The 57,516-nt window shown below is 71.1% G+C and carries 47 protein-coding genes, 1 tRNA gene, 3 pseudogenes and 1 riboswitch (2 of these 52 cut by a window edge); of the genes and pseudogenes, 31 read left to right on the forward strand and 20 right to left on the reverse strand.

Features of this window, described 5'->3' with window-relative positions:
• A protein-coding gene (locus AAW14_RS15290) for a cellulose-binding protein (RefSeq protein WP_265564209.1) crosses the window boundary here: on the forward strand, positions 1-46 show its end. 839 nt of this gene lie to the left of the window's left edge; 46 of the gene's 885 nt are visible here — the last part of the coding sequence; the start codon falls outside the window, past its left edge; it ends in the stop codon at positions 44-46.
• Positions 47-73: 27 nt separating this feature from the next.
• Here the strand turns inward: AAW14_RS15290 and AAW14_RS15295 are convergent, their stop codons facing one another.
• The 3 genes from AAW14_RS15295 to AAW14_RS15305 all read right to left on the reverse strand — a co-directional run bounded on the left by AAW14_RS15295 (position 74) and on the right by AAW14_RS15305 (position 3,932).
• Complete coding sequence (locus AAW14_RS15295) at positions 74-1,711, reverse strand: cation acetate symporter (protein WP_265564211.1); 1,638 nt, start codon at positions 1,709-1,711, stop codon at positions 74-76.
• Positions 1,708-2,148 carry a DUF485 domain-containing protein gene (locus tag AAW14_RS15300; protein ID WP_265564213.1) on the reverse strand — a complete coding sequence of 147 codons (441 nt, stop codon included), beginning with the start codon at positions 2,146-2,148 and terminating at the stop codon, positions 1,708-1,710. The genes AAW14_RS15295 and AAW14_RS15300 overlap by 4 nt, the downstream gene beginning before the upstream one ends.
• Positions 2,149-2,426: 278 nt before the next feature.
• A complete protein-coding gene (locus AAW14_RS15305; RefSeq protein ID WP_265564215.1) occupies positions 2,427-3,932 on the reverse strand; it encodes an MFS transporter in 1,506 nt (501 codons plus the stop codon).
• A gap of 497 nt (positions 3,933-4,429) precedes the next feature.
• On the opposite strand from AAW14_RS15305, the gene AAW14_RS15310 reads away from it, so the two are divergent.
• The 4 genes from AAW14_RS15310 (at position 4,430) to AAW14_RS15325 (ending at position 12,712) form a co-directional block, all read left to right on the forward strand.
• Positions 4,430-5,218, forward strand: coding sequence for an ABC transporter ATP-binding protein (locus tag AAW14_RS15310; protein WP_265564217.1), 789 nt, complete (start codon positions 4,430-4,432; stop codon positions 5,216-5,218).
• A complete protein-coding gene (locus tag AAW14_RS15315) occupies positions 5,215-7,788 on the forward strand; it encodes an ABC transporter permease (protein ID WP_265564219.1) in 2,574 nt (857 codons plus the stop codon). Before AAW14_RS15310 ends, AAW14_RS15315 begins: the two co-directional genes overlap by 4 nt.
• A gap of 428 nt (positions 7,789-8,216) precedes the next feature.
• Entirely contained in the window at positions 8,217-11,756 is a 3,540-nt protein-coding gene (gene mfd / locus AAW14_RS15320; RefSeq protein ID WP_265564222.1) for a transcription-repair coupling factor, read from the forward strand.
• Between the two features lie 215 nt (positions 11,757-11,971).
• Positions 11,972-12,712, forward strand: a complete 741-nt coding sequence (locus AAW14_RS15325; RefSeq protein ID WP_265564224.1) for an HNH endonuclease family protein — start codon at positions 11,972-11,974, stop codon at positions 12,710-12,712.
• An 87-nt stretch (positions 12,713-12,799) separates the two neighbouring features.
• Here AAW14_RS15325 and AAW14_RS15330 read toward each other — a convergent pair whose 3' ends face one another.
• Together AAW14_RS15330 and AAW14_RS15335 are read right to left on the reverse strand one after the other, a co-directional pair.
• Positions 12,800-13,549 carry a hypothetical protein gene (locus AAW14_RS15330; RefSeq protein ID WP_265564226.1) on the reverse strand — a complete coding sequence of 250 codons (750 nt, stop codon included), beginning with the start codon at positions 13,547-13,549 and terminating at the stop codon, positions 12,800-12,802.
• A gap of 126 nt (positions 13,550-13,675) precedes the next feature.
• Positions 13,676-13,858 (reverse strand): hypothetical protein, encoded by a 183-nt coding sequence (locus tag AAW14_RS15335; protein ID WP_265564228.1) that lies wholly within the window; start codon positions 13,856-13,858, stop codon positions 13,676-13,678.
• A 234-nt stretch (positions 13,859-14,092) separates the two neighbouring features.
• Here AAW14_RS15335 and AAW14_RS15340 point away from each other — a divergent pair, with 234 nt between their 5' ends.
• From AAW14_RS15340 to AAW14_RS15410, 15 genes are all read left to right on the forward strand, one after another.
• Complete coding sequence (locus AAW14_RS15340; RefSeq protein ID WP_265564229.1) at positions 14,093-16,117, forward strand: N-6 DNA methylase; 2,025 nt, start codon at positions 14,093-14,095, stop codon at positions 16,115-16,117.
• A gap of 127 nt (positions 16,118-16,244) precedes the next feature.
• The gene (locus AAW14_RS15345) at positions 16,245-16,811 is read left to right on the forward strand and encodes a hypothetical protein (protein ID WP_265564231.1); all 567 of its coding nucleotides are present in this window, start codon (positions 16,245-16,247) and stop codon (positions 16,809-16,811) included.
• A gap of 38 nt (positions 16,812-16,849) precedes the next feature.
• On the forward strand, positions 16,850-18,331 hold the full coding sequence (locus AAW14_RS15350) for a serine/threonine-protein kinase (protein ID WP_265564374.1): 1,482 nt from the start codon (positions 16,850-16,852) through the stop codon (positions 18,329-18,331).
• Positions 18,332-18,494: 163 nt separating this feature from the next.
• Positions 18,495-19,322, forward strand: a complete 828-nt coding sequence (locus tag AAW14_RS15355; RefSeq protein ID WP_265564233.1) for a glycoside hydrolase domain-containing protein — start codon at positions 18,495-18,497, stop codon at positions 19,320-19,322.
• Positions 19,323-19,471: 149 nt separating this feature from the next.
• On the forward strand, positions 19,472-20,122 hold the full coding sequence (locus AAW14_RS15360) for a SurA N-terminal domain-containing protein (protein WP_265564235.1): 651 nt from the start codon (positions 19,472-19,474) through the stop codon (positions 20,120-20,122).
• Between the two features lie 77 nt (positions 20,123-20,199).
• Positions 20,200-21,210 carry a nucleoside triphosphate pyrophosphohydrolase gene (locus AAW14_RS15365; protein WP_265564237.1) on the forward strand — a complete coding sequence of 337 codons (1,011 nt, stop codon included), beginning with the start codon at positions 20,200-20,202 and terminating at the stop codon, positions 21,208-21,210.
• A 158-nt stretch (positions 21,211-21,368) separates the two neighbouring features.
• Positions 21,369-22,676, forward strand: coding sequence for a cytochrome P450 family protein (locus AAW14_RS15370; RefSeq protein WP_265564239.1), 1,308 nt, complete (start codon positions 21,369-21,371; stop codon positions 22,674-22,676).
• 178 nt (positions 22,677-22,854) lie between these two features.
• The gene (locus AAW14_RS15375) at positions 22,855-23,886 is read left to right on the forward strand and encodes a transglycosylase family protein (RefSeq protein ID WP_265564240.1); all 1,032 of its coding nucleotides are present in this window, start codon (positions 22,855-22,857) and stop codon (positions 23,884-23,886) included.
• 198 nt (positions 23,887-24,084) lie between these two features.
• A riboswitch (cyclic di-AMP (ydaO/yuaA leader) is annotated at positions 24,085-24,250 on the forward strand.
• A 4-nt stretch (positions 24,251-24,254) separates the two neighbouring features.
• A complete protein-coding gene (locus AAW14_RS15380) occupies positions 24,255-24,935 on the forward strand; it encodes a transglycosylase family protein (RefSeq protein ID WP_265564242.1) in 681 nt (226 codons plus the stop codon).
• A 296-nt stretch (positions 24,936-25,231) separates the two neighbouring features.
• Complete coding sequence (gene eno / locus AAW14_RS15385) at positions 25,232-26,518, forward strand: phosphopyruvate hydratase (protein WP_265564244.1); 1,287 nt, start codon at positions 25,232-25,234, stop codon at positions 26,516-26,518.
• 100 nt (positions 26,519-26,618) lie between these two features.
• The gene (locus tag AAW14_RS15390) at positions 26,619-27,095 is read left to right on the forward strand and encodes an FtsB family cell division protein (protein ID WP_265564246.1); all 477 of its coding nucleotides are present in this window, start codon (positions 26,619-26,621) and stop codon (positions 27,093-27,095) included.
• Positions 27,096-27,226: 131 nt separating this feature from the next.
• Positions 27,227-27,844 carry a DUF501 domain-containing protein gene (locus AAW14_RS15395; protein WP_265564248.1) on the forward strand — a complete coding sequence of 206 codons (618 nt, stop codon included), beginning with the start codon at positions 27,227-27,229 and terminating at the stop codon, positions 27,842-27,844.
• Complete coding sequence (locus tag AAW14_RS15400; RefSeq protein WP_265564249.1) at positions 27,841-28,782, forward strand: Ppx/GppA phosphatase family protein; 942 nt, start codon at positions 27,841-27,843, stop codon at positions 28,780-28,782. Before AAW14_RS15395 ends, AAW14_RS15400 begins: the two co-directional genes overlap by 4 nt.
• 527 nt (positions 28,783-29,309) lie before the next feature.
• Entirely contained in the window at positions 29,310-30,728 is a 1,419-nt protein-coding gene (locus tag AAW14_RS15405) for an NAD(P)/FAD-dependent oxidoreductase (protein WP_265564250.1), read from the forward strand.
• Positions 30,729-30,960: 232 nt separating this feature from the next.
• On the forward strand, positions 30,961-32,253 hold the full coding sequence (locus AAW14_RS15410) for an SAM-dependent methyltransferase (protein WP_265564252.1): 1,293 nt from the start codon (positions 30,961-30,963) through the stop codon (positions 32,251-32,253).
• A gap of 80 nt (positions 32,254-32,333) precedes the next feature.
• Here AAW14_RS15410 and AAW14_RS15415 read toward each other — a convergent pair whose 3' ends face one another.
• Both AAW14_RS15415 and AAW14_RS15420 read right to left on the reverse strand, forming a co-directional pair.
• Positions 32,334-34,862: an ABC transporter permease gene (locus AAW14_RS15415; RefSeq protein ID WP_265564254.1), complete on the reverse strand. Its 2,529-nt coding sequence runs from the start codon at positions 34,860-34,862 to the stop codon at positions 32,334-32,336.
• Between the two features lie 417 nt (positions 34,863-35,279).
• Positions 35,280-36,050, reverse strand: coding sequence for an ABC transporter ATP-binding protein (locus AAW14_RS15420; RefSeq protein WP_265564256.1), 771 nt, complete (start codon positions 36,048-36,050; stop codon positions 35,280-35,282).
• A gap of 413 nt (positions 36,051-36,463) precedes the next feature.
• On the opposite strand from AAW14_RS15420, the gene AAW14_RS15425 reads away from it, so the two are divergent.
• Positions 36,464-36,546: transfer RNA gene (locus AAW14_RS15425), tRNA-Leu, on the forward strand.
• Here AAW14_RS15425 and AAW14_RS15430 read toward each other — a convergent pair.
• Both AAW14_RS15430 and AAW14_RS15435 read right to left on the reverse strand, forming a co-directional pair.
• Positions 36,528-36,949, reverse strand: a pseudogene (locus AAW14_RS15430) (ATP-binding protein); the annotation flags it as partial. The gene AAW14_RS15425 and the pseudogene AAW14_RS15430 sit on opposite strands and share 19 nt — an antisense overlap.
• A gap of 182 nt (positions 36,950-37,131) precedes the next feature.
• Positions 37,132-37,758 (reverse strand): choice-of-anchor C family protein, encoded by a 627-nt coding sequence (locus AAW14_RS15435; protein ID WP_265564258.1) that lies wholly within the window; start codon positions 37,756-37,758, stop codon positions 37,132-37,134.
• 447 nt (positions 37,759-38,205) lie between these two features.
• Between AAW14_RS15435 and AAW14_RS15440 the strand changes: the two genes are divergently transcribed.
• Positions 38,206-39,096: a Bax inhibitor-1/YccA family protein gene (locus tag AAW14_RS15440; RefSeq protein ID WP_265564260.1), complete on the forward strand. Its 891-nt coding sequence runs from the start codon at positions 38,206-38,208 to the stop codon at positions 39,094-39,096.
• A 109-nt stretch (positions 39,097-39,205) separates the two neighbouring features.
• Here AAW14_RS15440 and AAW14_RS15445 read toward each other — a convergent pair whose 3' ends face one another.
• Positions 39,206-39,433, reverse strand: coding sequence for a DUF4287 domain-containing protein (locus AAW14_RS15445; RefSeq protein ID WP_265564261.1), 228 nt, complete (start codon positions 39,431-39,433; stop codon positions 39,206-39,208).
• Between the two features lie 101 nt (positions 39,434-39,534).
• Here AAW14_RS15445 and AAW14_RS15450 point away from each other — a divergent pair, with 101 nt between their 5' ends.
• Positions 39,535-39,846, forward strand: a complete 312-nt coding sequence (locus AAW14_RS15450; protein WP_265564263.1) for a hypothetical protein — start codon at positions 39,535-39,537, stop codon at positions 39,844-39,846.
• Positions 39,847-40,102: 256 nt separating this feature from the next.
• Here AAW14_RS15450 and AAW14_RS15455 read toward each other — a convergent pair whose 3' ends face one another.
• The 3 genes from AAW14_RS15455 to AAW14_RS15465 form a co-directional block, all read right to left on the reverse strand.
• Entirely contained in the window at positions 40,103-40,885 is a 783-nt protein-coding gene (locus AAW14_RS15455) for a hypothetical protein (protein WP_265564376.1), read from the reverse strand.
• A 294-nt stretch (positions 40,886-41,179) separates the two neighbouring features.
• Complete coding sequence (locus AAW14_RS15460) at positions 41,180-42,397, reverse strand: acetyl-CoA C-acetyltransferase (RefSeq protein ID WP_265564265.1); 1,218 nt, start codon at positions 42,395-42,397, stop codon at positions 41,180-41,182.
• Positions 42,398-42,638: 241 nt separating this feature from the next.
• A complete protein-coding gene (locus AAW14_RS15465; RefSeq protein WP_265564267.1) occupies positions 42,639-43,715 on the reverse strand; it encodes an SGNH/GDSL hydrolase family protein in 1,077 nt (358 codons plus the stop codon).
• A 179-nt stretch (positions 43,716-43,894) separates the two neighbouring features.
• Between AAW14_RS15465 and AAW14_RS15470 the strand changes: the two genes are divergently transcribed.
• Positions 43,895-45,286: a cystathionine beta-synthase gene (locus tag AAW14_RS15470; RefSeq protein WP_265564269.1), complete on the forward strand. Its 1,392-nt coding sequence runs from the start codon at positions 43,895-43,897 to the stop codon at positions 45,284-45,286.
• Positions 45,287-45,715: 429 nt separating this feature from the next.
• Here AAW14_RS15470 and AAW14_RS15475 read toward each other — a convergent pair whose 3' ends face one another.
• Together AAW14_RS15475 and AAW14_RS15480 are read right to left on the reverse strand one after the other, a co-directional pair.
• Entirely contained in the window at positions 45,716-46,144 is a 429-nt protein-coding gene (locus AAW14_RS15475) for a hypothetical protein (RefSeq protein ID WP_265564379.1), read from the reverse strand.
• 86 nt (positions 46,145-46,230) lie between these two features.
• On the reverse strand, positions 46,231-46,917 hold the full coding sequence (locus AAW14_RS15480) for a carbonic anhydrase (protein WP_265564271.1): 687 nt from the start codon (positions 46,915-46,917) through the stop codon (positions 46,231-46,233).
• A 406-nt stretch (positions 46,918-47,323) separates the two neighbouring features.
• On the opposite strand from AAW14_RS15480, the pseudogene AAW14_RS15485 reads away from it, so the two are divergent.
• The 3 genes and pseudogenes from AAW14_RS15485 to AAW14_RS15495 form a co-directional block, all read left to right on the forward strand.
• Positions 47,324-47,773, forward strand: a pseudogene (locus AAW14_RS15485) (aromatic amino acid lyase); the annotation flags it as partial.
• Positions 47,770-48,615, forward strand: a complete 846-nt coding sequence (locus AAW14_RS15490) for a MurR/RpiR family transcriptional regulator (RefSeq protein WP_265564274.1) — start codon at positions 47,770-47,772, stop codon at positions 48,613-48,615. The pseudogene AAW14_RS15485 and the gene AAW14_RS15490, both read left to right, overlap by 4 nt.
• A 5-nt stretch (positions 48,616-48,620) precedes the next feature.
• Positions 48,621-49,023, forward strand: a pseudogene (locus AAW14_RS15495) (hypothetical protein); the annotation flags it as partial.
• A gap of 26 nt (positions 49,024-49,049) precedes the next feature.
• Here AAW14_RS15495 and AAW14_RS15500 read toward each other — a convergent pair.
• The 5 genes from AAW14_RS15500 to AAW14_RS15520 all read right to left on the reverse strand — a co-directional run bounded on the left by AAW14_RS15500 (position 49,050) and on the right by AAW14_RS15520 (position 53,015).
• Positions 49,050-49,424, reverse strand: coding sequence for a hypothetical protein (locus AAW14_RS15500; RefSeq protein WP_265564276.1), 375 nt, complete (start codon positions 49,422-49,424; stop codon positions 49,050-49,052).
• A gap of 16 nt (positions 49,425-49,440) precedes the next feature.
• Positions 49,441-49,962, reverse strand: coding sequence for a roadblock/LC7 domain-containing protein (locus AAW14_RS15505; protein WP_265564278.1), 522 nt, complete (start codon positions 49,960-49,962; stop codon positions 49,441-49,443).
• A gap of 40 nt (positions 49,963-50,002) precedes the next feature.
• Complete coding sequence (locus AAW14_RS15510) at positions 50,003-50,836, reverse strand: transcriptional regulator (RefSeq protein ID WP_416223304.1); 834 nt, start codon at positions 50,834-50,836, stop codon at positions 50,003-50,005.
• Positions 50,833-51,231 carry a hypothetical protein gene (locus AAW14_RS15515; RefSeq protein WP_265564280.1) on the reverse strand — a complete coding sequence of 133 codons (399 nt, stop codon included), beginning with the start codon at positions 51,229-51,231 and terminating at the stop codon, positions 50,833-50,835. The genes AAW14_RS15510 and AAW14_RS15515 overlap by 4 nt, the downstream gene beginning before the upstream one ends.
• Before the next feature lie 362 nt (positions 51,232-51,593).
• On the reverse strand, positions 51,594-53,015 hold the full coding sequence (locus tag AAW14_RS15520) for a diaminopimelate decarboxylase (protein ID WP_265564281.1): 1,422 nt from the start codon (positions 53,013-53,015) through the stop codon (positions 51,594-51,596).
• A gap of 145 nt (positions 53,016-53,160) precedes the next feature.
• Between AAW14_RS15520 and hutU the strand changes: the two genes are divergently transcribed.
• The 4 genes in view from hutU to hutI are tightly spaced (at most 35 nt apart) and all read left to right on the forward strand, a layout consistent with a single transcriptional unit that may run on beyond the window.
• Complete coding sequence (hutU, locus tag AAW14_RS15525; RefSeq protein WP_265564283.1) at positions 53,161-54,825, forward strand: urocanate hydratase; 1,665 nt, start codon at positions 53,161-53,163, stop codon at positions 54,823-54,825.
• Positions 54,822-56,045: an allantoate amidohydrolase gene (locus tag AAW14_RS15530; protein ID WP_265564285.1), complete on the forward strand. Its 1,224-nt coding sequence runs from the start codon at positions 54,822-54,824 to the stop codon at positions 56,043-56,045. Before hutU ends, AAW14_RS15530 begins: the two co-directional genes overlap by 4 nt.
• Positions 56,036-57,376, forward strand: coding sequence for a formimidoylglutamate deiminase (locus tag AAW14_RS15535; protein ID WP_265564287.1), 1,341 nt, complete (start codon positions 56,036-56,038; stop codon positions 57,374-57,376). Before AAW14_RS15530 ends, AAW14_RS15535 begins: the two co-directional genes overlap by 10 nt.
• 35 nt (positions 57,377-57,411) lie before the next feature.
• Positions 57,412-57,516, forward strand: partial view of an imidazolonepropionase gene (gene hutI / locus AAW14_RS15540; RefSeq protein ID WP_265564289.1) — the beginning only. 1,068 nt of this gene lie beyond the right edge of the window; the window shows 105 of its 1,173 coding nt (coding positions 1-105); its start codon is at positions 57,412-57,414; the stop codon falls past the right edge of the window.

The raw sequence follows: 57,516 nt of genomic DNA on the forward strand, positions 1-57,516 counted from the left end.
GCGCAACAGCCTCGCCATGCTGACCGGCCGGGCCCCCGCGGAGTAGGCCCGCCCCGTTCGGCCCGGCCGTTGGTCAGCCGCTTCTGCGGACCGCCCCCGCCAGGATCCATCCCTCCACCGCCTCGTACTGCCGGCGCTGCTCCGTGGCCTGGCGGCGGCCGGAGACGGCCGTGCCCAGCCAGCCGTAGGCGAAGCCCAGCGGGATGGAGACGAGGCCGGTGGTGGTGAACGGGAACCAGTTGAAGTCGGCCTTCGGGAAGGCCGCCGCGGGGGAGCCGGAGACCAGGTTCGTGCCGGTCATCAGGACGAGTGTCGTCACCGTGCCCCCGATCAGTGTCCAGAGCAGGCCGGTTCGGGTGTAGCGGCGCCAGAAGAGGCCGTACACCAGGGCCGGTGCGATCGCGGAGGCGCCCAGACAGAAGGAGAGCGTCACCAGCGGCTGCAGACTGCGGTGCTGGACGAGCGTGGCGAGCAGGATCGCCGGGACCCCCACCGCCAGCGCCGAGACGCGTGCCAGGGCCATCTCGCGCCGCGGCGGCATCTCCAGCACCCGGGCGGCGAACACGTCGTGCGCGAGGGAGTTGGCGCAGGCGAGGATCATTCCGGCGACGGAGGCGAGCAGGGTGAGGAAGAGCGCCGTCGTCACCGCGGTGAACAGCAGCGTCCCGCCCGCCGACACGTTGGCGCCGAACGCGGCCCGGGAGCCCAGCAGATAGGCGGTGTTGCCCCGGGGGTCGGCGGCCGCGACGGTGGCGCGCCCGATCAGGGCCGTGGCGCCGAACCCGACAACCGTGATGACCGGTACGAACAGGGCCACCGACGGCACCGCCCAGCCCATCGAGTGGCGTACCTGCCGGGCGCTGTTCGCCGTGTACATCCGCATGGTGATGTGCGGCAGACAGGCGCCGCCGAGCACCACCGTCAGCTCCGAGGTGATCATGTCCAGGCGGGGGGCGGGGCCGCCGGCGAACTCCAGGCCGGAGTGCAGGAAGGCGGAGCCGACGCCGCTGTTCTTCGCGGCGGCCGCGAACAGTGCGCCCGGGTCCCAGTCGAAGCGGCGCAGGATCAGCGCGGCGACGACGGTGCCGGAGCCCAGCAGCATCACGATCTTCATGATCTGGATGACTGCGGTGCCCTTCATGCCGCCGATCGCCGCGTAACTGATCATCAGCGCGCCGAGGCCGATGATGCAGCCGGTCTTCAGGGAGTCGCCCGAGAAGCCGAGGATGAACGCCAGCAGGTCGCCGGTACCGGCGAGTTGGACGAGCATCAGCGGCAGCAGGGCCACGATGGTCGCGGCGCACGCGGTGATGCGCACCGCCCGCCCCGGCATGCGCCGGGCCAGCACGTCGCCCATGGTGAACCGGCCCGCGTTGCGCAGGGGTTCGGCCAGCAGGAACATCAGCAGCATCAGGGACAGGGCGGTGCTCAGCGCGAGGACGACACCGTCGTACCCGGTGAGCGCGATGACGCCGCCGGTGCCCAGCACGGTCGCGGCGGAGATGTAGTCCCCCGCGATGGCGAGGCCGTTGCGCATAGGGGACAGCGAGTTGTAGCCGGTGTAGAACTCGTCGAGGTCGTCGCGGTCGGGGCCGGTCATTACGCACAACAGCAGCGTGATCGTGGCGACGGATGTGAACGCAACCAGGGACATGGCCTGTGCGGAACTGCTGAATCCGGTGAGCGGGCCGGCTGCGGCAGGTGTGCTCATCGCACGGTCTCCTGCCTGGAGTCGAGGGCGGCCTGCCTGCGGATGCGGTCGGCGATCGGGTCGACGGTGTGGCGTGCCGTGTACGCGTACAGGGCGATCGCGAGGAAGGTGACCGGCACCTGCAGGAGGCCCAGGAGCAGGCCCAGGGTCAGGCCGCCGGAGACGGTGCGGGTCATGAAGGACGGCGCGTAGGCCGACAGGACCAGGAAGAGGGTGAAGTAGCCGAGGGCGGTGAGGGTGGCGACGCGCCGCTGCCATCGGTAGGCGGTGCGCAGGATCCGCAGGTCGCTGTGGTGTCCGAGCGGTGTGCGGCGCGGCGGCCGCCGCTGCGCGGGTGGCGCGGGCGGCGGCTGCCAGGGGTAGGTGACGTACGACGGTGACGAGGCGAGCGGTGGTGAGTGGTCGGGCGACGGGCGCGACGGGAAGGCGTCGGACATCCCGGTTCTCCTTGCGTGGCTCGGGTCCGTGGCGGCGGACCGCAGGGAGCGGGGGGTGAGCGACGCACGCTACTCGCGGGATCGGGGCTGTGCGGCCTTTTCACCAAACTGATCGGTCGGTACGCGCTTACTGCACGGCCTGGGGTGTGACCCGCCGTTGGCTCCGTCTGGACGTCCCTCCGGGTATCCGCCCCCGGTGTCGGTCCCGGCAACGACCGTTCCCGCGGCTCGGCCCCGGCGCAGGCGGTGTCGGCGACGTCCGGGCCGGCGCCGGGCGCTCACGCCGAGGCCCGGTCGTTGAGGACCGGGAAGCGGCGCGGGGCGACGAACAGCAGCACCAGGAACGCCAGTGCCGCCGCGCACGACGCACCCAGGTAGACCGCATGGACCGCGGAGGCGATCGCCCGGCGGGTCGCCTCCGGCGCGGTGCCCCCGTCCAGCGCCCGCGTCACCGCGTCCAGGTCGCTCGCGCCGCCCAGCCGGGACGCGAGGACGCCGTTGGCGATCGCGCCGAACACGGACGCCCCGACGGTCTGGCCGGTCTGACGGCAGAACAGGACGGACGCCGTGGTGGTGCCGCGCTCCGCCCAGCCCACCGTCGACTGCACGCCCACGATCAGCGGGAGCTGGAAGAGGCCCAGCGCGCCCCCGAGCAGCAGCATCAGCAGGGCCGGCTGCCACGGCGATCCGGGATAGGGAAGGAAGGGGAAGGCCAGCAGGAGCAGCGCCGCGAGGCCGATGCCCAGCATCGCCGTGTCACGGAAGCCGATGCGCCGGTACACGTGCTGGCTGAGCGCCGCCGACAGCGGCCAGCTCAACGTCCATACGGAGAGCACGAATCCGGCAGCGACCGGGGCGAGACCGAGGACCGCCTGCGCATACGTCGGCAGGAAGACCGCCGGGGCCACCATCAGCAACCCCAGCGCGCCCAGCGCCAGGTTGACGGCGGCGATCGTACGGCGGCGCCACACCCACCCGGGGATGATCGGTTCCGCCGCCCGGCGCTCCACCGCCACCACCGCCGCGGCCAGCGCCAGTCCCGTGCCGAACAGCGCAAGCGACGGCGCGGACAGCCACGGCCAGGCGACTCCGCCCTGCACCAGCGCCGTCAGCAGCACGCCCCCGCAGGCGAACACTCCGAGCACGCCGGCCCAGTCGATACGGGGGCGAGGACCCGCTTCCCGCTCCGGCTCGTGCAGATGGCGCACGACCAGCCACAGCGCGACCGCCCCGATCGGCAGGTTGACCAGGAAGATCCACCGCCAGTCGGCGTACGCGGCGAGCGCGCCGCCCAGCGCCGGGCCCGCAACCGCGGACAGCGCCCACACCGTGGAGAGCCTGGACTGGATCTTCGGGCGTTCCTTCAGCGGGTAGAGGTCGGCGGCGAGCGTCTGCACCGTGCCCTGGAGAGCGCCGCCGCCCAGGCCCTGCACGATGCGGAACGCGATCAGCGCCCCCATGTTCCAGGCCAGCGCGCACAGTAGCGAGCCGAGCAGGAAGACGGAGGCCCCCGCGATCAGCACCGGCTTGCGGCCGAAGGTGTCGGAGAGCTTGCCGTAGACGGGCAGCGTCACCGTCACGGCCAGCAGGTAGCCCGAGAACAGCCAGGAGAAGAGGGAGAAGCCGCCGAGGTCGCCGACGATCTGCGGGACGGCGGTCGACACGATCGTCGCGTCGAGAGCGGCCAGCGCCATCGCCAGCATCAGCGCGGCGACGACGGCACCGCGCCGGCCGGTAGCGGTGCGCTGTGCGGCTTCGCGTATCGCAGGTCGTGTACCGCCCACGGGATGCCCCCTTGTGCTTGTCCGCCGCACGCAAGTTTCCCACTTGACCCTGACGCTGCGGGAGGGTGGAGGCTGACTGCGCCGGAGGGTGGAGCCAACCCTGAGAAAAGCTCCACCCTCCGGTGGACAGCCCCTAGGGGGATCTCCGTACCAGGGCCCGGGGAGGGTTCGTCCCGGCGGAGGACGAGACAGGCCAGGACCGTCCTTAACCTGGCTTTACGCCGCTGGGCAGCGGTCGGCACGCACGGGGGTGGTGCCGGCCGCACCAAAAGGGGGTGGGGTTGTCCCCAGCGGAAGACGGGGCCGTGCACCAGCGCGCCGGGCCGTCCTCGACGCCAGACTCGTCGGGGGACCGAGCGCGGAATGCGGTGATCTGACGGGCCGGAACGTGAACCGAATCGGGGTTCCGACCCGGTCACCGGACAGAGCCCCTACGCCAACCGTCCGCCACACAGCACACTTCACGCTTCTCAGCTGACCGACATAGGAGACTCACCATGACATCGGCCGTGACCATCCCCAGGCACGGGGGTACTGGAGGGCGTACGGCCGTCGCCGCGCGGGCGCGCCAGGTCGTCAAGGCGTACGGGGCCGGGGAGACCCGGGTCGTCGCCCTGGACCATGTCGATGTGGACATCGCCCGCGGCCAGTTCACCGCGATCATGGGCCCCTCGGGGTCCGGCAAGTCCACCCTGATGCACTGCCTGGCCGGGCTCGACACGGTGACGAGCGGTCAGATCTTCCTCGACGAAACCGAGATCACCGGCCTGAAGGACAAGAAGCTCACCCAGCTGCGCCGGGACCGGATCGGCTTCATCTTCCAGGCGTTCAACCTCCTGCCGACGCTCAACGCGATCGAGAACATCACGCTGCCCATGGACATAGCGGGCCGCAAGCCCGACCGCGCCTGGCTGGAGCGGGTCGTGGAGACGGTCGGCCTGGCCGGCCGGCTCAAGCACCGGCCCAACCAGCTCTCCGGCGGCCAGCAGCAGCGCGTGGCGGTGGCCCGCGCCCTGGCCGCCCGTCCCGAGATCATCTTCGGTGACGAGCCGACCGGAAACCTCGACTCGCGGGCCGGCGCCGAGGTGCTGGGCTTCCTGCGCCGCTCGGTCGACGAGCTCGGCCAGACCATCGTGATGGTCACGCACGACCCGGTCGCCGCCTCGTACGCCGACCGCGTGCTGTACCTGGCCGACGGCCGGATCGTCGACGAGATGCGCCAGCCCACCGCGGAGCAGGTCCTGGACCGTATGAAGGACTTCGACGCCCGGGGGCGCACGTCATGACCGTCCTGAGGACCTCGCTGCGCAACTTCTTCGCGCACAAGGGACGTATGGCGCTGTCCGCCATCGCGGTCCTGCTGTCGGTGGCCTTCGTCTGCGGCACCCTTGTCTTCACCGACACGATGAACACGACGTTCGACAAGCTCTTCGCGGCGACCGCCTCCGACGTGACGGTCACGCCGGGGACCGCCAAGAGCGACGACGGGAACCCGCAGAGCGGCAAGCCCGAATCGATTCCGGCCTCCGTGCTGGAGCGGGCGCGTACGGTCGCGGGCGTCAAGTCCGCCGAGGGCGGGGTCAGTTCGATGAACGTGACCGTCGTCAACGGCCGTAACGAGAACATGGGGTCGTCCACCGGCGCGCCCACCATCGCGGGCAACTGGACGAAGAACGACCTGCGGTCCATGGAGATCAGCCAGGGGCATGCGCCGAGCGGCCCGGCCGAGACGATGGTCGACAAGGACACCGCCGACAAGCACCACCTGCGGCTCGGCGACGAACTGCGCACCATCGCGGTCACCGGCGACTTCAAGGCGCGGATCGTCGGCATCGCCACCTTCAAGGTGACCAACCCGGGTGCCGCCGTCGTCTACTTCGACACCGCGACCGCCCAGCGCGAACTGCTCGGCGCCACCGGCCGGTTCACCCACCTCAACATCACGGCGGCAGCCGGCGTCAGTGACGAGCAGCTCAAGGGGAACGTCACACGGGCGCTCGCCGGCACGGGCTCCTTCAAGATCCAGACCCAGAAGGAGCACGCCGACGAGAACCGCAAGAGCGTGGGCGCGTTCATGAACGTCATCAAGTACGCCATGCTCGGCTTCGCCGGTATCGCGTTCCTGGTGGGCATCTTCCTGATCATCAACACCTTCTCGATGCTGGTCGCCCAGCGCACCCGCGAGATCGGTCTGATGCGGGCGATCGGCTCGTCCCGCAAGCAGGTCAACCGGTCGGTACTGGTCGAGGCCCTGCTGCTGGGCTTCTTCGGCTCGGTGCTCGGGGTGGGCGCAGGCGTCGGCATCGCGGTCGGCCTGATGAAGCTCATGTCGTCCCTGGGCATGGACCTCTCCACCCGCGATCTGACGGTCAAGGCGACGACCCCGGTGGCCGGCGTGCTCCTGGGTGTCGTGGTGACGGTCCTCGCCGCCTACCTGCCGGCACGTCGCGCCGGCAAGGTCTCCCCGATGGCCGCGCTGCGCGACGCGGGCACCCCCGCCGACGGCAAGGCGGGTCTTGTGCGGGGAATCATCGGCCTGGTGCTCACGGCCGCCGGCGGCCTCGCGCTCTACGCGGCGGCGACGGTGAAGAAGGCCAGCGACGGTTCGCTGGTGCTCGGCGTGGGAGTCGTCCTGACCCTGGTCGGCTTCGTGGTGGTCGGCCCCCTGCTCGCGGGGGGCGTGGTCCGGGCGATCAGCGTGGTGCTGCTGCGGATGTTCGGCCCCGTCGGGCGCATGGCCGAGCGCAACGCGCTGCGCAACCCGCGGCGCACGGGCGCCACCGGAGCGGCGCTGATGATCGGGCTCGCGTTGGTCGCGTGCCTGTCGGTGGTCGGCTCCTCGATGGTGGCCTCCGCGACGGACGAGCTGGACAGGTCGGTGGGCGCGGACTTCATCGTCCAGGGCAACCAGCGGGTCGTACCGCAGGCCGAGAAGGCCATTGAGGCGACGCCCGGCCTCGCTCACGTCACCCGCTACAAGCTGCTCTCCGCCAAGCTGACCTCGCCCGACGGGAAGACCGAGGACAGCGGCGTGACGGCGGCGGACCCGTCGTACGCGAGTGATCTGCGCCGCACGACGACGGCGGGGGAGCTCTCGGCGGCGTACGGCACGGACGCGATGTCGGTGGGCTCCGACTACGCCAAGAAGCACGGCGTGCACGTCGGTGACACCCTCACCGTCGCCTTCCAGGAGGGCCGGACGGCGAAGCTCGAGGTCGCCGCGATCACGAACGACAACACGTCGCTCGACAAGGGAGCCCGCTACCTGTCCATCACGACGATGGAGAAGTACGTCCCGGCCGACCGCGTCCCGCCGAACCAGATCATGTTCGCCAAGGCGAAGGACGGCCAGGAGAAGCAGGCGTACGCGGCGCTGAAGAAGTCGCTCCAGCCGTACCCGCAGTACCAGGTCCGCGACCAGACCGACTACAAGAAGGAACTGCGCAACCAGGTCGGACAGCTGCTGAACATGGTCTACGGCCTGCTCGCCCTGGCGATCATTGTCGCGGTCCTCGGTGTGATCAACACGCTCGCCCTGTCGGTGGTGGAGCGCACCCGGGAGATCGGCTTGATGCGCGCGATCGGCCTCTCGCGCCGCCAGCTGCGCCGCATGATCCGCCTGGAGTCGGTGGTCATCGCGCTCTTCGGCGCTCTCCTGGGCCTCGGCCTGGGCATGGGCTGGGGCGCGACTGCCCAGAAGCTCCTGGCCCTGGAGGGCCTGAAGGTCCTCGAGATTCCGTGGGGCACGATCATCGGAGTCTTCATCGGCTCGGCGTTCGTGGGCCTGTTCGCGGCTCTGATCCCGGCGTTCCGGGCGGGCCGGATGAACGTACTGAACGCGATCGCGACGGAGTAGCCACCGCGGCGTCCGTGATGCCGGGGGGCACCACGGGCGGGGAGTGCGGTGCAACGGGGGACGGCCCGGCGCCGGGGAGCAGCGGCTCTCCGGCGCCGGGCCTTGCCTTTCGGCACCCCGCCGCCGGGCCTTGCCTTTCGGCACCCCGCCGCCCAGCCACGGGCCGGACAGCCGGATGCGTCCAGGCGGTAGAGCACGGGCCGCACGGCAGATCCAGCCCGTCAGGAGTTCGACGACGAAGCCGTGCGCCGAAGCGGGGGCCTGCGGCCGGCCCCGGGTGGTCACCCCCGACTCCGGCCGCCTGGCACACCCGGGGTTGTCCACAGGACCGACGCACTCGAGCGCAGCGTCGTACGCTGGACAGCCCCGGCCCCCGAAACCTCGCGGCCGGGTGTTCGTGTTGCCCACCCGGGACGGGATACCCCTTCATGAGCCTTCACGGTCTGCTCGACGCCGTCGTCAAGGACGCCGCACTCGCGGAAGCGGTGAAGGCCGCCACCGACGGCAACCGGATGCACGTCGACCTGGTCGGCCCCCCGGCCGCGCGCCCCTTCGCCGTGGCAGGCCTGGCCCGGGACGCCGGCCGGCCCGTACTCGCCGTGACCGCCACGGGCCGCGAGGCCGAGGACCTGGCCGCCGCGCTGCGCACCCTGCTGCCGTCCGACAGCGTCGTGGAGTACCCGTCGTGGGAGACCCTCCCGCACGAGCGGCTCAGCCCCCGCAGCGACACCGTCGGCCGCCGCCTCGCCGTGCTCAGACGGCTCGCCCACCCCAGCTCCGACGACCCCGAGACCGGCCCGGTCTCGGTCGTCGTCGCCTCCGTACGCTCCGTGCTCCAGCCCCAGGTCAAGGGCCTCGGTGACCTGGAGCCGGTCGCGGTGAGAACCGGGCAGCAGGCGGATCTGAACGACATCGTGGACGCCCTGGCTGCGGCCGCGTACTCCCGGGTGGAGCTGGTGGAGAAGCGCGGCGAGTTCGCCGTGCGCGGCGGCATCCTGGATGTCTTCCCGCCCACCGAGGAACACCCTCTGCGCATCGAGTTCTGGGGCGACGACGTCGAGGAGATCCGCTACTTCAAGGTCGCCGACCAGCGCTCCCTGGAGGTCGCCGAGCACGGCCTGTGGGCCCCGCCCTGCCGTGAGCTGCTGCTCACCGACGAGGTACGGCAGCGGGCCGCCGCCCTGGCCGAGCAGCACCCGGAGCTGGGCGAACTGCTCGGCAAGATCGCCGAGGGCATCGCCGTCGAGGGCATGGAGTCGCTGGCCCCGGTGCTGGTCGACGACATGGAGCTGCTGCTCGACGTGCTGCCCGCGGGCGCCATGGCCGTCGTCTGCGACCCGGAGCGGGTGCGCACCCGGGCCGCCGACCTGGTGGCGACCAGCCGGGAGTTCCTGCAGGCGTCCTGGGCGGCCACGGCGGGCGGCGGTGACGCGCCGATCGATGTGGGCGCGGCCTCCTTGTGGTCGATCGCGGACGTCCGGGACCGGGCGCGTGAGCTGGGCATGATGTGGTGGTCGGTGTCGCCGTTCGCGGCGGACGACGAGCTGGACACCCTGGACGGGGACACCCTCAAGCTCGGCATGCACGCCCCCGAGACCTACCGCGGCGACACCGCGAAGGCCCTCGCCGACACCAAGGGCTGGCTCGCCGACGGCTGGCGCGCGGTGTTCGTGACGGAGGGCCACGGCCCCGCGGCCCGCACGGTCGAGGTGCTGGGCAACGAGGGCATCGCGGCCCGCCTCGACGCCGACCTCGGGGAGCTGTCCCCGTCGGTCGTGCACGTGTCGTGCGGCTCGATCGACTACGGCTTCGTGGACCCGGCGCTCAAGCTCGCCGTCCTCACGGAGACCGACCTCTCCGGCCAGAAGGCCGCCGGACGCGACGGCGCCCGCATGCCGGCCCGCCGACGCAAGACGATCGACCCGCTGACCCTGGAGGCCGGCGACTACATCGTCCACGAGCAGCACGGCGTGGGCCGCTACATCGAGATGGTGCAGCGCACGGTCCAGGGCGCCACCCGCGAGTACCTGGTGGTGGAGTACGCCCCGGCCAAGCGCGGCCAGCCCGGCGACCGCCTCTACATCCCGACCGACCAGCTGGAGCAGATCACCAAGTACGTCGGCGGCGAGGCCCCGACGCTGCACCGCCTCGGCGGCGCCGACTGGACGAAGACGAAGGCGCGCGCGAAGAAGGCGGTCAAGGAGATCGCCGCGGATCTGATCAAGCTGTACAGCGCGCGGATGGCGGCGCCCGGCCACGCCTTCGGCGCGGACACGCCATGGCAGCGCGAGCTGGAGGACGCGTTTCCCTACGCGGAGACGCCGGACCAGCTCACCACGATCGCCGAAGTCAAGGAGGACATGGAGAAGTCGGTCCCGATGGACCGCCTGATCTGCGGCGACGTGGGTTACGGAAAGACGGAGATCGCGGTCCGGGCCGCGTTCAAGGCGGTGCAGGACGGCAAGCAGGTCGCCGTCCTCGTACCGACCACGCTTCTGGTGCAGCAGCACTTCGGCACGTTCAGCGAGCGCTACTCACAGTTCCCGGTGAACGTGCGGGCGCTGTCCCGCTTCCAGACGGACACCGAGGCGAAGGCGGCGCTGGAGGGCCTGCGGGACGGCTCGGTGGACATCGTGATCGGCACGCACCGTCTGTTCTCGTCGGAGACGAAGTTCAAGGACCTCGGTCTGGTGGTCGTCGACGAGGAGCAGCGTTTCGGCGTCGAGCACAAGGAGCAGCTGAAGAAGCTGCGCGCCAACGTCGATGTGCTCACCATGTCGGCGACCCCGATCCCGCGCACGCTGGAGATGGCGGTGACGGGCATCCGCGAGATGTCCACGATCACCACCCCGCCGGAGGAGCGGCACCCCGTACTGACCTTCGTCGGGCCGTACGAGGAGAAGCAGATCGGCGCCGCCATCCGCCGCGAGCTGCTGCGCGAGGGCCAGGTCTTCTACATCCACAACCGGGTGGAGTCGATCGACCGGGCCGCGGCGCGTCTGCGGGAGATCGTCCCGGAGGCGCGCATCGCCACCGCCCACGGCCAGATGTCGGAGCAGACGCTGGAGCAGGTGGTCGTCGACTTCTGGGAGAAGAAGTACGACGTCCTGGTCTCCACGACGATCGTCGAGTCGGGCATCGACATCTCGAACGCCAACACGCTGATCGTGGAGCGCGGCGACAACTTCGGTCTCTCCCAGCTGCACCAGCTGCGCGGCCGCGTAGGCCGGGGCCGCGAGCGCGGCTACGCGTACTTCCTGTACCCGCCGGAGAAGCCGCTGACCGAGACGGCCCACGAGCGCCTCGCGACCATCGCGCAGCACACGGAGATGGGCGCGGGTATGTACGTGGCGATGAAGGACCTGGAGATCCGCGGCGCGGGCAATCTGCTCGGCGGCGAGCAGTCGGGTCATATCGCGGGCGTGGGCTTCGATTTGTACGTACGGATGGTCGGCGAGGCGGTCGCGGACTACCGGGCGTCCCTGGAGGGCGGCGTCGAGGAGGAGCCGCCGCTCGAGGTCAAGATCGAGCTGCCGGTCGACGCGCACGTCCCGCACGACTACGCGCCCGGCGAGCGGCTGCGCCTGCAGGCGTACCGCGCCATCGCCTCCGCCAACTCGGAGGAGGACATCAAGTCCGTCCGCGAGGAACTCGTCGACCGCTACGGCAAGCTCCCGGAGCCGGTCGAGAACCTCCTCCTGGTGGCGGGCCTGCGCATGCTGGCCCGCGCGTGCGGGGTGGGCGAGATCGTCCTCCAGGGCAACAACATCCGCTTCGCCCCGGTTGAGCTGAGGGAGTCCCAGGAGCTGCGGGTCAAGCGGCTCTACCCGGGAACCGTCATCAAGCCGGCGCTGCACCAAGTGCTGGTGCCCCGCCCCAAGACCGCGAAGGTGGGCGGAAAGCCGCTGGTGGGGCGGGAGTTGCTGGGATGGGTCGGGGAGTTCCTGACGTCGGTCCTGGGGTCGTAGGCGCTTTCCGGGGCTTGGGGCTCGGGGCTCGCACCTGGGCTCGTGGCTGAGGGCTCGTACCGGACTCCTCTCACCACTGGTGATACGCCCGGCGTGCACCCGTTTCCCCCCTGCGGGTGGTATGGACATGACTCCCGGCGGCTACCGTGAGATCAGTGAACCGCACCCGTGGAGGGCGGTTCGGAAAAGCGGTACATGCAAGGGGAGGGCGTCGAGTGGTGCGTCTGAGGGGTGGGGTCGCCGCCGCTGCTCTGGTCCTGGTGGCCGTGAGCGGCTGCACGAAGGGGACGACAGGGTCCGCGGGGCCGCAGGAGACGAAGGGGTCCGCGGGCCCGAAGGGAACGGCGGCGGGTGGCACCGCCCTTGCCGCGGTCGACTCGCTGACCGTGAAGGGGCGGGCGCCGAAGACGGGGTACAGCAGGGACCGGTTCGGCACACCGTGGGCGGACACGGACTCCAACGGGTGCGACACCCGCGACGACATCCTCAAGAGGGACCTGAAGAACGTGAAGTTCACCGGCGGCACCTGCAAGGTCGCCTCGGGCGTGCTGCAACCGGACCCGTACGGCGGTGAGGACGTCACCTACACACGGGGCCGCAGCCTGGTGGACATCGACCACCTCGTGGCGCTCTCGGACGCCTGGCAGAAGGGCGCCACGTACTGGGACGCCGGCAAGCGCATCGCCCTCGCCAACGACCCGCTCAACCTCCTGGCGGTCGGCGCGGCCCCCAACCGCAGCAAGGGCGACGGCGACGCGTCGACGTGGCTCCCGCCGAACAAGGCCTACCGCTGCACGTACGTCGCCGCGCAGGTGGCCGTGAAGAAGAAGTACGAACTGTGGGTCACGGACGCGGAGAAGGAGGCCATGAAGAAGGTGCTGTCGGCCTGCCCCGACCAGAAGCTGCCGACGGGCGGCAACCCGACCGAGGCGCCCACGCGGTTCCACGAAGGCTGACGAGGCCCGCACGGCGCGAGGTCCGCACGGCGCGAGGTCCGGACCGGCGCGGGGTGCGCCGGGCCGGACCCTGCCGCCCCGCTCGTGTCAGCCGTTCAGCTTGTCCAGGTCGAGGACCTTGCCCTTGGGCGCGGTGGCCGGCACGGGCTTCTCGTAGTCGCTGAAGAAGAGCGTGCCGGGGTCCTTCTTGGAGGTGCTGGTCACCTTCAGCAGGTACGGCTTGCCCTGTGTGGCGACGTACAGCGTGTAGCGGTCCTTGCCGTCCTTCTCCTGCAGGATGACGGCCGGAGTGCCGTCCACCGTGGTGGTCGTTGAGCGGGTCGCGTCGGAGTTCATGTCCCCGGCGCCGCCCAGCACCGTGCTCAGGTCGCAGAAGCTCGCGATGTCCTTGGCGTCCTTGCCCTTGGCGGACATCTTGGTCCACTTCCCGGCCATCATGGCCACGACCGCGTCCGTGTCGGCCTTGGACTCGCCCTTGCTCTGCGCGCGCAGGAACGCCGCGTCGTACTTCATGTAGATGGTGTCGCCGGTCTTGACGAGGTCGGCCTTGCCCTGCCCGTCCATGCTCATCGTGCCGGCGCACTCGCCCTTCTTGTTCAGGGCAAGGTCCATCGAGATCGTGCCGCTGCTCTGGTCGTCGGGGACGTCCCCCTTCATCCGCAGCGAGGTGGCACCCGTGGTGGCCTTCAGGGCCCGGTCGGCGATCTCGCCGCCGGTCAGCCCGGCGAAGGGCCCCTTGGGCTTGTCGTCCGCCTTGTTCTGGCCGGGCAGACAGCCGGTGAGTCCCGTGGTGGCCGCGGCGGCGAGACAGAGGGCGGCAAGTGCGGTGCGACGCATGGGAGTTCCTTGAAGTGAGGTGACGTGCGATGAGATCGGATGTGCGGGCAGGCGGAGGGAGCCGGGGGCACCGTGTGACCGGGCGCCCTGCCGGGCAGGGTGGAACGGGACTGCCGGGGCGGCGGGTCAGGATGTCTTCTTCCAGCCCCCGCAGCCGGTGGTCTTGAAGTAGGCGTCGGAGCGCTCCCCCGCCGAGGCGGAGGCCCCCTTGCCGCCGTTCCCGGCCGCCTGGTTGTTGCCCGCGTGCGCCGGCACCCTGCCGATGACGACCCCGCCGAAGACGGCCCCCGGCACGATCCTGCTCAGCATGCCCACGACGGTTCCTCCCCTGGCTCGACGGAGATCCGCCGTTTCGGCAGATCGCTCGTTCGGTGCGTCAATAAGACCAGAGCCTGTGAACCGAGTCAACATGACGTAAGGGTCGAGTCCAGTACACGTGCGTGAAGGGGTGGATCCTGCGTGGGTCGGTATGCTCGACGTCACACGGGGAGGGCGCCGCGACGGACCACGACGGCGCCGCACAGGGCAGAGGGGAGCCGGCCGGTGCAGGACAACGGGACAGAGGTGACCGCCGCCGGAATCGCCCGGCTCGCGGGGGTGGGGCGCGCCGCCGTCAGCAACTGGCGCCGCCGCCACGCCGACTTCCCCAAACCGGTCGGCGGCACCGAGACCAGCCCCTCCTTCGCGCTCGCGGAGGTCGAGGACTGGCTGCGCCGTCAGGGCAAGCTCGCCGAGGTACCCCTGCGCGAGCGTGTGTGGCAGCACATCGCCGGACACCCGGAGGGACCCGTCACCGCCCTCGTCCACGCGGGCTGCGTCCTTGTGCTCGTCCACGACCGGCCCACGGTCTGGCAGGAGGCGAGCGCCGGCTCCGACGAACGTCTCGCCGCGCTGCTGCCCACCGCCCTCGAACAGGTGCTCACGCCGCGCTTCGGAGTGCTCCGGCAGCCCGCAGTGGCCACCCCGACGTCCGCGCGGCTCCTGCCGTCGGCCCCCCTCCTGCGCGGCGCCGCCGACCTCGCAGCGGAACTGGGCGCACCGGGAGCGTACGAGTTCCTGCTCGGCCGGCACCTCGACGCCAACCCGCGCCAGTACACGCTCACTCCGCCGGACCTCGCCGCCCTGATGGCCGACCTCGCCGGGCCCGCCCGCAGCGTCCTCGACCCGGCCTGCGGCACCGGCGCCCTGCTGTGCGCCGTCGCCCCCGCCCCCGGCCAGGAACTCCACGGCCAGGACAGCGACCCCTCACTCGCCGCGCTCACCGCGCTGCGCCTCGCACTGCACAGGAAGGCCGCCGTCCGCACCGCCGTCGGCGACAGCCTCAGGGCCGACGCGTTCGACACCCTCCGGGCCGACGCCGTGCTGTGCCACCCGCCGTTCAACGAGCGCAACTGGGGCCATGACGAACTCGCCTACGACCCCCGCTGGGAGTACGGCTTCCCGGCCCGCACCGAATCCGAACTCGCCTGGGTGCAGCACGCGCTGGCCCGCCTCAAGGACGGCGGCACCGCCGTCCTGCTGATGCCGCCCGCCGCCGCCTCCCGTCGCTCGGGCCGCCGTATCCGCGCCGATCTGCTGCGCCGCGGCGCCCTGCGTGCCGTGATCGCCCTGCCGGTGGGCGCGGCACCCCCGTACAACATCCCGCTGCACCTGTGGGTGCTGCGCCGCCCCGAAAGGGCGCCCGCCCAGCCCGAGTTGCTGCTCACGGATGCCGGAGCGGGTGCCGTCGAGGGCCGCGGCGGCCCGGACTGGGGGGTCGTGCGCACCGCCGTCCTCGACGCGTGGCGACCGTTCGCCCGCACCGGAACCGCACCCGACGTACCGGGAGTGAGCCGCTGCGTACCCGTCATCGAACTCCTCGACGACGACGTCGACCTGGCCCCCGCCCGTCATCTCCCCCCGCCGTCGGCGGGCGGCGGTGCCGAGGAACTCGCGGCCCTGCGCACCCGTCTCGACGACACCCTCCGTCTCACCGCCGATCTCACCCCGCCCCCGGCCGACACCGCCGCGCGGGCCCGCTGGCCGCTCACCACCGTCGGGGAACTCGCCCGCGGCGGCGCCCTGGTGATGCGCACCGGCGGCAACGGCCCCCACACGCGCGTGCTCACCGACCACGACGTCCTGGCCGGCACCGCACCCTCCGGGACCCTGCCCGAGAGCGGAGAGGAACCGGTCCTCGTCGAGGAGGGCGACGTCGTCGTGCCCGTCCTCGGCGGCGGCGCCGTCGCGCGTGTGATCGACCGGGGGACCGCCGGAGCCGCCCTGGGGCGCAACGTCTCCCTGCTGCGCCCCGACCCCGCCGAGCTCGACCCCTGGTTCCTCGCCGGGTTCCTGCGCGGCACCGCCAACAACCGCCAGGCCAGCAGCTACGCCTCCACCGCGACCCGGCTCGACGTGCGCCGCCTCCAGCTGCCTCGGCTCCCCCTCGACCAGCAACACCGTTACGGCGAGCGCTTCCGGGCGCTCGCCGCGTTCGAGGACGCCCTGCGGCAGGCGGGCCGCATCGGCGAACAACTCGTCCGCGGCCTGCACGACGGCCTGACCGACGGGACGGTCGCGCCCGACTGACGACTCCGTCGTCCTCCTCCCGGTACGACAACGGTTCCGCGCAACCCGTGACCGTCTGTCCGAGTCGGGCTATACGCTCGGACCTCGACACTCGTACGTCCGTCCTCACCCGGTCCCAGGAGCAGTCATGTACGGCCACGGCGCGGCGCCGCCCACTCGCAGTTCGGGCACGGTCATCACCCTGCGGGTGCTGTTCGCCATCGCCGGCTTCCTCAGCTGCGGACTGCTCGCGTGCCTGCCGCTGTTCCGCGTCGCCGTGCTGCGCGGCAAAGCGGCGGACTGGCTCCTGGCCTGGATCAGCCTGCCCGTGTCCATCGGCGGCCTCGCCGTCGTCGGTTCCGTCCCGGAGAGCGACCACCGGGGCGACCTCGCTCTCACCGTCATCCTCCTCCTCGGCGCGCTCAGCGGCGCGTACTTCGTGGTGTTCGACATAGGCCACCACCGCACCGCGCCGCCCATGGGACCGGCGCAGGGAACCACGGCATACATGCCGCCGCAGCCGCCCCAGCAGGGCTACGGCTACCCGCCCGCGCAGCCGTACGCCGCCACGCAGCCCGCCAGGACGCCCCCGCCCCCGTACGCGCCCACGCCGCCCCCGCAGCCGGGGCGTCCCGCGCCCGCGCGCATCGACCAGGTCCGGGCCGAGCTCGACGAGCTCAGCGACTATCTGCGCAAGCACGAGGGCGAGAGGTGAGCGGGGCGACCGGACGCGTCGTCGCAGGCCGCTACGAACTGTCCACGCTCATCGGCCAGGGCGGTATGGGCCAGGTCTGGACGGCGTACGACCGGCGGCTGGACCGGCGGGTCGCCGTCAAGCTGCTGCGCCCCGACAAGGTCGCCGGCCAGGAGGCCGACGAGCTGCGCCGCCGTTTCCTGCGCGAGTGCCGCGTCACCGCACAGGTCGACCACCCGGGCCTGGTCACCGTCCACGACGCGGGCAGCGAGGGCGAGGAGCTGTACCTCGTCATGCAGTACGTCGACGGGGCCGACCTCGCCGACCATCTCGCCGAGCACGATCCCTACCCCTGGCAGTGGGTGGTGGCCGTCGCCGCGCAGTTGTGCGCCGTGCTCTCCGCCGTGCACGCCGTGCCGATCGTCCACCGCGACCTGAAGCCCCGCAACGTGATGGTCAAGCAGGACGGCACGGTCACCGTCCTCGACCTCGGCGTGGCATCCGTGATGGACACGGACACGACCCGCCTCACCCACACCGGTTCGCCCATCGGCTCGCCCGCCTACATGGCGCCCGAGCAGGCGATGGGCGGCGCGGTCGGCCCGTACACCGACCTGTACGCGCTGGGTGTGCTCATGCACGAACTCCTCAGTGGGGACGTGCCGTTCACCGGCGCCACCGCGCTCGGCGTGCTGCACCGCCACCTCTACGAGCCCCCGGTGCCCGTACGCCGGGTGCGTCCCGAGGTGCCCGAGGCGCTGGAATCCCTTGTGCTCGGCCTGCTCGCCAAGGACCCGCAGCACCGCCCGGCCTCGGCGCAGGAGACGTACGAGCAGCTGCTCCCGCTCCTCCCGGCGCGCGGCATGCCCACGGGTGCTCCTCTCGATCCCACCCGCCCCTTTCTCCGCCCGCACGCCCCGTGGCCCGACCGTTCACGGACCCCGGCGCCCCAGCCGCAGCCCGCTCCGGCGGTCGAGAAACCCGATGTCGCGGGCGCCGTCGACGAGGTCAAGCGCCTGCTGGGCGAGGGCCGTATCACCCAGGCCGTCGACATCCTCGGCGCAATCCTCCCGGCGGCCGCCGTCCAGCACGGCGAGCACTCGCCGGTCGTCCGCACCCTGCGCAAGCAGTACGCGGCCACCCTCATGGACGACGGCCAGTACCGGCGGGCGCTGCCCGAACTGCGCCGTCTCGCCGACGAACGCGCCGCCGAGGCGGGCCAGGCGGATCCGCAGTCGCTGCGCTTCCGCTACGACGCCGCGCAGTGCCTGGAGCAGCTCGGCGAACCGGTGGCCGCGCTCGCCGAGTACCGCGCGCTGCTGCCGTACTACGAGAACCAGTACGTTGCCGGCGACCCGGAACTCGCCCATGACGTCCGCCGTCGCATCGGCCATCTGCTCCTCGCCCTCGGCGACCGTCCCGCCGCCCACGACACGCTCCTGCGGCTCCTGCACGACGTGGAACGCCTGCGCGGTCCCGGCCATCCGCTGGCGGTGGACGTCCGCCGGACCCTCCAGTGGCTGGGACAGGTACGGGGCTGAGAGGTGCATGAGGCGCATGCTTTACCGCCTCTTGGGGTGATCTTGTGCGAGCCAAGGGATTAAGTTTTCCGATCACGGACGCGCCGTCCATTAGGTTGCGTCCGCTTGCGTCCTGCACGCATCACTCGCACAACGAATCGCACAATCAGGGGTGGGGCCGTCCATGTCGAGCCATCGGCTGTCGAAGAAGCGCAGATACATCGCCTGGTCCGTGGCCGGCGCCGCCGCCGTCGCCGGGACCGGGATCGCCGCACAGACCTCGATGGCGGCCACCACCTGGCCCGCCCAGAGGACATACACGGGACAGGCCTTCGACACCTGCTCCGCGCCCTCGCTCGCCGCGATGAAGGGCTGGCACGACGGCTTCTACGGAGCCGCCGCCGTTTACGTCGGCGGCCGGAACCGAGGCTGCAGCCAGCCCAACCTCACCGCCTCCTGGGTGAAGTCGGTCAGCTCCATCGGCTGGAAGCTCGTCCCGATCTACGTCGGTGCCCAGCCGCCCTGCCAGACCAGCTCCAACCCGGAGAAGCTCACCGCGTCCACCGCCGCCTCGCTGGGCGCGAGCGACGCGGCCGACGCGGTGGCCAAGGCATCGGCGCTCGGTATGAAGACCGGAAGCCCGATCTACCTCGACATGGAGCCGTACGACATCACGAACAAGTCGTGCAACGACGCCGTGCTGACGTACGTCCGCGCCTTCGACAAGGGACTTCGCGCCAAGACGTACCGCGCCGGCTTCTACGGCTTCACCAGCTCCAGCGCCAAGGCCATCGCCAACGCGACCGACCGCACCGACCTGCCGGGCAACCTCTGGTACGCGCTGTGGGACAAGCAGTACACGACGACCAAGGACTGGCCGTTCGGCGCCACCCAGTACACCGACCACAGCCGTGCGCATCAGTACCTGGTCAACAGCAAGGAGACGCGCGGCGGTTACACCATCACCGTGGACCGCGACGCCTGGGACGCGCCGGTCGCGATCACGGGCTGACCACCCCGGCGGGGCAAAGGCGGGGCGCGACGGTGCCCGAAGTCCGTGCGAATCGTTGGTCGAATGGGTTGGCCAGAGCTGGGCCACTGCCTACCATCGATCACCGCAAGACTTTGTGCACCGTCGCACAATCCCTTCGGGAGGCCACCTTGCACCGCCGTCGCACCGCGATCGCCCTCAGTGCCGCCCTGGCCGCGGCCCCTCTCCTCACCGCATGCGGGGGCACCCCCCATCCGGGCGCCGCGGCCGTCGTCGGAGGGGAGCGGATCACCGTCGCACAGCTGGAGAGCCGGGTGAACGAGGTGCGCGCGGCCCAGCGCGCCGCCGCCCCGGACGACGCCCAGTACGAACAGACGGTCGCCCGGACCAGCAGTCTCACCCGGGACACGCTCCACAGCCTGGTCCTCGACCGGGTTCTGGACCGCGCAGCCCAGGACGCGGGCGTGAGCGTCACCCGCAGGGACGTCGACCGGATGCGGACGAGCCTGGTGCAGCAGGCAGGCGGCACGAAGGAGCTGCAGTCGGCATGGCTGCAGCAGTACGGAGTGGCCCCCGCACGCCTCGACGACAGCCTCCACACCGAGATCGAGGCGCAGAAGCTGGCCGCCGCGCTCGGCGCCGACATGAACACGACCGACGGCAAGGCCGCGTTCTGGAAGGCGATGTCGGGGGCGTCCAGGGAACTCCGCGTCGACCTCAATCCCCGCTACGGCACGTGGGACGTCCAGAGGAGCAGCCGCGTGGACGCGAAGACGCCCTGGGTCAAGGAGGTCACGACCCCGGCGCCGCAGGCGGCGTAGTCGGCCGCCCGGGCGGGCGCGCGCCGGGCCTGTGGACAACTTCAGGGGCTGTCGGTGACGTGGGTTACGTTCGAAGGGTGAACGCAACCAGCTTCGAAGACGCCCCCGACCCGGGGCGGGGTCCGGACGCGGCCGCCGACCCGGGACGCGTCGTCCTGCTCACCACCAGCCACCGGGTCGCGCCCGGGCTCCTGTCCTGGCCCGCCTGGCAGGCGCTGCGCGACGCCGACCGGGTCCTGTGCGCGGACGGCGCGCATCCGCAGCTGCCCTATCTGCGCGAGGCGGGCATAGCGGTGGAGCAGGCCGCCCCGACCGCTCGGGCACTGGTCGACGCCTGCGCGGGCGGCAGCACGGTGGTCGTCGTCGCGACCGGTGAGGGCGAGCCGCACCTCACCGACGGCCTGGCCCGGCTGGCGGGCTCCGGACGGGTGCGGATGCCTCAGCTGGAGCTGCTTCCCGCGTCGTACGACCTCCCGGGTGCCCGCCTCCTCGACCTCGTCCAGGTCATGGACCGCATCCGCGCCGAGTGCCCCTGGTCCTCGCGGCAGACCCACGAGGGCCTGGCCAAGTACGGCATCGAGGAGGCGTACGAGCTGGTCGAGGCGATCGAAGCGGGCGACCGCGACGAACTGCGCGAGGAACTGGGTGACGTCCTGCTCCAGGTGGTCTTCCACTCCCGGATAGCCGAGGAGGACCCGGACACGCCCTTCTCCATCGACGACGTCGCGGGCGGCATCGTCGCCAAGCTCATCCACCGCCATCCGCACGTCTTCGGCGACGAGACCGCGACGACGCCGGAGGAGGTCAAGGAGCACTGGCTGCGCACGAAGGCGGTCGAGAAGCAGCGCACATCGGTGACCGAGGGCATCCCCCTGGGCCAGCCCGGCCTCGCCCTGGCATCGAAGCTTGCGTCCCGGGTGCGTACAGCCGCGCTGGAGGTCCCCCTGCCGAACGGAGAGGGCATCGGCTACGAGCTGCTCGCCCTGGCGGTGCGAGCCGAGGCGGACGGAGTGGACCCTGAGGCGGCACTTCGGGCGGCGGCGCGGGCCTATCGGGACGCGATCCGAGGGGTGGAGGCCTCGGGCTGAGTACCGCTGTCCGTGGGGGTCCGGTGGACAAGGGGGCTTGCCGGATGCGGAGTTGAAGATCCTGGTGGCGATGGGCGCGAGGGCCGTCGCGTGCGAGCTCGCACGGAGCGGTCGCCCGGCCTCGCCGCACTGCCCGACCCGCCGGATACCGTCGAGGAGTGACCAACCAGCCCCGCCACCCCCGGCCTCCCGCCCCCGACCTCTTCACCTGGGAGTTCGCCGCCGACCCCTACCCCGCCTACGCCTGGCTCCGCGAGCACGCCCCCGTGCACAGGACCAAGCTGCCCAGTGGTGTGGAGGCCTGGCTGGTCACGCGGTACGCCGACGCCAAGCAGATCCTCGCCGACCAGCGGCTCAGCAAGAACCCGGCGCATCACGACGAGCCCGCGCACGCCAAGGGCAAGACCGGTATCCCCGGCGAGCGCAAGGCCGAGCTGATGACGCACCTGCTGAACATCGACCCGCCGGACCACACCCGGCTGCGCCGGCTCGTCTCCAAGGCCTTCACGCCCCGGCGCGTCGCCGAGTTCGCCCCCCGGGTGCAGGAGCTGACCGATCACCTGATCGACCAGTTCGCGGACCGCGGCTCCGCCGACCTCATCCATGAGTTCGCCTTCCCGCTCCCCATCTACGCGATCTGCGACATGCTCGGCGTCCCGCCCGAGGACCAGGACGACTTCCGGGACTGGGCAGGCATGATGATCCGGCACGGCGGAGGGCCCCGGGGCGGGGTCGCCCGGTCCGTGAAGAAGATGCGGGGGTATCTGGCCGACCTCATCCACCGCAAGCGCGAGGCCCTGCCGGACGCGCCCGGCCCAGGTGAGGACCTCATCTCCGGGCTCATCCGCGCCTCCGACCACGGCGAGCACCTCACCGAGAACGAGGCTGCCGCCATGGCCTTCATCCTGCTGTTCGCCGGGTTCGAGACCACCGTCAACCTCATCGGCAACGGAACGTACGCTCTCCTGACCCACCCCGAGCAGCGGGCCCGTCTCCAGGCCTCCCTCGTCCGCGGGGATCGGGGCCTCCTCGAAACCGGTGTCGAGGAACTCCTCCGCTACGACGGCCCGGTCGAGCTGGCCACCTGGCGGTTCGCCACGCAGCCGCTCACCATCGGCGGGCAGGACATCGCCGCCGGGGATCCGGTGCTCGTCGTACTCGCGGCCGCCGACCGGGATCCGGAGCGGTTCACCGACCCCGACGTCCTCGACCTCTCCCGCCGCGACAACCAGCACCTCGGATACGGACACGGCATCCACTACTGCCTCGGCGCCCCCCTCGCCCGTCTGGAGGGGCAGACCGCGCTCGCCACGCTCCTCACTCGTATCCCGGACCTGCAACTCGCGGGGGATTCGGCCGATTTGCGATGGCGCGGCGGGCTCATTATGCGCGGATTGCGCACGCTTCCTGTGGAGTTCGCACCAGTTCCGGAGAGTCGTCGCCATACCGCCGAGGCCGGGGGATGACATGGCGAACACGCCGATGATCACAGGAAGGTGACAATTCCTCAACTCCGTGATCTTCACGTGATCTGCGCTGCATTGACTTGTGACAAGCGATCGAGTGCCGATACGTTCACGCAGCAACGCGGCGGTACGCCACAGCCGCCGCGTTGGTCACTGCTGTCGTGTGAAAGGCAACCGCATGCTCTCCGGGAACGGTCGTCACCGTCGCCCCCGTCAGGCTCCGGCTCTCCTCGTTGCGGCTGGGGTGACCGGCTCAGCGATCGCGATCCCGCTCCTCGGTGCGACCGGTGCGAGCGCGGCGGGCGGCACCACCTGGGATCAGGTCGCGGAGTGTGAGAGCGGCGGCTCCTGGAGCGCCGACTCCGGTAACGGCCGCTACGGCGGTCTCCAGTTGTCGCAGGACGACTGGGACAAGTACGGCGGCCTCGACTACGCCGCCAGCCCGGACCAGGCGAGCCGCTCGCAGCAGATCGCCGTCGCCGAGAAGGTCCTCGCGGCCCGGGGTGTCTCCGCCTGGCCGGTCTGCGGGCTGACCTCCGGCCTGAACAAGGACTCCGGTTCTGCGGGAGTCGACACCGGCCTCGCCGGGCAATCGGCCGGAAGTGCGTCCACCTCGGGCTCCGGTATCGACTCCGGGCTGTCCGAATCATCCACCTCGTCCCAGTCGTCCACTTCGGCAGCTCCGTCGACGTCTTCGTCCCCTTCCTCCTCTCCCGCCATCTCCCCCTCGTCGTCCTCGCCCTCCTCCGCGTCCCCCTCCTCGACGGGGGGTGCCGACTCCGCCGGGGGTGGCGCGGTTGCGAGCGGCTCCGAGGGTTCGGGCGGCTCGGCAGCGGCCACCTCGAAGAGCAACGAGTCGGACAAGTCCGGCCAGAACGGCGCCTCTTCGAGCGGGAGTGCGAGCGATGACACCGGGGCGGGCCGTCATCGCGGCGGCAGCGCCGACGGGGGCGCCGCGGGCAGTCGAACGGGCGACTCGTACGGGCGGCACGCCTCGCGCGGCTCCGGCGACGCACGCGCCACCGCCGACGGCTCGTACACCGTCCGCCCCGGAGACAGCCTGTCGACCATCGCCGACTCCCTGGACGTCACGGGTGGATGGGCGGCTCTGTACGACGCCAACAAGGCGACGGTCGGCGCCGACCCCAACCTCATCCTCCCCGGTCAGAGCCTTGCCCTCGATGTCGAGGCGCCCGCCGCGCAGCACTGAACTGCCGTTCGTGCGGCGGCATTTAACGCCCTGCTTCGCACTGAATGTCCGGTTTGGTGAAAGTGAGAGATGGGTCTCAGAGGCCCTGATCGTCTTTGAAATTCACCGGTTCGACTGCTTACGGTCGTGACCGCTCGCCACAGCGGGCCCCTGCGGTTGCAACGCCGAATCCTGCCAGCGGCCGTACGGGAACAGTCGTCGCGTCAAGCGCCGTAGGCAGGAGCGGGGGACCCAAGGTAAGTGCCGCGCCCGGAAGTTGGCCGGGGCGGCTTGGGGTGAAGCCGCGCGCCGAAAGGTGCGCGGCCGGGCAACTCAACCGGCCCGAACCCGACAGCTCACCTCGCAGGCGTCGGTGAGGGGATCGAACCATGCTGTGTTCCGGCAAGGGCAAGCACCGTCGCCCGTCCAAGGCCGTCCGCGCCATCACGCTCGCCGGTGTCACCGGCGCCGCCGTCGCCGCCCCGCTGCTCGCGGCCGGCAACGCCTCCGCCGCCACCGCCTCCGAGTGGGACGCCGTCGCCCAGTGCGAGTCCGGCGGCAACTGGTCCATCAACACCGGCAACGGCTTCTACGGCGGTCTGCAGTTCACCAACTCCACCTGGGCCGCGTACGGCGGCACCGCCTACGCTCCGCGCGCCGACCTGGCCTCCAAGGGCCAGCAGATAGCGATCGCCGAGAAGGTCCTCGCCGGTCAGGGCAAGGGGGCCTGGCCGGTCTGCGGCAAGGGTCTGTCCAGCACCCCGTACAGCGGGGGCGCGAGCAGCACCCCGGCCGACAGCGCGAAGAGCACCACCACCCACTCGAGCGGGCAGCAGGCGGCCTCCCGCTCGGCTCGGGGTCCGGCTCCGCAGAAGACCGTCACCACCCCGACCGGCAAGAAGGTCAAGAAGGGCAACGGCGAGTACAAGGTCGTCAAGGGTGACACCCTCAGCGCGATCGCCCAGAAGCACCGGGTCCAGGGCGGCTGGCAGAAGCTGTTCGAGCTGAACAAGGACATCATCCAGGACGCCAACCTCATCTACCCGGGCCAGCAGCTGCACCTGAAGTGACAGGCGGCTGGTAGCCGGGACGCAGAGTCCTCCTGCGAGGGGTCTCCCAATGGAGGCCCCGTGAGGACAGCCCTCGTCCCCATGGGCTCCCCGCTCCGGTGCGTGTTCCCCCGTACGCACCGGAGCGGGGCTTTTTCCTTTTCTGTTCGCCCAGCGCCCCCCCTTTGTTCCGATCTGGAACAATTGGTACCGTCACCCTGTCCACGGGACGGTCGGTCGGCCGGCCGATGGCCCGGGGCGGTTAGGCTCTAGTCGCAAGGTGCCCCGCACTCTCAGCGTCACATTCCAAGAAGGAGATGCTCGTGCCGTCCATCGACGTCGTCGTAGCCCGGGAAATCCTGGACTCCCGAGGCAACCCCACGGTCGAGGTCGAGGTCGGCCTCGACGACGGCAGCACGGGTCGTGCCGCCGTTCCGTCCGGCGCCTCCACCGGCGCCTTCGAGGCCATCGAGCTCCGCGACGGTGACCCCAACCGTTACCAGGGCAAGGGTGTCGAGAAGGCCGTCCTCGCCGTCATCGAGCAGATCGGCCCGGAGCTGGTCGGCTACGACGCCACCGAGCAGCGCCTGATCGACCAGGCCATGTTCGACCTGGACGCGACCGACAACAAGGGCTCCCTCGGCGCCAACGCCATCCTCGGCGTCTCCCTCGCCGTCGCGCACGCCGCCTCCGAGGCCAGCGACCTTCCGCTCTTCCGCTACCTGGGCGGCCCCAACGCGCACCTGCTGCCGGTGCCGATGATGAACATCCTGAACGGCGGCTCGCACGCCGACTCCAACGTGGACATCCAGGAGTTCATGATCGCCCCGATCGGCGCGGAGTCCTTCTCCGAGGCCCTGCGCTGGGGTGCCGAGGTCTACCACACGCTCAAGTCCGTCCTGAAGTCCAAGGGCCTGTCCACCGGCCTCGGCGACGAGGGCGGCTTCGCCCCGAACCTGGGCTCCAACCGCGAGGCCCTCGACCTCATCCTCGAGGCCGTCAAGCAGGCCGGGTACGTCCCCGGTGAGCAGATCGCCCTCGCCCTCGACGTCGCCGCCTCCGAGTTCTACAAGGAGGGCAAGTACGTCTTCGAGGGCAAGGAGCGTTCCGCCGCCGAGATGACGGAGTACTACGAGGAGCTCGTCGCGGCCTACCCGCTCGTCTCCATCGAGGACCCGCTGTTCGAGGACGACTGGGCCGGCTGGAAGGTCATCACCGACAAGCTCGGCGACAAGGTCCAGCTGGTCGGCGACGATCTGTTCGTAACCAACCCGGAGCGCCTGGCCAAGGGCATCGAGGACGGCGCCGCCAACGCGCTGCTCGTCAAGGTCAACCAGATCGGCTCGCTGACCGAGACCCTCGACGCCGTCGAGCTGGCCCAGCGCAACGGCTACAAGTGCATGATGTCCCACCGCTCCGGCGAGACCGAGGACGTCACCATCGCCGACCTGGCCGTCGCCACCAACTGCGGCCAGATCAAGACCGGTGCCCCGGCCCGCTCCGAGCGCGTCGCCAAGTACAACCAGCTGCTGCGCATCGAGGAGATCCTCGACGACGCCGCGGTGTACGCCGGCCGCAGCGCGTTCCCCCGCTTCAAGGGCTGACCAACCGGGGCCAGGCCCCAGCCGGTCCTCCGTACGTCCCCGTACCCGGTCCCGTACCGTGTGCGGGGACGTACGCACGTATGAAGGGGAGGCGGGAGACATGGCCGGGAGGGACCGCGACCGGTTCTCCACCGCGACCAGACTGCGGCTGCTCGGCGAGCAGACGGCCGCACGGGTCTACCGCTCCCAGACCAAACGGCAGGCCCGCCGCTCCCGGCTCACGGGCCGCGCCGCCCTCCTCGCGCTCGTCCTGTGCACGCTGGTCGTGGCACTGGCGTACCCGATGAGGCAGTACGTCTCCCAGCGCGCCCAGGTCGCCGATCTGGAACGGCAGCAGGAGCAGGCCCGTCGGCGGGTCGAACAGCTACGCGACCTCAAGGCGCGCTGGCAGGACGATGCGTACGCGGAGCAGCAGATCCGTCAGCGACTGCACTATGTGATGCCGGGGGAGACGGGCTACATCGTGATCGACCCGCACGCGGCCAGGCCCTCGCCCCTGGAGCGGACCGCGGCCGCGCGCCCCTGGTACGCCAACGTCTGGGACGGGGTCGACAAGGCCGACCAGTCCGACCGGTGAACCGAACCGCTGTGAACCCAAGACCTGCTGTGAACCCCAAGACCTCTGTGAACCGAACAGCCGCTGTGCACCGATGAAGCAGTGACCGGACCATCAGCGTCCCGATGAGAAAGACAGCCTGAAAGACAGCCATGGAAACGCCCCCGCCGCCCACCCCGCACACCGAGCCCACGGACGCGGACGTCGAGGCCATCAAGGAGCAGCTCGGCCGCGCGCCGCGTGGGCTGCGTGCGATCGCGCACCGGTGCCCGTGCGGGCAGCCGGACGTCGTGGAGACGGTGCCACGGCTCCCCGACGGCACGCCGTTCCCGACGACGTACTACCTGACGTGCCCGCGCGCCGCCTCGGCGATCGGCACGCTCGAGGCCAACGGCGTCATGAAGGAGATGACGGAGCGCCTGGCCGCCGATCCGGCGCTGGCCGCCGCCTATCGCGCCGCGCACGAGGACTACATCGCCCGCCGCGACGCCATCGAGGTCCTGGAGGGCTTCCCGAGCGCCGGCGGAATGCCGGACCGCGTGAAGTGCCTGCACGTGCTCGTGGCGCACTCCCTGGCCGCCGGCCCGGGCGTCAACCCGCTCGGCGACGAGGCGATCGCGATGCTGCCGCAGTGGTGGCGCAAGGGATCATGCGTGACGCACCAGTGGGCGGCGTCGGGTGAGGAAGGGCAGGCCGGAACCGGCGGCGAGGGCCCCGGCACCGGGCGGTTGGCCTCCAGGCCCCTCGATTCCGAGGAGGACGAGAAGTGACACGCGTCGCCGCCGTCGACTGCGGCACGAACTCCATTCGGCTCCTGGTGGCCGATGCCGACCCGGCCACCGGTGAACTGATCGAGCTGGACCGGCGGATGACCATCGTCCGGCTGGGGCAGGGCGTGGACCGCACCGGGCGGCTCGCGCCGGAGGCGCTCGAGCGCACGTTCGCCGCCTGCCGGGAGTACGCCGAGATCATCGCCAAGCACGGCGCTCAGCGGCTGCGCTTCGTCGCCACGTCCGCCTCCCGGGACGCCGAGAACCGGGAGGAGTTCGTCGGCGGGGTGCAGGACATCCTCGGTGTCGAACCCGAGGTCATCTCGGGCGACCAGGAGGCCGAGTTCTCCTTCGTCGGCGCGACCAAGGAGCTGATGGGCCGCGAGGACCTGGCCAGGCCCTATCTGGTCGTGGACATCGGCGGCGGCTCCACGGAGTTCGTCGTGGGCGACGACCATGTGCGCGGCGCACGGTCCGTGGACATCGGCTGTGTGCGTATGACCGAGCGTCATCTCGTGCGCGACGGGGTCGTCGCCGACCCGCCGACCGAGGAGCAGATCGCGGCCATACGGTCCGACGTCGAGGCCGCGCTCGACCTGGTGGACCGGGCGGTGCCGCTGCGCGACGCGCGGACGCTGGTCGGGCTGGCCGGCTCGGTCACCACCGTCTCGGCGATCGCCCAGGACCTCCCGGAGTACGACTCGGCGAGGATCCACCACTCCCGGATCTCCCACGACCGCGTCCGGGAGATCACCGAGTGGCTCCTGAGGTCCACGCACGCCGAGCGCGCGGCGATCCCCTCGATGCACCCGGGCCGTGTGGACGTCATCGGCGCGGGCGCCCTCGTACTGCTCGCGATCATGGAGCGGATCGGCGCCGCCGAGGTCCTGGTCAGCGAGCACGACATCCTCGACGGGATCGCCTGGTCCATCGCCTAGCGGAGGCGTGACGGCCGACGGGCGGGCGTGCGAGCCGGACGAGTTGTCCAAGTCGGCCGGGGATGCTGACGGCTGCTCAGGAGAGTTCCGGGTGGTGAGATTTTTCTACTCACCAGTAGCCTCTCCTGAGCAGGTCCGATAACGTATGAGCGCGCCCGAGGGGGTGTCAGGAATACCTCGGTGCCGCGCCGCCGGAAAACTTCGTGAAGTTCTTCACAAGGAAATCGTCCCTGCTGGGCGAGGTTTCGGGCCCGTTGTGCCATCCGTGGGGCCGAGGGGCTCTGCCGGGGCGCTCCGGCCGGCGTTTCAGGGGTGTTGCGCAGGGGTGGGGTGAGAGCCCGGTATGGATCTCCCGACGGGCTTGCGGGGCAGCTCACGCGGCCTTGACGGCAGTCGGCCCTACACCGTGGTTCCCCGTCGGCGCCATGACCTCCGTCACGTGAGCGGCGGAGTGTAGCAGACACCCCGTCCGAGCTTGTGAAGGGGCGCACGAGCGACCCCCCAGGGGCGGGTGGATACTCGATGGCATGAGCACCACGGAGCGTCCCAGGATCCTCGTAGTAGGCGGTGGGTACGTAGGCCTGTACGCAGCTCGACGCATTCTCAAGAAGATGCGCTACGGCGAGGCGACCGTCACGGTCGTCGACCCCCGCTCGTACATGACCTACCAGCCCTTCCTCCCCGAAGCCGCCGCCGGCAGCATCTCCCCCCGGCACGTCGTCGTCCCGCTGCGACGCGTGCTGCCGAAGGCGGAGGTCCTCACCGGCCGGGTCACCACCATCGACCAGGACCGCAAGGTCGCCACGGTCGCCCCCCTCGTCGGCGAGGCGTACGAGCTGCCGTTCGACTACCTCGTCATCGCGCTCGGCGCGGTCTCCCGCACCTTCCCGATCCCCGGCCTCGCCGAGCAGGGCATCGGCATGAAGGGCATCGAGGAGTCCATCGGCCTGCGCAACCACGTGCTCGAGCAGCTCGACAAGGCCGACTCCACGACCGACGAGGACATCCGCCGCAAGGCGCTGACCTTCGTCTTCATCGGCGGTGGCTTCGCCGGTGCGGAGACCATCGGCGAGGTCGAGGACATGGCCCGGGACGCGGCCAAGTACTACAAGAACGTGTCCCGCGAGGACATGCGCTTCATCCTGGTCGACGCCGCCGACAAGATCCTCCCCGAGGTCGGTCCCAAGCTCGGCCAGTACGGCAAGGAGCACCTCGAGGGCCGCGGGGTCGAGGTCTACCTGTCCACCTCCATGGAGTCCTGCGTCGACGGTCACGTGGTGCTCAAGAACGGCCTCGAGGTCGACTCCAACACCATCGTGTGGACGGCCGGTGTCAAGCCGAACCCGGCGCTCGCCCGCTTCGGGCTGCCGCTCGGTCCGCGCGGCCACGTGGACACCGCGGCCACGCTCCAGGTCCAGGGCACGGACTACATCTGGGCCGCGGGTGACAACGCCCAGGTGCCCGACGTCGTCGGCCGCAAGGCGGGCAACGAGAACGCCTGGTGCCCGCCGAACGCACAGCACGCGCTGCGTCAGGCCAAGGTGCTCGGCGACAACGTGGTCTCCGGGATGCGGGGCTTCCCGCAGAAGGAGTACAGCCACGGGAACAAGGGCGCGGTGGCGGGCCTCGGCCTCCACAAGGGCGTCGCGATGATCGTCATGGGCAAGATGAAGATCAAGCTCAAGGGCCGCCTCGCCTGGTACATGCACCGTGGCTACCACGGTCTGGCCATGCCGACCTGGAACCGGAAGATCCGGATCTTTGCGGACTGGACGCTCGGTATGTTCCTCAAGCGCGAGGTCGTCTCGCTCGGCGCGATCGAGTCTCCGCGCGAGGAGTTCTACGAGGCCGCCAAGCCGGCGCCGGTCCCCGCCGCGGCCAAGACCGAGGCGAAGGCCAAGACCGAGACGAAGGCCAAGACCGAGGAGAAGGCCAAGGCCTCCTGACCCCCGGTCGCCGAACCAGCCGAAGGGCCTCCCGCCATCCGTGGTGCGGGAGGCCCTTCGGCGTGCGTGACGGGAAGCGTGCGCCCGGCGGGTGAGCAGCGGATTCCTTGGGGGTCCAGGGCGGATACCGGCATTTTGCCCAGCCGTAACGCCAACGGGGGACTGCGGCCCGGCCTCGCAGGTGTTTACGTGGTGTTGGACATTCCGGGATCCCGTCACGGAGGTGTGCACCATGGCCGACGCCGCGCCGCGGCTGAAGAGCCTCGTCGAACAGTTGTTGGGAGTGTCCCTCCCGGTGCGCATCCGCGCCTGGGACGGTTCGGAGGCCGGTCCGCCCGGCGCTCCCACTCTCGTCATCCACAACCGCCGCGCCCTGCGCCGTCTGCTGTGGAAACCGGGCGAGTTGGGCCTCGCCCGCGGTTGGGTCGCCGGAGATCTGGGCATCGACGGCGATCTGTACACCGCTCTCGACCTCCTCGCCGGTCTCGTCTGGGAGCGCGGCGACGACGCCCGCACCCTCACCCAGGCGGTCCGTGACCCGGATGTGCGCGCCGCCGTCCGCGGGCTCGCCAAACTGGCCGGTCCCTTCCCGCCGCCCCCGCCGCCCCAGGAGGAGGTCCGCAGGGCCCACGGCCACCTCCACACCCGGCGCAGCGACAGACGGGCCATCAGTCACCACTACGACGTCGGGAACGACTTCTACGAGATCGTCCTGGGCCCGTCCATGGTGTACTCCTGCGCCTACTGGACCGGCCTCGACAGCACCCTCGAGGACGCCCAGCGCGACAAGCTCGAACTCGTGTGCCGGAAGCTCGGCCTGAAGCCCGGTCAGCGGGTGCTCGATGTCGGCTGCGGCTGGGGCTCCATGGCCATGCACGCCGCCCGCGAGCACGGCGTGAGCGTCGTTGGCGTCACCCTCTCCCAGGAGCAGGCCGCCTACGCCCGCAAGCGGATCGCCGACGAGGGGCTCACCGACCGCGTCGAGATCAGGGTGCAGGACTACCGCGACGTCGCCGACGGGCCGTACGACGCCATCTCCTCCATCGGCATGGCCGAACACGTCGGCGCCGAGCGGTACCTGGGGTACGCGCGCGACCTGTTCACTCTGTTGAAGCCGGGCGGCCGGCTGCTCAACCACCAGATCGCACGACGGCCCCAGCGGGACGAATCGTCGTACTCCGTCGACCCGTTCATCGACGCCTATGTGTTCCCGGACGGTGAACTCGCCCCCCTCGGCAGCACGGTGACCCAGCTGGAGCGCGCCGGGTTCGAGGTCCGCGACGTCGAGTCCCTGCGCGAGCACTACGCCCTCACCCTGCGCGGCTGGGTCGCCAACCTGGAGGCCCAGTGGGGACGGGCGCAGCGCCTGACGAGCCCCGGCCGCGCCCGCGTCTGGCGCCTCTACATGGCCGCCTCCGCGGTCGCCTTCGAACGCAACCGCATCGGCGTCAACCAGGTCCTCGCCGTGCGGACGCCGGAGTCGGGCGCGTCCGGGATGCCGTTGCGCTCCCGCACCTGGAACTGACTCCCGTACGACGCGGGGCCCCGTCCGAGGGGTGATCGGACGGGGCCCCAACCGGTTCAGGGCTGCTCGGGCTGCCCGGACTACTCGGACTTGATGGCCGTCAGCATGTTCAGGCGGGCCGCCCGGCGGGCCGGCCACAGGGCGGCCAGCACACCGACCGCCGCCGCCATGAGGAGGAAGAAGGCCATCCGGCCCCAGGGCAGGACCAGTTCGTACGTCGCCAGCTTGGTGCCCAGCAGTTCGCCGGCCGCCCAGCCGAAGAACACGCCCAGGCCGATGCCGAGCACACCGCCGAAGAGCGAGATCACCAGGGACTCCAGCCGGACCATCCGCTTGATGCCCTTGCGGTCGAGGCCGATCGCGCGGAGCATGCCGATCTCCTGCGAGCGCTCGAAGACCGACATGGCCAGGGTGTTGATGACACCGAGGACGGCGACGATCACGGCCATGGCCAGCAGGCCGTAGAGCATGTTCAGCATCAGCGTGAAGATCTGCGCGATGCCGTTGGAGATGTCCTTCTTGTCCTGGACCTTGATGGCCGGGTTGTCGCCGAGTGCCTTCACCAGCGAGCTCTTGGCCGAGGAGGTCGCGCCGCCGGACGTCTTGACCATGACCTGCATGTCGGACGGGTCGCTCTGGTGCGGGGAGAGCGTCGCGTTGTCCAGCATGATGCCGTGCATCATCTCGGTGCCCTGGTAGACACCGGCGACCGTCAGCTGTTGCTTCTTCCCGTCCTCGTAGGAGACGTCCATCCGGGAACCCGCCGTCCAGTGGTGCGACTTGGCGGTCTCGTCGTCGACGACCACCCGGGTGCCGCCGACCTCGAAGGCACCGTTGTCGACCGTGAGATTCGTCAGCTTGCCGATCGTGGCGCCGTTGACGCCGGTCAGGTACTCGGTCTGGCCGCCGATGCGCGCGGGTGCGTTGCGCAGCGGGCTGGTCGCGGTGACGCCGTCGGCCGAGCTGAGTGTCTTCTCGACGTCGGGCGAGAGCGGATTGCGGTTCGCCATCGACACCACGTAGTCCGCCCTGATCGCGGAGGACGCCATCTTGTCGATCGCGGTCTGGAGGCTGCCCGCCATCACCGTCAGACCGGTGATCAGGGTCAGACCGATCATCAGGGCCGAGGCGGTGGCCGCGGTGCGGCGTGGGTTGCGCACCGAGTTCTGCCGCGCCAGCTTCCCGGCGATCCCGAAGACGCGCATGAGGGGCGCGGCGGCCGCGATCAGCGGACGGGCAAGCAGGGGGGTGAGGACGAAGACGCCGATGACGAGGAGCGCGGCGCCGAGGCCCATCGGGGCCTGGCCGTCCGTGCTGTTCAGGGTGGTGGCGTACAGAACGGTGGCGACACCGGCCGAAGCGAACAGGGCGCCGATCGTGTTCCGTACGACCAGGGACTTGGTGGTGGCCTTCGCGTGGACGCTGCTCATGGCGGCGACCGGCGGGATCTTCGCTGCGCGGCGGCCCGGCAGCCATGCGGCCAGCATCGTGATCAGGATGCCGACGGCGAGAGCGGCGACTACCGTGCCCGGGGTGATGACGAGCGGACCGTCCGGGACGTTACCGCCGAGGGAACCCACCAGCGAGCGCAGCCCTGCTCCGATGCCGACACCGGCGAGGAGCCCGGTGACGGCGGCGACCGTGCCGACCACGAACGCCTCGATGAGCACGGACCGGGTGACCTGCCGGCGGGACGCGCCGACCGCGCGCAGCAGCGCCAGTTCCCTGGTGCGCTGGGCGACCAGCATGGTGAAGGTGTTGGCGATGATGAACGTGCCGACGAACAGCGCGATGCCCGCGAAGACCAGCAGAGTGGTGCGCATGCCGCTCGTCGCGTCCGCGATCTCCTTGGCCTGGTCGTCGGCGAGCTGCTGTCCGGTGATGGTGGAGGCGGTGTCCTTGGGCACGATCTCGTCCAGCGCGTTGCGCAGGGCGATCTGGCTCGTGCCGGAGGCGGCCTTCACGTCGATCTCGTCGTACGAGCCCGCCCGGTGGAAGAGGCGCTGGGCGGTGGCCGTGTCGAAGAGCGCGAGGCTGCCGCCGGCGGCGACGTTGCCGTCGTCGGTGGTGAAGATGCCGGTGATCTCGGGGGTGAGGACGGGCCCGTCGATGGAGAGCCGCACGGTGTCGCCGACCTTGTAACCGGCGCGCCTGGCGGTCTCGGAGTCGATCAGGACCTGGTTCTGTCCCTTCGGGGCGTGGCCGCTGACGATCGGGTACCGGGGGTCCTTGGCCCCCCAGTAGTTCCCGCCCTGCGACTGGAAGCCGTCGCCGAGGAGCTTGCCGTCCTTGTCGGCGATCGCGGTGAAACCGCCGACGACACCGACGGCCGTGTCGGCGCCCGGCGCCTTGGCTGTCCTGTCGAGGAGTGCCTGGGTCAGCCGGGGCTCCTTGCCGACCCTGTCGCCGGTGTCCTGGCGGCCCTCCGGCCGGATGGCCACGTCGACCTGGTCGAAGCCCTTGGCGGAGCTCTTCTGGTAGGCGTCCGAGATGGTGTTGGTGAAGACCAGGGTGCCCGTCACGAACGCCACGCCGAGCATCACGGCGAGGACGGTCATGAGCAGCCTGGCCTTGTGCGCGAGCACGTTGCGCAGGGCGGTACGGAACATTTCTCTCTGTCCAGGGGCTGGGTGGTGCGACGGGTGGTTTGGGAGGCGCGGGATCTCGCCCGGCGCCGGGGGCTGCCGCCCAGGACCTCTCCGACGGCCCGACGGCCTCGCCTTCGCAGCCGGACGGACTGAGTGGCGCCCGAGCCGCCGGAAACAGGCCGAAGTTCCTGTCCGGGATCGGTGGACTTCAGCCCCTCCGGCGTTCGAGGAGAGGGGGCGGGGGCGAGCCCCGGCGAGCTTGGAGGGTCCCGGGGCGGAGCCCCGCGGGTGGCAGAACTTGCTGAACTTGCAGAAGGCGGGCTCCAGTCGGGTGCCTGCCGGCCCCCTGGGCCGAGCCCGGTCGGCGGCGTCGTGGCACGGGCACCGGTGCGTCCGGAGGTGGGGAGTACGGCTTCCGAGGGCTGGAGCGGTGGGGCCTCAGCTGGTGCGGCCCTTGGCGTCGAACCGCTTCATCCGGTCCAGCACCGCCTCCGCGGTCGGCTCGTGCACCTCGTCCACGATCCTCCCGTCCGCCAGGAAGATCACCCGGTCCGCGTACGCCGCCGCCACCGGGTCGTGGGTGACCATCACCACCGTCTGCCCCAACTCCCTTACGGAGTTGCGCAGAAAGCCGAGCACCTCCGCGCCCGACCGCGAGTCCAGGTTCCCGGTGGGCTCGTCGCCGAAGATGATGTCCGGCTTGGACGCGAGCGCCCGCGCCACCGCGACGCGCTGCTGCTGACCGCCGGACAGCTGCGCCGGACGGTGGCTGAGCCGCCCCGACAGGCCGACCATCTGGATCACGGTGTCCAGCCACGCCTTGTCCGGCTTGCGGCCCGCGATGTCCATCGGCAGCGTGATGTTCTCCAGCGCGGTCAGCGTCGGCAACAGGTTGAACGCCTGGAAGATGAAACCGATCTTGTCCCGGCGCAACTTGGTGAGCTGCTTGTCCTTCAGCGAGCCCAGTTCGGTGTCACCTATGCGGACGGAGCCGGAGGAGAAGGAGTCGAGCCCGGCGACGCAGTGCATCAGCGTCGACTTGCCGGAGCCCGAGGGCCCCATGATCGCCGTGAACTGGGCCTGATGGAAGTCGACGGTGACGCGGTCGAGAGCCACCACCTGGGTTTCGCCCTGTCCGTAGACCTTCGACAGATCCGTGGCGCGGGCGGCCACTGTGGTGGTCCGGTCGGCGAGGGGAGTGCTGGTCACGGGCGGGTGCTCCTGTCGGGACGACGGTCAAGAGGACACTTCCATCGTCCCGGCGAATCGGGGCCGTGGAGTCAGCCGCTGTTCCGGTTCCGGAGGCAACCTCGGGTCGGACCGCCAACGCCCGTCTCATACCTGGGGATGACGCCATCCCTGAGACCACCCCCGAGCGGAAAGCGGTTGTTCACCCTGCATGGGGGGTCTCTCGCCGCCCTCGTTCAGGACGGTGAAATTCCGTCATTCCGCATACACGGGACCTGGTTGCCCGAAAGGCTATTGGCAAGTGCGGATGGCCCGTACCGAGGGCTGATGCACCCTCAGACGTCAATAAAATAAGACAACATCGCATCGGCCGCCCGCTGTTCGGGGGAGGCGTCCCGATAGGCTCGGAACCTCGATGCGGAGCCCCATGGCCTGCCCGGATGGTGGAATGCAGACACGGCGAGCTTAAACCTCGCTGCCCCTCGGGGGCGTACCGGTTCAAGTCCGGTTCCGGGCACATCCGACATACGGCGCCTGACCGTCATAACGGCGGGAAGGTGCCGTACTGCATTCGCAATGGCACTGCAGGGCCGGAACTCCTCGATACGGCGTTCCCGCGCGTGACGGGAACCCCTGTTCGGTGGGGATGATCTTTCCCTCGGCCGTGTACCGCGTGCCCCAGCGGTGGGCGAGCCGAGCCACGAGGAAGAGGCCGCGGTGGCCCTCGTCCGTGCTGCGGGCATGCCTCAGCCGGGGGCGGTGTTGCTGCCGTCGGTGACCTCGCGGGTCAAGCGGGAGTCGCGGAGTCGCCGCTGGCGCACCGGCCCCGAGGCGTAGCGGATCGCGTCGGTGACCAGTTCGCCGGCGATGAGCTCCGTCGTCGTGGCCATTTCCCCGAGGCCCCAGGGGGCCGCCTGGCGGGTCGGGTTGCGGCACGGGGACGAGATGGTCCACGGCGGGCGCGCAGCCCCGGCGCGGCGCGCCGGGGCTCTCCTGGTGCTACGGCCTCGTGCCCGGTGCCGCGTCCTGGCGCTGCGTCCTGGCGCCGCGTCCTCGTGTCACGGCCGAGGCGGTGTACGCGGTGCGCGGTGGGCGCCGGGTATCAGAAGTCCGGGCAGTACGAGCACTCCCGGACCTGTACGTCGTCGATGACCGGTCCGCGGGCAGTGCCGCGCGTGGTGCTCGCGAAGGTGAGCGTCGTGGTGCTCCGTGTCGCCTGGAAGGTCACCTGTCGCCGCACGTAGCCCATGTCGGTGGCCGACTTGCCGGTGACGTCGAATGTGAAGTGCTGGAAGACCTGGCCGTCGACGAGCACCTGGCCGGTCTTGACCACCTCGGGGAGTCCCGGATTGCCCGCGAGCGCGTACGTCACCGTGTACGTCCTGCCCGGCGTCGTGGTGAAGGTCTGTGAGAGCGCCCCGGGCGCGATGCCGTTGAGGTCGACGGACTGGATGCCCTCCGCCGCCTGCCAGAATCCGTCGCCGATCAGGTCCACCGTTCCGCTCGTGACCTTCCAGGGGCCGAGGGACTGGCCGATCGTGTAGGTGCGGAACGACTTCGCCGGAGAGACGGGGTACTCGAAGCTGCCGTCGCCGAACCGGCCGACCGTCGAGGCCGCGTGGCCGGGCACCGGGGCCCCGTGCGTGGGCGCTGCCGGTGCGGAGGTGGCGCCGGTGGCGATCAGACCGGCCGCGGCGAGCGCGGTGAGAAGGGTGCGTCGGGCCATCATCGAGCCTCCTGAGGGACAGGGGAGTCTGGGGTGATTCGTGCGAACTGTCCCCCAGGGTGTGGGCATAGGCCAAAGATCAATGGCGGGCGCGCGGAAGCATGGGGCGTGTGCTTGCTTTCTTCACGCGCCGGGTCGGACGCCTGCGTGCGGACGCGGAGCGACGTTCGCGACCGGTGATGGGGGCACCGGCGTGCGTCCGGGTGATCCATGCGGTTGATCCGCCCGGGTGATATCTGCGGCCCTGGGGGCACCCGTTGATCAGTGGCTGGTCTCGACTCTGTCCCAGCTTGGTCATGGATGAGGGGGGTGCTCGATGGGAATCACGAACCCGCGTAGCGTGTTGGGCGCAAGCACAAGGGAAAGATCCTCCCCAAGCACTAGAGTCAATCCTTTGCCCACCTATTACTCTTGAGCCAAGGCCACGCAGGGTGGCCATGGAGGAGTGAAATGCGGAGCAGCAACCCGGTCTTCTCGCGACGGGGGTTCAGCCGCGACAACGGCTACGCGGGCTTCAACACCGCGCCGCAGGCCGGGGGAGCCGCTGTCGGCACCCAGGGCAACCCGTACGCGCAAGGCAACCCGTACGCGGGGGGCAACCCCTACGCGCAGAATCCCTACGCCCAGCAGACGCAGTACGGCGCACCGCCGCAGGCCCCGGCCACCACCGGCCGGATGACGATGGACGATGTCGTCATGCGCTCGGCGATGACGCTCGGCACGGTCGCCGTCGGAGCGGTCCTCGCGTGGGCGCTCCTGCCGGTGTCGTCCACCAGCTTCGGTCTCGCGTTCGGCTCCGCGCTGGTCGCCTTCGTCCTGGCGATGGTGCAGTCCTTCAAGCGCACCCCCTCGCCCGCGCTGATCCTCGGATACGCCGCCTTCGAGGGCGTCTTCCTCGGCGTCATCAGCGAGATGTACAACGCGCAGTGGCACGGCGCGCCCTTCGAGGCGGTGCTCGGCACGATGGCGGTGTCCGGCGCGACCCTGCTCGTCTACAAGGCGGGCTGGATCCGCGTCACCGCACGGTACGCCCGGATCGGCATGTCCATCGCCATCGCGTTCCTCGTGGTCATGGCGGTCAACCTGCTGCTGGTCGCCTTCGGCGTCGCGCCGGACGGCGGGCTGCGCAGCATGGGCCCGCTGGGCGCGCTCGTGGGCGTCGTGGCGATCCTGCTCGGCGCGTTCTTCCTGACCCTCGACTTCAAGCAGATCGAGGACGGCATCGCGTACGGGGCTCCGCGTGAGGAGGCCTGGCTGGCGGCGTTCGGTCTCACCATGACCCTCGTGTGGATCTACGTCGAGATGCTGCGGCTGGTCGCCATCTTCAGCAGCAACGACTAGCTCTCCGCTCGGGGCGTCGGCACCGAGCGCCCCCGCGACACCTCGAGGGCCCGCGAACCACGGTTCGCGGGCCCTTCGGCGTGTGGGTGTCCGATGCGGTGGTGCGCGCTCAGAGCAGTTTGCGCGCGGCCCTCCTCAGGTCGTACTCGTGGATGATCGCCTTGGCGTGGCCGTACGCGAGGTTGTGCTCGTGCCGGAGCCAGCTGACCTTCTCCTCGAAGCAGAGGGAAGGGCCTTCGTCGACGGTGCGAAGCCAGTCGGAGACTTCACGACCGGTGCAGTGGGGGATGCGGGCGAGCAGATTGCGATGGGTCTCCTGGGAGAAGACTTGGGACATCGGCGCCTCCGGACGCATTCGATGAAGCCGGTCCTTCAGGTCACCGTGCCTGAGCGTTCGCCTGTTGGCAACAGTCCTGCTGCGCCGCGTAGTCTCGCGGCGTGCTTGATACGACGCCTTTGACCCGGGCTGTGGATCACTTCGCCGACCGGTTGCGGGCCGCGCCGCAGAGCAGGCTGCAACGGGGTGCGGCGGCCGAGGCTCTCGGTCTGGCCAGGGAGCTGGCACGTCGTGCCCAGCTCCTCGAGGAGCCCTCGGCCGAACCCCGGGAAATGCCGGACGCCGGCATGTTCGCGGCGGCCGACCAGATCACGGTCGCCGGGCACGATCTGGCGCTCGTCCTGCGGGACGAGGAGGAACTCGCCGAGGCGGTGGCGATCGTGGAGGAGGCACAGAAACGCGCCGGGGTCTGAGAGGCGGAACTTGACGCGATCCATCGGCTGCCGGTGCGCCGGTGCACTGGTGCACTGGTGCGCTGGTCCGTCGATGCATCGATGCATCGGTGCGCCCGTGCGCTGGTCCGCCGGTGCGCTGGTCCTTCGGCTGCCAGGTCGTTCGGCCGCCGGTCGTTCGGCCGCCGGTCGTTCGGCGCCGGTCGTTCGGCCGCCCGTTCTTCGGTGGCCGGTCCTTCGGCTGCAGGGAGGCGATCGGTTGCAGGGAGGCGATCGGCTACAGGGACGCGATGACGCGGTCGGCCAGGATGTAGACGTTCTCTTCGCCGCAGGCGAAGGTCAGTGCGTACGCGCCCGAGACGCCCGAGCCGCCGAGCAGCACGGGGGCGTGGCCGGTGCCCAGGGCCGCGGCCAGGCGCTCGGCGGTCTCGCGGTGGCCGGGGGTCATGCACAGCGTCGTGCCGTCCGCGAAGACATAGACGTCGAGGGTGCCCAGTGGGCCCGGTCGGACGTCGGCGAGTTCGGTACGGGCGGTGGCCAGCTTCTCCAGGCAGGCCACCGTGCGCTCGTGGTCGTTCACGACGGGCGACGAGGCGGGTACGAAGTCGGGGTGCGAGGGGTGGCGACGGCGGGCGGCGGCCAGTTCGGGCGAGTCCCCGGCGAACTCGGTCTCGTCGGCGCCGGCCTCGGTCACCGGCTCCAGGCTGTCGTGCTCCAGGCCCGCGAAGTCCGACTGGCGGGGCAGGAACAGGTCGCCGTCGGGCAGGCCGAGCAGGGTGGGGGCGTCGGCGATGTCACGGGCCTCCTGGGCGGCCCAGAAGGCACGCGCCTCGGCCAGCTCGCGCTCCCGCTCCTCGGCGAGCGCCTCGGCCACGGCGGTGCGTATCTGCTCGGCGTCCGCGCTGGAGCGAGCCGCGGGCACCAGCCCGCGCGTACTTTGGCTCTCGGCGATTTCGGTGTGCAGGGCCGTGACCTGTCGGCGCAGCGCCCGCACGCTGCACAGGACGGCGACGCCCACGCCCACGGTGGCGGCCGTGGTGAGCAGCAGAGCTATCGGCATGGCGCTCACTGACGTACTCCCGGTTCAAGGTCGACCCCCGACTTCCTACATCAGCTTGAAGGGTGGACTAACCAGCTGTCAGTGCGTAACGTCACGAAACGGACAGGTTCCTTGCCCTCGGGTTTATCTGGGAAGCCCCTTTGACCTGCGTGTATCCCGTTCTGAGGGAGATAGGTCACATCCTGGGGGAGATTGGATCACGAAACGGCCCGGAGCCGTGAGGGACACGGGGCTCCGGGCCGTTGCGCAGGGTCCCGCGCGCGGGTCGTGCGGGACCCCGGCGCAGGCACTTCGTCAGCTGAGGCGCTCGATGATCATCGCCATGCCCTGGCCGCCGCCGACGCACATCGTCTCCAGGCCGAACTGCTTGTCGTGCCACTGGAGCGAGTTGATCAGCGTCGTGGTGATGCGGGCGCCGGTCATGCCGAAGGGGTGGCCGACGGCAATGGCACCGCCGTTGACGTTCAGCTTGTCCAGCGGGATCCCCAGGTCGCGGTAGGAGGGGATCACCTGGGCGGCGAAGGCTTCGTTGATCTCGACCAGGTCGATGTCGTCGATGGTGAGACCGGCGCGCTGGAGGGCCTGCTTGCTGGCCTCGACGGGACCGTAGCCCATGATTTCGGGCGACAGCCCGGAGACGCCGGTGGAGACGATCCGCGCGAGCGGCGTGAGCCCCAGCTCCCGGGCCTTGGTGTCGCTCATGATCACCAGGGCGGCGGCGCCGTCGTTGAGGGGGCAGCAGTTGCCGGCGGTGACACGGCCGTCGGGGCGGAAGACGGGCTTCAGGCCGGCCACGCCCTCCAGGGTGACGCCGGGGCGCGGACCGTCGTCCTTGCTGATGACCGTGCCGTCCGGGAGGGTCACCGGGATGATCTCGCGCTCCCAGAAGCCCTTGGCGATGGCCTGCTCGGCGAGGTTCTGCGAGCGGACGCCGAACTCGTCCATCTCTTCGCGGGTGATGCCCTTCAGACGGGCGAGGTTCTCGGCGGTCTGGCCCATCGCGATGTACGGGTCGGGGAGCAGACCGTCCTCGCGCGGGTCGTGCCAGTCGGCGCCCTCGGACTCGGCGACGGAGGCGGTGCGGGCCTCGGCGTCGGCGAAGAGGGGGTTGTGGGTGCCCGGGATGTCCGAGGTGCCGTTGACGCTGCGGCTGACCGTCTCGACGCCCGCGGAGATGAAGACGTCGCCCTCTCCGGCCTTGATGGCGTGCAGAGCCATGCGGGAGGTCTGCAGGGAGGAGGAGCAGTAGCGGGTGATCGTACAGCCGGGGAGGTGGTCCATTCCCATCTGTACGGCGACGACACGTCCGAGGTTGTGGCCCTGCTCGCCGCCGGGAAGGCCGCAGCCGAGCATCAGGTCGTCGATGTCCTTCGGGTCCAGCGAGGGGACCTTGTCCAGGGCGGCCTGGATGATCGTGGCGGTGAGGTCGTCCGGACGGAGGTCCTTCAGAGAGCCCTTGAAGGCGCGACCGATGGGAGAGCGGGCGGTCGAGACGATGACGGCTTCGGGCATCACGGCTCCATTGCACGAGGGGAAGCAGGGCTGTGGGGGAAGTTACCCGTACGTACGGTGGAGGTCACGGGCGTTGGGGTGTGACTCGGGCCGCACTTTTCTAAGCGCTTGCTTTTTCTCGGGGGAGTCGACCCGGACAACGACGTACGGGTCGACCCGGACAGCGCACCGCGGGACGGGCGTGGACCGTCCCCTGCATGCTTCGTACCCGCACCCCGTACCAGCCTGAACTGCCTCCTCCTCATATTCCCCCGCTCTCGACCTCGCTCGGGAGAGGAGGCTCCAATGGCGGGGCGGCCGGCGCGGGTGCCGGGGCCGCGTCCGGGGTGGGAAGGCGGCGGCGGCGCCTGCGTTTGAGGAGGGCCCAGGGGCCCCGCGGGCCCGTCGGCATGGCGGCCGTGACCTCGGTGCCGGCCTCCGAGGCCGCCTCCGCTGCCGCACGGGCCACCGGGAGAAAGCCCTCGCGACGGGACACGTCCGGACGCTCCTCTTCCGCGGGCCACAGACCCAGCGCCGCGCACACCGTCGGCAGGACCGCCATCGCCGCCGTGGCGTAGCCCTCGGCCGAGGGGTGGTAGTTGTCGGGGCCGAACAGCTCGCGCGGGTTCGCTGCGAACTCGGGGCCCAGCAGGTCGCCCAGCGACACCGTACGTCCGCCCTGTTCGACGACGCCGATCGTCTGGGCCGCGGCCAGCTGACGGGAGGCCCGGCGGGCCAGCCAGCGCAGCGGCTGCTGAACCGGCTCGATCGTGCCCAGATCAGGGCAGGTGCCCACCACCACCTCCGCGCCCGCCGTCCGAAGGCGGCGGACCGCCGCAGACAGATGGCGCACCGAACGCGTCGGGGGCATGCGGTGCGTCACGTCGTTCGCCCCGACCATGATCACGCAGATGTCGGGGACCCGGTCCTGGTCCTCCAGGGCCAGCGCCACCTGGCGGTCCAGGTCATCGGACTGCGCCCCTGGAAGGGCCGCGACACTCAGCTCCACCGGGCGCTCCGCCACAGCCGCGAGCCCCGACGCCAGCAGCGCGCCCGGCGTCTGACGCAACCGGTGCACGCCCTGTCCCGCCGCCGTGGAGTCGCCGAGCATCATCAGCCTCAGCGGTGGTCCGTTCAAGCCGGCGTACCCGCGCCCGTAGAGGCCGTCCGCGCTCGGCGGATGCGGACTGTGCCCGTTGCCCACATGCCGCTTGGCCATCTGCACCTCGGCGACCAGCAGTCCGACGGCGGCCGCTCCGACCAAGCCGATGCCTCCGCCGCCGTACGCCGCGCCCGCCGCGATGCGCCGGGCCACCCTCGCCCTCGACATGCTCGACATGCGTCGCCGCCACCTCCTCGTAGCCGTACATCCACTGCTTGCCCCGTACGCCCCGTCGCCCAATCTCAACAGGACGTGAACGCCCAGGACGGCCCGCGCTTGCGGACCGTCCGGCCGCGGGACCGCTTACGCTGGCGGAAACATCACGACCACCCCTTTTGCAGCAACCGGAGACAACGGTGCAATTCCACGACTCGATGATCAGCCTGGTCGGCAACACCCCGCTGGTGAGGCTGAACCGTGTGACCGCCGGCATCCAGGCGACCGTCCTCGCGAAGGTCGAGTACTTCAACCCCGGCGGTTCGGTGAAGGACCGCATCGCCCTGCGCATGATCGAGGCGGCCGAGCAGAGCGGCGAGCTCAAGCCGGGAGGCACGATCGTCGAGCCGACCAGCGGGAACACCGGCGTGGGCCTTGCGATCGTGGCGCAGCAGAAGGGCTACAAGTGCATCTTCGTCTGCCCCGACAAGGTCTCCACCGACAAGATCAACGTGCTGCGTGCCTACGGCGCCGAAGTGGTCGTGTGCCCCACGGCGGTGGCCCCCGAGCACCCGGACTCGTACTACAACGTCTCCGACCGGCTCGTCCGTGAGACCCCCGGTGCCTGGAAGCCCGACCAGTACTCCAACCCCAACAACCCCCTTTCGCACTACCACTCGACGGGGCCCGAGCTGTGGGAGCAGACGGAGGGGAAGATCACCCACTTCGTCGCCGGTGTCGGCACCGGCGGGACCATCTCCGGCACCGGGCGCTATCTGAAGGACGTCAGTGACGGACGCGTCAAGGTCATCGGCGCCGACCCCGAGGGGTCCGTCTACTCCGGCGGGTCCGGGCGGCCGTATCTCGTCGAGGGTGTGGGCGAGGACTTCTGGCCGACCGCCTACGACCCGACCGTCGCCGACGAGATCGTCGCGGTGTCCGACAAGGACTCCTTCCAGATGACCCGTCGGCTGGCGAAGGAGGAGGGACTGCTCGTCGGCGGTTCCTGCGGCATGGCCGTCGTCGGGGCGCTGCGGGTCGCCGAGCGGCTGGGCCCGGACGACGTCGTGGTCGTGCTGCTGCCGGACAGCGGACGCGGCTACCTCAGCAAGATCTTCAACGACGAGTGGATGGCCGACTACGGCTTCCTGGAGGACGCCGGACCGAGCGCCCGCGTCGCGGACGTGCTCAACGACAAGGAGGGCGGCTCGATCCCCTCCCTGGTCCACATGCACCCCGACGAGACGGTGGGCCAGGCCATCGAGGTGCTGCGCGAGTACGGCGTCTCGCAGATGCCGATCGTCAAACCGGGCGCGGGTCACCCGGACGTGATGGCCGCCGAGGTCGTGGGGTCCGTCGTCGAACGCGAGCTGCTCGACGCCCTGTTCACCAAGCGCGCCTCGCTCGACGACCCGCTGGAGAAGCACATGTCCGCGCCGCTTCCGCAGGTCGGCTCCGGCGAGCCGGTCGGGGACCTGATGTCCGTACTCGGCACGGCCGACGCGGCGATCGTCCTGGTGGAGGGCAAGCCCACCGGAGTGGTCAGCCGACAGGACCTGCTGGCGTTCCTGGCGAAGGGCGGAAAGCAGTAGCGAACGTCCGGTGAACCGGAGGTGTCGCCGGGAAACCCGTGCGGACGCAGGGCCCTTTGGCTTCGCGGAAGTGGTACGAGCGCGTCACGTCCGCGCAGCACCCGCTTAACACGGGTCCGGCACATTGGTGGGTGTCGGCAGGGCGGGAGCGGCTCCCCGCCCCAGCCGGCGCCGAACGGCGCCAAGGACCTCCGGAGCGGCTCCCGGACCTCCATGGACGCCAAGGACGCGCAAGCCCGGCCCTGACCCGGCCCGCGTCCCTCGCGGGGACCGCCGTCGTCCCGCCCCCCAGCCATGGGGGTGCGGCGGTCCCCGCGCATATCCCTTTTCCGGCTCTTCCTCCGGACGATCCCGGCTCTGTCCTCCGGGTGACGGGTCAGCGGGGGCGGGTGGTCGCCACTGCCCGAGCGCCCTGAGCCGCAGGGGCGGTCAGTCCTGCCACTCGCCGTTCCGCGAGGAGCCGGAGCCGCGCCCGCCGAACGGACGAGGGGTGGTGCGGGCGGCCTGGACGGCGTTGACGCCGGCGATGCCCGCCCAGGTCACGAACAGCCCCGGCAGGTGGCCGTAGTACGCGCCGATCGCGGAGAGCGGGATCGCCAGCACCAGCGACACGATGCCGAAGCCGAAGCGCTCGGCCCAGGAGTCCGTGGGCTTCGGGGACCGCGCGCCGCGCGCCACCACCATTTGCTGCTCGGCGAGTTGCCGCCGCACCCGGCGGTCGACCACGCCCTCGATACGCTGGTCGACCTTCTCGAGGAACGATTCGACCAGCGCCGGCTCGTACTCCTCACCCAGTTCCCTGCGGGCCTGCAGAGTGGCGTTGAGTTCCTTCTTGAGGTCGGCGTCCCGCGCGTCCATTCCGGTCATACGGACCACGCTAGGGAACCCGGGCGCCCGCCGCACTGGGGATAGCCCCCCTCTTGCGGGAGGAGCGGGCGGGCAGTTCAGGGCAGCAGGGTCACGAGGCCCGTGTCGAGGTCGAAGCGCGCCGCTTCCACCTGCACCGGCCCGAACGCCGGATCCGCGCGGATCGCGTCCCGCGCCCAGACCGCGTGCGCCCGCACCGTGTGCTCGAGCCAGTCGCCGGGCAGCGCCCGGGTCCGGCGCGCGGCCGGGGCGATCTCGTCCACCAGCAGCCGCAGATGACCGGGCACCGACGCGCCCGTGCGGAGGTGGTCGAGCGTCGCCGCCACCGTCCCGCACCGCTCGTGGCCGAGTACGAGCACCAGCGGGATGCGCAGTTCCTCGACGCCGTACTGGACGGATCCGAGGACCGCCTCGTCCAGCACGGGGCCGGCCGTCCTCATACAGAGCAGATCACCGAGTCCCTGGTCGAAGACCAGCTCGGGCGGGACCCGGGAGTCGATGCAGCCGAGGACGACCGCGAACGGGTGCTGCCCGGCGGCCAGCAGGTGCCGCCGGGCCGATTCCTCGTGCGGATGGCGGGGTCGGCCGGCGGCGTACCGCCGGTTGCCGGCCAGCAGCTCGGCGAGTGCGTCGGGAGCGGTGAACGGCGGGCGGGAACGGGCGGTGTGGACGCTCGCGGTGCCGGAGGCGGCCGCCTCGGTGGGGGCGCCGGCCAGTGCGCCGACCGCCGTGGCCGTCAGAAAGGCTCTGCGGTTCGAGGCCATGACGCTTCCTCAGGAGTCGTACGGGTCCTCGGAGGAGGATGAGCGCCGCGCTCACCGGGGGCGTTGAGCGCGACGCATGCTCACCGTACGCACTCCTGTGATGACAATGCGTATCCGTTTAAGGGCCCTTGGTCGATTCGTCGGCAGATCATCGCCGCCCGGATACCGCGGCTTGGTCGTCCGCCGGCGCATCGGTTCGTGTGCGCCGGAGCGCGCGTCGCGCAGCGGCGGACGGGCCGCCTGCATATCGCCATGCAGGGTTCTTGGTGTTTGAATAGGTGGTCGACGATCCGGCGCTTCGCGCCGGTCACTGTGGAACCGGGCAGGACTCGATGTCCGCGTCGAGAGAGGTGTGCGCGTGATGTCGTCCCAGACCGTGGACGCACCGCTGACCGCGGCGCAGGACGTGTCGACCCTGAACGAGCCCGCCCACACCCGGCCGCGGCCCTTCCTCGCCGACCACGAGCCCGCCTCCTCCGGGGTGATGATCCTGGAGTACGCCGCCGGGGCCGCCCTCGGTGATCTGCGGGCCTTCTCCGCTCCCGCCTCAGTCGGTCACGCTGTACTCTCCCGGGGCGTCGAGGAGCAGGCCAGCTTCGCTTCGCTCGCCGCGCGCCAAACGCTGCGCGCCTGCGGTGCGTACCGTCTGGTGGTCGGCTGTGAACTGGTTGCCGCCGTACGGGCGCTGCACCTGCGTGACCTGAGGCCCGATCCGGAGCTTCCGGTGGGGCGGGCGCTGGAACTCGCCGAGTCGGTGCTCGGCGCAGACCTGGCCGACCGGCCGCTGACGGACGACGTGGCGGCGGCCCACCTGCTCGACCGGTTCACGGACATCTGGAGGGGGAGCACGTCATGAGCCTGACCGACAGCCCTGCCGCCCGGCTGCAGGCGCTCTTCGAGAGGCACCGGCTCACGCCGACCCAGCGGCGCATCGCGCACAGCATGGTGCGGCGGGCCGCCGACGTGCCGTTCCTGTCGAGCGTGGAACTGGCCGAACTCGCGGGGGTCAGCCAGCCGTCCGTCACGCGCTTCGCGGTCGCCCTCGGCTTCGACGGCTACCCGGCGCTGCGCAAGCACCTGCGCGACGTCGCGCCCGCGGCGGAGCAGGCGCCGGACCCCGGTTCCTACAACGAGTACCAGCAGGCCGTCGAGGCCGAGATCGAGAACCTGAAGCACCTGGCGGAGGCTCTGGCCGACCCGCGGCCCGTGCAGAGGGCCGGACGGATCCTCGCCGCCTCGCGCCCGCTGCTCGTGCTCGGTCTGCGGGCCGCGGCCTCCCAGGCGTACGGCTTCGCCTACTTCGCGGCGAAGGTCCACCCGGACGTCCGGCTGCTCAACGAGGGCGGCACGATGCTCCACGACCGCATCGACGCGGCCGCACGCGCGGGCGCGAGCGCCTTGCTGTGCTTTGCGCTGCCACGGCATCCGCGCGAGGTCGTGGAGACGCTGGAGCACGCCAAGGAGGCGGGTCTGACGGTGGTGACGGTCGCCGACTCGGCGTTCGCGCCGGTGGCCAAGGTCTCGGATCTGCTGCTGCCGGCCGCCGTCGGTACGGGGCTCGCCTTCGACACGGCCTGTGCGCCGATGCTGCTCGGCCGGGTCCTCCTCGAGGCGATGTGCGACGACCTGCCGGACGCGCAGGCGCGACTGGAGGAGTTCGACGCGCGGGCGGCGACCCGCGGGCTGTTCGTGGAGTAGCCCCCGCCCGCGCCGGCAAGTACGACGTGCTTCAGGACCGCGCGGTCACCGTCCGCACCTGATGGCGCGGGCACCGCTGGTGGCTTCTGGCCGCCTTCGTGACCGCGCTCGCCGGCTCGTTGGCGGTGCCCGCCGCCGGTGTGTGACCGCGCTCGCCGGCTCGTTGGCGGTGCCCGCCGCCGGTGTGTGAGCCGCTCGCCGGAACCGGCGCCGGGCTGTGGCTGAAAGCCGTCCGGCCCGGCCGCCGCGAGCGCGCCGGCGAGGCGCTGCTGTGGGTGCGCGTCGACTGGCTCGGCCGCAGTGGCGCCGCCCCCGCGGGCAAGCCGGTCAAGGGCTACCGCAGTACCGGCACCGCGGCCGGCGGCGCGGCCCAGGGCGGGGCCGCGCCGCCGTACCGCCGAACTGGTCCGACGCGGGGAGCGGACGGCCCGGGGTCAGACCTCCAGATCCTCCTCGATCTTCTTCAGCTGGTGGCGGGCCATCGCGAGGTTGGCCCGCTTGGCGTCGAGCACGAGGTAGAGGAACAGACCGTTGCCGCCGCGGCCGCTGATCAGCCGGATCAGGTGGTACTGGTCGGAGAGCGTGATCAGGATGTCCTCGATCTGCCCCTTGAGCCCCAGGTGTTCCATGGTGCGCAGCTTGGACCGGACGACATCGGTGTTGCCTGCGGCCGCGACGGTGAGGTCGAAGCTCTTGCTGCCGCCCATCGTGCCCAGCGCCATGCCGCTGGTGTAGTCGACGAGGGCGACTCCGGTCGCGCCTTCGATGGAGGCGAGGGCCTCTTTCAGCGCGGTTTCGGTGTTGGCCATTTAGGGGTGTGTCCTTTCAACCTTCGGTGGTGGTACGCGCGTTCGCGGCCGAACGAGGGCTCGCGGGGGAACGCGCGGTGCGGGTCCGCGTGGGCATGGCCGCCCTGGCGGTGGTCGTGGTGGGGCTCCTGGCGGGGCGGGACCGGGGTGGTGGCTCGGTCCGGGCGGCGGCTTCGTCGACCAGTTCGCCGATCCGGGTACTGGCGCGGCGGCCCTCCAGATGCAGTCGGCCGACGTTGACCCGGTCCTGGGCGAGCAGGGTGAGGACGGCGCTGCGGCCCGCCGCGTACGTCGCCACATAGCCGTGGATGCCGCGCACGAGCAGTTCCCGGAAGTCGCCCTGGCCCGTCGCGTCCGTCATCCGGAGCGCGACGCCCAGCGCGGCGGCGGTGAGCGCGGCGATGCTCTCCGGCTCCACGCCCGGGGCGTCCTGGGCGAGGACGAGGCCGTCGACGCTGGCTGCGAGGGCACCGGTCAGCTGGGGGATGCGGGCTCTCAGGCGGCGGAGTTCGTCAAGGACCTCGGGCTCCGCGTCCATCAGGGGTCTCCTCTCGGCGGGGCGTTGCCTGTCGAGCCGGTCAAAGGGCCTCCAGCGCATCCCTCAGCCTTTTCAGCAACGTGATGTGGGGGTCGGTGAAGAGCGGAAACTCTTCGACGGGGACGGGTGTCGGGCTGCCGGGCGCGGGTCCGGCCGGGTCCGGCTCTGCCGCCCGCGGGGTCACGAACCCGGCGGCCGCCAGCCGGCGCACATCGACCAGCGTGTGGAAGGCCGGGCGGCCCAGCACACGCGAGATGTCCGTCGCCGTGCTCACCCCGTCGATCCGGGCGAGCACCGCCTCCTGACGGGGCGCGACCGTCGCGCCAGGAGGCCGGTCGGCGCGGACGAGGGGGGCCTCGTCCGCCGCCGGATCGGGCCAGATGCCGTGCAGGAGTTCGCGGCGCCGCACCGTTTCGCGCTCCACCGCCGTGACCGGTACGGGGCGGACGGGGCCCAGCCAATGGGGCTCGCCGTACCGGAAGCGGGCGGGGGCGCTGCTCGGGCCGAGGACGAAGTACGCCGCGTCGTACAGCGCCCCCAGATGGCACAGCTCCAGCGCGCCCTGGCTGATCCGGCCGCTGTCGACGAGGAACCGTCCCACCAGCCGTCTCGCCCCGGCCTGTGCGACCGCCTCCCGCCAGCCGTCCTCGTCGAGCGCGCCGCGCGCAATGAGCAGGACGTCGAGGCCGGGGGTCGCGGGACTCTCGGCGTACATCACCTGGCCGTCGGACAGGTACAGCATGCCGCCCTCGCGCATCAGCACTCCGGTGGCCCGTTCGGCGGCGAGTCGGCTGAGCATGGGGGAGAGGCCGCCGCTCGGGATCTGCGTCCGCAGCCGCGTGGGCAACGGGGGAGGCATTCTCACCGTCGTCATCCCAGCACCAGCCGTCCGGCCATCTCACCGAGCCGGATGCGGGCCAGGGCGAGGTTGCCCTCCGAGCGGGCCAGCCACAGATGCAGGAAGACGCTGCTGTCGAAGGTCGTCGGGACGAACCGGAGCAGGTGGTAGCTGTCCCGGTTGGCGATGATCAGGTCCTCGACCGGGCACATCCCGTCGAACCAGCCGGTGTCCTCCTCGGGGGCGAACGCGCGGTGCTCGGCGGCCAGCCGGGCCAGTTCGGCCGCCTCCGCCGCGGTCGTCTCGTGGTCACCGCCGGGCGAGTCCCCGACCGTGCCCAGGGCGAGCCCGCTGGTCCAGTCGACCACCGCGGCACCCCGGGCACCGGGCAGTTGCATGGCTTCCAGCAGGCACTCGTCGATTCCGGGCACCGTGGGCTCCCCTCCCGTCCTCAGGTACGGCTGAGTGACGTTGACGCTACGCAACGTGTGCGCGAGGGGTGAGTGTTCCGGCATTTTCCGGTGGAACATGCGCCGGTTCACTAGAGTGGGTCAACTGGCCGCATTTACCGGCGCGTTGGCGAATATGGTGACGTGCGGGGCTGACCTGCGGCTATGCGGGCGGTGTGCGGGTGGGAGGCGGGGGGTGCGCCCGGGAGGAGCGCGAACCTTTACGAGCGCCCCGAAGGTTTCCGCGCGCCCCGAGTGGTTTCCACGCGCCCGGGGCTCTCCGGGCTCCCCGGGTTTCCGGGCGTCCCGCGAGCGCGCCGGACGCGGTTCTTCCGGGAGCGGTCTCAGAGACCGGTCAGTGCGTCGCGGTGGCCCGCGCCGGACTCCGCCACGATCTCCTCGACGGTCTGCGGCTGTCGTACGACCGCGAACCGCATCCCTCCGCCCTGGCCCGGCGCGTAGCCGTACACACCTGGCCGGGCAAGGGAGTTGTAGGCGTAGTGGTGCGCGAAGTAGTACGCCCCGGTGTCCAGCGCCGCCGCGTAGTCACCCTGCTCGAGCAGCGGCAGTGCCTGTCCCTCCGCCAGCAGGTCGCCCGCGAAGCACGCCGGGCCCGCCACGTCCTGCACCACATCGGGCCCCTCCTTCGGGCGCCCCTTCGCGTCGTACGCCGCGATCCGCAGCGGCCAGGACGCCGGCGCGTACACCGTGCGGGCCGCGATCTGCACGCCCGCGTGGGTGACCGCGACGGCCCGGCCGCCCGCGCGCTTCGTGTACTCCACCCGCGCCACCACGGTCCCGTGCTTGGCCAGCAGGGACCTCCCGAACTCCGTCACCAGCCCGTACCGCCCGCCGAACAGCCCCGGCACCGCCTCCGCCAGCACCTGTGCGTACTGGGCGTACGTCGGCGTCGTCACGTCCGAGCCGAAGTTGACCGGCAGCCCGCCTCCGATGTCGATCGTGTCGATCTGCTGCCGCCCCACCCGTCGGTTGATCTCCTCGGCGAGCGCGTGGCACTCCGCGACGCCCCGCGCCATCAGCGACAGCGGGACCCCCTGGGAACCGGAGTGCGCGTGCAGCCGGGTCAGCCAGGGCCGGTCGGCGTAGGCGCGAACCAGCCACTCGCGCGCCCCCTCGTCGCGTAGTGCCACCCCGAACTTGGAGGTGGCCGTGGCCGTGGACAGGGCCCCGATCGCACCGGCCCCAAGCTGCGGATTCACCCGTATCCCGAGCGGGGAGGACGTCTTCGTCGTGCGTACGAGGGCGTCGATCCGCTCCAGCTCCTGCGGATTGTCCGCGTTCACCGCGATGCCGAGCGCCAGGGCCTCCCGCAGCTCCGCCGGGGTCTTGGCGGGCGAGTCCAGCACGGTGCGCTCCGGCGCCACTCCGGCCGCCCGCGCCAGCGCCAGCTCCCCGGGGCTCGCCACCTCCGCACCGATGCCCGCCTCCCGCAGCAGCCGCAGCACCGGTACGAGCGGGGTCGCCTTGACCGCGAAGGCGTGCAGAACCGGGGTGCCGGGCCGGACCACCGCGTCGAAGGCCGCCCGCAGCGCCGCCGCCGAGTCGCGGATGCCCACGACGTCCAGAAGGCCGACGAGGGGAGCGTCCGGTGCCAGCAGCCCTCGCTCGACGGCGCCCCGCACGGCCTCGTCCCGGCGTGCCACCCGCTCGGGGTCGGCGGAGCGCCCTTCCCGGCCCTCGCGTCCGGTCCCGGTGTCCCTCGCGTCCACAGCGTTCCTCGTCCCCGTCTCGCCGTCCGCGGTCATGTCTCCAGCCAAACACCCCGGCCGTCGCCACGCTGGCGCAAGAACGTATTGACTAGTTCTATTCAGAGAGTCAGGATGTGAATATCCAATGCAACAGTCCCGCGCGCCCCCCGGCCGCGTGCGGCCGTCCACCAGGAGGCAGACCATGTCAGGACCCCGCCCCGTCCGAGCGCCGCGCGGCACGGAACTGAGCGCCCTGGGATGGCAGCAGGAGGCCGCCCTGCGGATGCTGCAGAACAACCTCGACCCCGAGGTCGCCGAGCACCCCGACAAGCTCGTCGTCTACGGCGGCACCGGCAAGGCAGCCCGCGACTGGCGCTCCTTCGACGCGATGGTCCGCACGCTGAGGACCCTCAAGCAGGACGAGACGATGCTCGTCCAGTCCGGCCGGCCCGTCGGCGTCATGCAGACCCACGAGTGGGCGCCGCGTGTCCTCATCGCCAACTCCAACCTGGTCGGCGACTGGGCCAACTGGGAGGAGTTCCGCCGCCTCGAGGCCCTCGGCCTGACCATGTACGGGCAGATGACCGCCGGCTCCTGGATCTACATCGGCACCCAGGGCATCCTCCAGGGCACGTACGAGACGTTCGCCGCCGTCGCCGCGAAGAAGTTCGGCGGCTCCCTGGCCGGAACCATCACGCTCACGGCCGGACTCGGCGGCATGGGCGGCGCCCAGCCGCTCGCCGTCACGATGAACGACGGCGTCGCGATCTGTATCGACTGCGACCCGCGCGCCATCGAGCGGCGTATCGAGCACCGGTACCTGGATGTGAAGGCCGACTCCCTGGAGCATGCCCTCCAGCTGGCCGTCGAGGCACGCGATCAGCGCAAGCCGCTGTCCATCGGCGTCCTCGGCAACGCCGCGGAGGTCGTCCCGCAGCTCCTCGCGATGGGCGCCCCGATCGACATCGTCACCGACCAGACCTCGGCCCACGACCCGCTGTCCTACCTGCCGGTGGGCGTCGACTTCGAGGACATGGCCTCCGCCGCCGCCAAGGACCCGGCCGGCTTCACCACGCGCGCCCGCGAGTCGATGGCCCGGCACGTCGAGGCGATGGTCGGCTTCATGGACGCGGGCGCCGAGGTCTTCGACTACGGCAACTCGATCCGCGGGGAGGCCCAGCTCGCCGGGTACGACCGGGCGTTCGCGTTCCCCGGGTTCGTGCCCGCCTACATCCGGCCGCTGTTCTGCGAGGGCAAGGGCCCCTTCCGATGGGCGGCGCTGTCCGGCGACCCGGCCGACATCGCCAGGACGGACCGGGCGATCCTCGATCTGTTCCCCGAGAACGAGTCCCTCGCGCGCTGGATCAAGATGGCCGGCGAGCGCGTCCACTTCCAGGGTCTGCCCGCCCGTATCTGCTGGCTCGGCTACGGCGAGCGCGACAAAGCCGGTGAGCGTTTCAACGACATGGTGGCGAGCGGCGAGCTGTCCGCGCCGATCGTCATCGGCCGCGACCACCTCGACTGCGGGTCCGTTGCCTCGCCGTACCGCGAGACCGAGGCGATGCTCGACGGCTCGGACGCCATCGCGGACTGGCCGCTGCTCAACGCCATGGTGAACGTGGCGTCGGGTGCGTCCTGGGTGTCGATCCACCATGGTGGCGGGGTCGGTATGGGCCGCTCCATCCACGCGGGCCAGGTGACGGTGGCCGACGGCACCAGGCTGGGGGGCGAGAAGATCCGCCGGGTGCTCACCAACGACCCCGGGATGGGCGTCATCCGGCATGTCGACGCCGGGTACGACATCGCGGAGTCCGTGGCCGAGGACCGGGGCGTGCGGGTTCCCATGCGCGAAGGTGACGACGCGTGACCTTCCACGAGATGTGGGCGGAGCTGCTGCCGATCGGCCGCAGCTCCGCCTCCGGCGGCTACCGCCGCTTCGCCTGGACCGCCGCCGATGCCGAGTGCCGTGCCTGGTTCGAGGCCCAGGCCCGGGCCCGCGGGCTGGCCTGCGAGGTCGACCGCAACGGCAACCAGTGGGCCTGGCTCGGAGATCCCGCCGAGGGGGACGCCGTGGTCACCGGATCCCATCTGGACTCGGTCCCGGACGGCGGCGCCTTCGACGGGCCCCTCGGGGTCGTGTCCTCCTTCGCCGCGCTCGACGAACTGCGGGCACGGGGCGCCGAGTTCGCCAAGCCCTTCGCCATCGTCAACTTCGGGGACGAGGAGGGCGCCCGGTTCGGGCTCGCCTGTGTCGGATCACGGCTGGCCGCCGGGCAGCTCACCCGCGAACAGGCGCACCGGCTGACCGACGGCGACGGCGTCACACTGGCGCGGGCGATGGAGGCCGCCGGGTACGACCCCGATGCCATCGGGCCCGATCCGGAGCGGCTCGGCCGCATCGGTGCGTTCGTCGAGCTGCACGTCGAACAGGGACGGGCCCTCGACCTCAGCGGTGACAGCGTGGGCGTCGCCAGCGCCATCTGGCCGCACGGGCGGTGGCGGTTCGACTTCCGGGGCGAGGCCAACCATGCGGGGACCACCCGGCTGGTCGACCGCCGGGACCCCATGCTGTCCTACGCCGAGACCGTCCTCGCCGCCCGCCGCGAGGCCGAACTCGCCGGTGCCGTGGCCACCTTCGGCAAGATCGCAGTCGAGCCCAACGGCGTCAACGCCATCCCCTCCCTCGTCCGCGGCTGGCTCGACTCCCGCGCCGCCGACCAGGAGAGCCTGGACACCGTCGTCGGCGGGATCGAGAAGGCGGCCCGCGAGTACGCGGACAAGCACGGCATCGCCCTCGACGTCGTCCGGGAGTCCTTCACCCCCGTCGTCGAGTTCGATCACGCCCTGCGTGACGAACTGGCCCGTATCCTCGGCAGGGACGAGGACCGCGGGCTGACCGTGCCCGTCCTGGGCACGGGGGCGGGACACGACGCCGGAATCCTCTCCGGCAGCATCCCGACCGCCATGCTGTTCGTGCGCAACCCCACGGGCGTCTCGCACTCACCGGCCGAGTACGCCGCCGAGGACGACTGCCTGGCCGGAGTGACGGCGCTCGCCGACGTACTGGAAGGGCTGGTGTGCAGGTGACGCGGACGTACTGGCTGGAGCACGCCTGGCTGGACCCCGTCGTCGAGCCGGGCGTCGCCCTGGACGTGAGGGACGGGCGTATCACCGCCGTCCGCACGGGCGTCGACGCGCCGCCGCCCGGCGCCGAGGTCCTCCGCGGACTCACCCTTCCCGGCCTCGCCAACGCCCACTCGCACGCCTTCCACCGTGCCCTGCGCGGCACGGTGCAGGTCGGCTCCGGCACCTTCTGGACCTGGCGGGAGGTCATGTACTCCGTCGCCGAGGGACTGACCCCGGAGACCTACCACGCGCTCGCCCGCGCCGTGTACGCGGAGATGGCACTGGCCGGGGTCACGGCCGTCGGCGAGTTCCACTACGTCCACCACACTCCGGACGGCACCCCGTACGCCGACCCCAACGCGATGGGCGAGGCCCTCATCGACGCCGCCGCCGAGGCCGGCATCCGTATCACCCTTCTCGACACCGCCTATCTCTCCTCCGGCTTCGGACAGCCGCCCAACCCGCACCAGCTCCGGTTCTCCGACGGCACCGCGGACGCCTGGGCCGAACGCTGTTCAGTTCTCAAGGAACGGGATCACGCGCGGATCGGTGCGGCCGTCCACTCCGTACGGGCCGTGCCTGCGGATCAGTTGGCGACGGTGGCGCGCTGGGCCGAGGAGCGGCGAGCCCCGCTCCATGTGCACCTGTCCGAGCAGACGGCCGAGAACAGTGCGTGCCAGGAGGCCCACGGCTGCACCCCGACCCGCCTCCTCGCCGACCACGGCGTCCTCGGGCCACGCACCACCGGGGTACACAACACGCACCTCACCGACGAGGACATCGCGCTGATCGGCTCCACCGCCACGGGCACCTGTATGTGCCCGACCACCGAGCGGGACCTCGCCGACGGCATCGGTCCGGCCGTCGCCCTGCAGGCCGCGGGTTCCCCGCTCTGTCTCGGCTCCGACAGCCACGCCGTCATCGACCTCCTCGAGGAGGCGCGCGCGATGGAGCTGAACGAGCGGCTGCGCAGCCGCACACGCGGTCACTGGACGGCGGCGGCCCTGCTGCGGGCGGCCGGTGCCGACGGGCACGCGGCGCTGGGCTGGGCGGACGCGGGCGCCCTGGAACCGGGCGCGCTCGCCGACTTCACGACGATCGCGCTCGACTCGGTCAGGACCGCGGGGCCGCTGCCGCGGCTGGGCGCCGAGACCGCCGTATTCGCCGCGACGGCAGCGGACGTGCGCCATACGGTCGTGGGCGGCCGGCACGTCGTACGCGACGGGGCGCACACGCTCGTACCGGATGTGCCACGGGCGCTGGCCGACGCCGTCGAAGCCCTGCGTGCCTGACGTCCCTCCCCAGCCCGGCCACCCACGAGGAACCCATGAGCAGCACGGTCATCACCAACATCGCCAGCCTAATCACCAACGACCCCTCCCTCGGTGACAGCTCCCCTCTCGGACTGATCCAGGACGCGGCCGTCGTCATC

This window comes from Streptomyces hygroscopicus (genome assembly GCF_026168105.1).
Classification (GTDB): domain Bacteria; phylum Actinomycetota; class Actinomycetes; order Streptomycetales; family Streptomycetaceae; genus Streptomyces; species Streptomyces hygroscopicus_D.

Bases quoted from the DNA above. Each gene is read 5' to 3' on its own strand.
- AAW14_RS15295 (WP_265564211.1), bottom strand. From the start codon at position 1,711: ATGAGCACACCTGCCGCAGCCGGCCCGCTCACCGGATTCAGCAGTTCC.
- AAW14_RS15300 (WP_265564213.1), bottom strand. From the start codon at position 2,148: ATGTCCGACGCCTTCCCGTCGCGCCCGTCGCCCGACCACTCACCACCG.
- AAW14_RS15310 (WP_265564217.1), top strand. From the start codon at position 4,430: ATGACATCGGCCGTGACCATCCCCAGGCACGGGGGTACTGGAGGGCGT.
- AAW14_RS15315 (WP_265564219.1), top strand. From the start codon at position 5,215: ATGACCGTCCTGAGGACCTCGCTGCGCAACTTCTTCGCGCACAAGGGA.
- mfd (WP_265564222.1), top strand. From the start codon at position 8,217: ATGAGCCTTCACGGTCTGCTCGACGCCGTCGTCAAGGACGCCGCACTC.
- AAW14_RS15330 (WP_265564226.1), bottom strand. From the start codon at position 13,549: ATGCGTCGCACCGCACTTGCCGCCCTCTGTCTCGCCGCCGCGGCCACC.
- AAW14_RS15335 (WP_265564228.1), bottom strand. From the start codon at position 13,858: ATGCTGAGCAGGATCGTGCCGGGGGCCGTCTTCGGCGGGGTCGTCATC.
- AAW14_RS15345 (WP_265564231.1), top strand. From the start codon at position 16,245: ATGTACGGCCACGGCGCGGCGCCGCCCACTCGCAGTTCGGGCACGGTC.
- AAW14_RS15355 (WP_265564233.1), top strand. From the start codon at position 18,495: ATGTCGAGCCATCGGCTGTCGAAGAAGCGCAGATACATCGCCTGGTCC.
- AAW14_RS15375 (WP_265564240.1), top strand. From the start codon at position 22,855: ATGCTCTCCGGGAACGGTCGTCACCGTCGCCCCCGTCAGGCTCCGGCT.
- AAW14_RS15380 (WP_265564242.1), top strand. From the start codon at position 24,255: ATGCTGTGTTCCGGCAAGGGCAAGCACCGTCGCCCGTCCAAGGCCGTC.
- eno (WP_265564244.1), top strand. From the start codon at position 25,232: ATGCTCGTGCCGTCCATCGACGTCGTCGTAGCCCGGGAAATCCTGGAC.
- AAW14_RS15390 (WP_265564246.1), top strand. From the start codon at position 26,619: ATGGCCGGGAGGGACCGCGACCGGTTCTCCACCGCGACCAGACTGCGG.
- AAW14_RS15395 (WP_265564248.1), top strand. From the start codon at position 27,227: ATGGAAACGCCCCCGCCGCCCACCCCGCACACCGAGCCCACGGACGCG.
- AAW14_RS15405 (WP_265564250.1), top strand. From the start codon at position 29,310: ATGAGCACCACGGAGCGTCCCAGGATCCTCGTAGTAGGCGGTGGGTAC.
- AAW14_RS15410 (WP_265564252.1), top strand. From the start codon at position 30,961: ATGGCCGACGCCGCGCCGCGGCTGAAGAGCCTCGTCGAACAGTTGTTG.
- AAW14_RS15415 (WP_265564254.1), bottom strand. From the start codon at position 34,862: ATGTTCCGTACCGCCCTGCGCAACGTGCTCGCGCACAAGGCCAGGCTG.
- AAW14_RS15435 (WP_265564258.1), bottom strand. From the start codon at position 37,758: ATGATGGCCCGACGCACCCTTCTCACCGCGCTCGCCGCGGCCGGTCTG.
- AAW14_RS15440 (WP_265564260.1), top strand. From the start codon at position 38,206: ATGCGGAGCAGCAACCCGGTCTTCTCGCGACGGGGGTTCAGCCGCGAC.
- AAW14_RS15445 (WP_265564261.1), bottom strand. From the start codon at position 39,433: ATGTCCCAAGTCTTCTCCCAGGAGACCCATCGCAATCTGCTCGCCCGC.
- AAW14_RS15455 (WP_265564376.1), bottom strand. From the start codon at position 40,885: ATGCCGATAGCTCTGCTGCTCACCACGGCCGCCACCGTGGGCGTGGGC.
- AAW14_RS15460 (WP_265564265.1), bottom strand. From the start codon at position 42,397: ATGCCCGAAGCCGTCATCGTCTCGACCGCCCGCTCTCCCATCGGTCGC.
- AAW14_RS15465 (WP_265564267.1), bottom strand. From the start codon at position 43,715: ATGTCGAGCATGTCGAGGGCGAGGGTGGCCCGGCGCATCGCGGCGGGC.
- AAW14_RS15475 (WP_265564379.1), bottom strand. From the start codon at position 46,144: ATGGACGCGCGGGACGCCGACCTCAAGAAGGAACTCAACGCCACTCTG.
- AAW14_RS15480 (WP_265564271.1), bottom strand. From the start codon at position 46,917: ATGGCCTCGAACCGCAGAGCCTTTCTGACGGCCACGGCGGTCGGCGCA.
- AAW14_RS15490 (WP_265564274.1), top strand. From the start codon at position 47,770: ATGAGCCTGACCGACAGCCCTGCCGCCCGGCTGCAGGCGCTCTTCGAG.
- AAW14_RS15500 (WP_265564276.1), bottom strand. From the start codon at position 49,424: ATGGCCAACACCGAAACCGCGCTGAAAGAGGCCCTCGCCTCCATCGAA.
- AAW14_RS15505 (WP_265564278.1), bottom strand. From the start codon at position 49,962: ATGGACGCGGAGCCCGAGGTCCTTGACGAACTCCGCCGCCTGAGAGCC.
- AAW14_RS15510 (WP_416223304.1), bottom strand. From the start codon at position 50,836: ATGACGACGGTGAGAATGCCTCCCCCGTTGCCCACGCGGCTGCGGACG.
- AAW14_RS15520 (WP_265564281.1), bottom strand. From the start codon at position 53,015: ATGACCGCGGACGGCGAGACGGGGACGAGGAACGCTGTGGACGCGAGG.
- hutU (WP_265564283.1), top strand. From the start codon at position 53,161: ATGTCAGGACCCCGCCCCGTCCGAGCGCCGCGCGGCACGGAACTGAGC.